General features: G+C 62.1%; 53 protein-coding genes (2 of these 53 only partly in view). 27 read left to right on the plus strand and 26 right to left on the minus strand.

Going from position 1 to position 56091, the window contains the following annotated elements:
- The 7 genes from OSC50_RS23465 to tauD form a co-directional block, all read left to right on the plus strand.
- Positions 1 to 2151, plus strand: partial view of a Tex family protein gene (locus OSC50_RS23465; RefSeq protein ID WP_266245419.1) — the 3' portion only. It extends 174 nt beyond the left edge of the window; the window shows 2151 of its 2325 coding nt (coding positions 175-2325); its start codon lies beyond the left edge, outside the window; it ends in the stop codon at positions 2149 to 2151.
- Positions 2151 to 2534 carry a PaaI family thioesterase gene (locus tag OSC50_RS23470; protein ID WP_253509958.1) on the plus strand — a complete coding sequence of 128 codons (384 nt, stop codon included), beginning with the start codon at positions 2151 to 2153 and terminating at the stop codon, positions 2532 to 2534. The genes OSC50_RS23465 and OSC50_RS23470 overlap by 1 nt, the downstream gene beginning before the upstream one ends.
- A 214-nt stretch (positions 2535 to 2748) precedes the next feature.
- Positions 2749 to 4332 carry a glutamate--cysteine ligase gene (gene gshA, locus OSC50_RS23475; RefSeq protein WP_181081034.1) on the plus strand — a complete coding sequence of 528 codons (1584 nt, stop codon included), beginning with the start codon at positions 2749 to 2751 and terminating at the stop codon, positions 4330 to 4332.
- A gap of 190 nt (positions 4333 to 4522) precedes the next feature.
- Complete coding sequence (gene tauA / locus OSC50_RS23480; RefSeq protein ID WP_253509957.1) at positions 4523 to 5500, plus strand: taurine ABC transporter substrate-binding protein; 978 nt, start codon at positions 4523 to 4525, stop codon at positions 5498 to 5500.
- A gap of 15 nt (positions 5501 to 5515) precedes the next feature.
- Entirely contained in the window at positions 5516 to 6295 is a 780-nt protein-coding gene (gene tauB, locus OSC50_RS23485; RefSeq protein ID WP_181081036.1) for a taurine ABC transporter ATP-binding subunit, read from the plus strand.
- Positions 6292 to 7128 (plus strand): taurine ABC transporter permease TauC, encoded by an 837-nt coding sequence (tauC, locus tag OSC50_RS23490; protein WP_181081037.1) that lies wholly within the window; start codon positions 6292 to 6294, stop codon positions 7126 to 7128. Before tauB ends, tauC begins: the two co-directional genes overlap by 4 nt.
- A gap of 12 nt (positions 7129 to 7140) precedes the next feature.
- On the plus strand, positions 7141 to 7977 hold the full coding sequence (gene tauD, locus OSC50_RS23495) for a taurine dioxygenase (RefSeq protein WP_181081038.1): 837 nt from the start codon (positions 7141 to 7143) through the stop codon (positions 7975 to 7977).
- A gap of 60 nt (positions 7978 to 8037) precedes the next feature.
- Here tauD and mgrA read toward each other — a convergent pair whose 3' ends face one another.
- The 3 genes from mgrA to epsC form a co-directional block, all read right to left on the minus strand.
- On the minus strand, positions 8038 to 9075 hold the full coding sequence (gene mgrA / locus OSC50_RS23500; protein WP_266245418.1) for an L-glyceraldehyde 3-phosphate reductase: 1038 nt from the start codon (positions 9073 to 9075) through the stop codon (positions 8038 to 8040).
- Between the two features lie 172 nt (positions 9076 to 9247).
- Positions 9248 to 11209 carry a choline transporter BetT gene (gene betT / locus OSC50_RS23505; RefSeq protein ID WP_266247446.1) on the minus strand — a complete coding sequence of 654 codons (1962 nt, stop codon included), beginning with the start codon at positions 11207 to 11209 and terminating at the stop codon, positions 9248 to 9250.
- Positions 11210 to 11555: 346 nt separating this feature from the next.
- A complete protein-coding gene (gene epsC / locus OSC50_RS23510; RefSeq protein ID WP_253509955.1) occupies positions 11556 to 12482 on the minus strand; it encodes a serine O-acetyltransferase EpsC in 927 nt (308 codons plus the stop codon).
- Positions 12483 to 12648: 166 nt separating this feature from the next.
- Here epsC and OSC50_RS23515 point away from each other — a divergent pair, with 166 nt between their 5' ends.
- From OSC50_RS23515 to OSC50_RS23570, 12 genes are all read left to right on the plus strand, one after another.
- A complete protein-coding gene (locus OSC50_RS23515; protein ID WP_181081043.1) occupies positions 12649 to 13644 on the plus strand; it encodes a D-cysteine desulfhydrase in 996 nt (331 codons plus the stop codon).
- A 201-nt stretch (positions 13645 to 13845) separates the two neighbouring features.
- Positions 13846 to 14640, plus strand: a complete 795-nt coding sequence (gene tcyJ, locus OSC50_RS23520) for a cystine ABC transporter substrate-binding protein (protein ID WP_181081044.1) — start codon at positions 13846 to 13848, stop codon at positions 14638 to 14640.
- Positions 14640 to 15305, plus strand: coding sequence for a cystine ABC transporter permease (gene tcyL, locus OSC50_RS23525; protein WP_266245417.1), 666 nt, complete (start codon positions 14640 to 14642; stop codon positions 15303 to 15305). Before tcyJ ends, tcyL begins: the two co-directional genes overlap by 1 nt.
- A 3-nt stretch (positions 15306 to 15308) precedes the next feature.
- Entirely contained in the window at positions 15309 to 16055 is a 747-nt protein-coding gene (tcyN, locus tag OSC50_RS23530; protein WP_266245416.1) for an L-cystine ABC transporter ATP-binding protein TcyN, read from the plus strand.
- 315 nt (positions 16056 to 16370) lie between these two features.
- Positions 16371 to 17132, plus strand: a complete 762-nt coding sequence (locus OSC50_RS23535) for a hypothetical protein (RefSeq protein ID WP_181081047.1) — start codon at positions 16371 to 16373, stop codon at positions 17130 to 17132.
- Between the two features lie 185 nt (positions 17133 to 17317).
- Complete coding sequence (locus OSC50_RS23540) at positions 17318 to 18559, plus strand: SfnB family sulfur acquisition oxidoreductase (RefSeq protein ID WP_181081048.1); 1242 nt, start codon at positions 17318 to 17320, stop codon at positions 18557 to 18559.
- Positions 18560 to 18583: 24 nt separating this feature from the next.
- Complete coding sequence (locus OSC50_RS23545) at positions 18584 to 19777, plus strand: SfnB family sulfur acquisition oxidoreductase (RefSeq protein ID WP_266245415.1); 1194 nt, start codon at positions 18584 to 18586, stop codon at positions 19775 to 19777.
- Entirely contained in the window at positions 19777 to 21129 is a 1353-nt protein-coding gene (locus OSC50_RS23550) for an LLM class flavin-dependent oxidoreductase (RefSeq protein ID WP_266245414.1), read from the plus strand. Before OSC50_RS23545 ends, OSC50_RS23550 begins: the two co-directional genes overlap by 1 nt.
- 56 nt (positions 21130 to 21185) lie before the next feature.
- Positions 21186 to 21995, plus strand: a complete 810-nt coding sequence (locus OSC50_RS23555; protein ID WP_181081051.1) for a MetQ/NlpA family ABC transporter substrate-binding protein — start codon at positions 21186 to 21188, stop codon at positions 21993 to 21995.
- A 2-nt stretch (positions 21996 to 21997) separates the two neighbouring features.
- The gene (locus OSC50_RS23560) at positions 21998 to 23113 is read left to right on the plus strand and encodes a methionine ABC transporter ATP-binding protein (protein ID WP_266245413.1); all 1116 of its coding nucleotides are present in this window, start codon (positions 21998 to 22000) and stop codon (positions 23111 to 23113) included.
- Positions 23103 to 23747 (plus strand): methionine ABC transporter permease, encoded by a 645-nt coding sequence (locus tag OSC50_RS23565; protein WP_181081053.1) that lies wholly within the window; start codon positions 23103 to 23105, stop codon positions 23745 to 23747. Before OSC50_RS23560 ends, OSC50_RS23565 begins: the two co-directional genes overlap by 11 nt.
- A 39-nt stretch (positions 23748 to 23786) precedes the next feature.
- Positions 23787 to 24416, plus strand: coding sequence for a class I SAM-dependent methyltransferase (locus OSC50_RS23570; protein ID WP_266245412.1), 630 nt, complete (start codon positions 23787 to 23789; stop codon positions 24414 to 24416).
- A 625-nt stretch (positions 24417 to 25041) separates the two neighbouring features.
- Here OSC50_RS23570 and OSC50_RS23575 read toward each other — a convergent pair.
- The 11 genes from OSC50_RS23575 to OSC50_RS23625 all read right to left on the minus strand — a co-directional run bounded on the left by OSC50_RS23575 (position 25042) and on the right by OSC50_RS23625 (position 37268).
- Entirely contained in the window at positions 25042 to 28107 is a 3066-nt protein-coding gene (locus OSC50_RS23575) for an efflux RND transporter permease subunit (RefSeq protein WP_266245411.1), read from the minus strand.
- Positions 28104 to 29174, minus strand: a complete 1071-nt coding sequence (locus OSC50_RS23580; protein ID WP_181081469.1) for an efflux RND transporter periplasmic adaptor subunit — start codon at positions 29172 to 29174, stop codon at positions 28104 to 28106. The genes OSC50_RS23575 and OSC50_RS23580 overlap by 4 nt, the downstream gene beginning before the upstream one ends.
- Complete coding sequence (locus OSC50_RS23585; protein WP_266245410.1) at positions 29171 to 30253, minus strand: efflux RND transporter periplasmic adaptor subunit; 1083 nt, start codon at positions 30251 to 30253, stop codon at positions 29171 to 29173. The genes OSC50_RS23580 and OSC50_RS23585 overlap by 4 nt, the downstream gene beginning before the upstream one ends.
- A 207-nt stretch (positions 30254 to 30460) precedes the next feature.
- Positions 30461 to 31312, minus strand: coding sequence for a transporter substrate-binding domain-containing protein (locus OSC50_RS23590; RefSeq protein WP_167418138.1), 852 nt, complete (start codon positions 31310 to 31312; stop codon positions 30461 to 30463).
- A complete protein-coding gene (locus OSC50_RS23595) occupies positions 31309 to 32085 on the minus strand; it encodes an amino acid ABC transporter ATP-binding protein (RefSeq protein WP_253509945.1) in 777 nt (258 codons plus the stop codon). The genes OSC50_RS23590 and OSC50_RS23595 overlap by 4 nt, the downstream gene beginning before the upstream one ends.
- Complete coding sequence (locus OSC50_RS23600) at positions 32082 to 32741, minus strand: amino acid ABC transporter permease (protein ID WP_266245409.1); 660 nt, start codon at positions 32739 to 32741, stop codon at positions 32082 to 32084. The genes OSC50_RS23595 and OSC50_RS23600 overlap by 4 nt, the downstream gene beginning before the upstream one ends.
- Positions 32722 to 33387, minus strand: coding sequence for an amino acid ABC transporter permease (locus OSC50_RS23605; protein ID WP_167418135.1), 666 nt, complete (start codon positions 33385 to 33387; stop codon positions 32722 to 32724). The genes OSC50_RS23600 and OSC50_RS23605 overlap by 20 nt, the downstream gene beginning before the upstream one ends.
- A 448-nt stretch (positions 33388 to 33835) precedes the next feature.
- Positions 33836 to 34618 carry a MetQ/NlpA family ABC transporter substrate-binding protein gene (locus OSC50_RS23610; protein ID WP_253509944.1) on the minus strand — a complete coding sequence of 261 codons (783 nt, stop codon included), beginning with the start codon at positions 34616 to 34618 and terminating at the stop codon, positions 33836 to 33838.
- Positions 34619 to 34745: 127 nt separating this feature from the next.
- Positions 34746 to 35672 carry a sigma 54-interacting transcriptional regulator gene (locus tag OSC50_RS23615; protein WP_266245408.1) on the minus strand — a complete coding sequence of 309 codons (927 nt, stop codon included), beginning with the start codon at positions 35670 to 35672 and terminating at the stop codon, positions 34746 to 34748.
- A 47-nt stretch (positions 35673 to 35719) separates the two neighbouring features.
- Positions 35720 to 36301: an alpha/beta hydrolase gene (locus tag OSC50_RS23620; protein WP_253509942.1), complete on the minus strand. Its 582-nt coding sequence runs from the start codon at positions 36299 to 36301 to the stop codon at positions 35720 to 35722.
- 124 nt (positions 36302 to 36425) lie between these two features.
- Entirely contained in the window at positions 36426 to 37268 is an 843-nt protein-coding gene (locus OSC50_RS23625; protein ID WP_181081462.1) for a LysR family transcriptional regulator, read from the minus strand.
- A gap of 106 nt (positions 37269 to 37374) precedes the next feature.
- Between OSC50_RS23625 and OSC50_RS23630 the strand changes: the two genes are divergently transcribed.
- Both OSC50_RS23630 and OSC50_RS23635 read left to right on the plus strand, forming a co-directional pair.
- The gene (locus OSC50_RS23630) at positions 37375 to 38571 is read left to right on the plus strand and encodes a CynX/NimT family MFS transporter (RefSeq protein WP_266245407.1); all 1197 of its coding nucleotides are present in this window, start codon (positions 37375 to 37377) and stop codon (positions 38569 to 38571) included.
- A gap of 85 nt (positions 38572 to 38656) precedes the next feature.
- Positions 38657 to 39118, plus strand: coding sequence for an HIT family protein (locus tag OSC50_RS23635; protein ID WP_253509939.1), 462 nt, complete (start codon positions 38657 to 38659; stop codon positions 39116 to 39118).
- A 42-nt stretch (positions 39119 to 39160) separates the two neighbouring features.
- Here the strand turns inward: OSC50_RS23635 and OSC50_RS23640 are convergent, their stop codons facing one another.
- Positions 39161 to 40240, minus strand: coding sequence for a fatty acid desaturase (locus tag OSC50_RS23640; protein WP_266245406.1), 1080 nt, complete (start codon positions 40238 to 40240; stop codon positions 39161 to 39163).
- Positions 40241 to 40341: 101 nt separating this feature from the next.
- On the opposite strand from OSC50_RS23640, the gene OSC50_RS23645 reads away from it, so the two are divergent.
- On the plus strand, positions 40342 to 41346 hold the full coding sequence (locus OSC50_RS23645) for an AraC family transcriptional regulator (protein WP_253509937.1): 1005 nt from the start codon (positions 40342 to 40344) through the stop codon (positions 41344 to 41346).
- Here the strand turns inward: OSC50_RS23645 and OSC50_RS23650 are convergent.
- Positions 41343 to 41708, minus strand: a complete 366-nt coding sequence (locus OSC50_RS23650; RefSeq protein WP_181081457.1) for a response regulator transcription factor — start codon at positions 41706 to 41708, stop codon at positions 41343 to 41345. The genes OSC50_RS23645 and OSC50_RS23650 overlap by 4 nt on opposite strands.
- Before the next feature lie 101 nt (positions 41709 to 41809).
- On the opposite strand from OSC50_RS23650, the gene OSC50_RS23655 reads away from it, so the two are divergent.
- Positions 41810 to 42283: a GlcG/HbpS family heme-binding protein gene (locus OSC50_RS23655; protein ID WP_181081456.1), complete on the plus strand. Its 474-nt coding sequence runs from the start codon at positions 41810 to 41812 to the stop codon at positions 42281 to 42283.
- 23 nt (positions 42284 to 42306) lie between these two features.
- Positions 42307 to 42717 (plus strand): hydroxyisourate hydrolase, encoded by a 411-nt coding sequence (uraH, locus tag OSC50_RS23660; protein WP_181081455.1) that lies wholly within the window; start codon positions 42307 to 42309, stop codon positions 42715 to 42717.
- On the opposite strand, the gene OSC50_RS23665 is transcribed toward uraH, so the two are convergent.
- Positions 42714 to 43406, minus strand: coding sequence for a Crp/Fnr family transcriptional regulator (locus OSC50_RS23665; protein WP_181081454.1), 693 nt, complete (start codon positions 43404 to 43406; stop codon positions 42714 to 42716). The two genes, uraH and OSC50_RS23665, sit on opposite strands and share 4 nt — an antisense overlap.
- A gap of 83 nt (positions 43407 to 43489) precedes the next feature.
- On the opposite strand from OSC50_RS23665, the gene OSC50_RS23670 reads away from it, so the two are divergent.
- Positions 43490 to 44056: an Mpo1 family 2-hydroxy fatty acid dioxygenase gene (locus OSC50_RS23670; RefSeq protein ID WP_266245405.1), complete on the plus strand. Its 567-nt coding sequence runs from the start codon at positions 43490 to 43492 to the stop codon at positions 44054 to 44056.
- A 53-nt stretch (positions 44057 to 44109) separates the two neighbouring features.
- Here OSC50_RS23670 and OSC50_RS23675 read toward each other — a convergent pair whose 3' ends face one another.
- The 6 genes from OSC50_RS23675 to dibA all read right to left on the minus strand — a co-directional run bounded on the left by OSC50_RS23675 (position 44110) and on the right by dibA (position 50265).
- Complete coding sequence (locus OSC50_RS23675; RefSeq protein WP_266245404.1) at positions 44110 to 45090, minus strand: sulfate/molybdate ABC transporter ATP-binding protein; 981 nt, start codon at positions 45088 to 45090, stop codon at positions 44110 to 44112.
- A 3-nt stretch (positions 45091 to 45093) separates the two neighbouring features.
- Entirely contained in the window at positions 45094 to 45966 is an 873-nt protein-coding gene (gene cysW, locus OSC50_RS23680; protein ID WP_266245403.1) for a sulfate ABC transporter permease subunit CysW, read from the minus strand.
- Positions 45967 to 45979: 13 nt separating this feature from the next.
- On the minus strand, positions 45980 to 46798 hold the full coding sequence (gene cysT, locus OSC50_RS23685) for a sulfate ABC transporter permease subunit CysT (RefSeq protein ID WP_181081450.1): 819 nt from the start codon (positions 46796 to 46798) through the stop codon (positions 45980 to 45982).
- Positions 46799 to 46875: 77 nt separating this feature from the next.
- Positions 46876 to 47886, minus strand: coding sequence for a sulfate ABC transporter substrate-binding protein (locus OSC50_RS23690; protein ID WP_181081449.1), 1011 nt, complete (start codon positions 47884 to 47886; stop codon positions 46876 to 46878).
- A gap of 65 nt (positions 47887 to 47951) precedes the next feature.
- Positions 47952 to 48134, minus strand: coding sequence for a sulfur starvation response protein OscA (oscA, locus tag OSC50_RS23695; protein ID WP_007941032.1), 183 nt, complete (start codon positions 48132 to 48134; stop codon positions 47952 to 47954).
- 217 nt (positions 48135 to 48351) lie between these two features.
- Complete coding sequence (dibA, locus tag OSC50_RS23700) at positions 48352 to 50265, minus strand: phosphodiesterase DibA (RefSeq protein ID WP_181081448.1); 1914 nt, start codon at positions 50263 to 50265, stop codon at positions 48352 to 48354.
- Positions 50266 to 50431: 166 nt separating this feature from the next.
- On the opposite strand from dibA, the gene desA reads away from it, so the two are divergent.
- The gene (gene desA / locus OSC50_RS23705) at positions 50432 to 51616 is read left to right on the plus strand and encodes a delta-9 fatty acid desaturase DesA (protein ID WP_181081447.1); all 1185 of its coding nucleotides are present in this window, start codon (positions 50432 to 50434) and stop codon (positions 51614 to 51616) included.
- A gap of 188 nt (positions 51617 to 51804) precedes the next feature.
- The gene (locus OSC50_RS23710; protein ID WP_181081446.1) at positions 51805 to 52818 is read left to right on the plus strand and encodes a GGDEF domain-containing protein; all 1014 of its coding nucleotides are present in this window, start codon (positions 51805 to 51807) and stop codon (positions 52816 to 52818) included.
- A gap of 70 nt (positions 52819 to 52888) precedes the next feature.
- Here OSC50_RS23710 and gabT read toward each other — a convergent pair whose 3' ends face one another.
- The 3 genes from gabT to OSC50_RS23725 form a co-directional block, all read right to left on the minus strand.
- Positions 52889 to 54166 carry a 4-aminobutyrate--2-oxoglutarate transaminase gene (gabT, locus tag OSC50_RS23715; protein ID WP_181081445.1) on the minus strand — a complete coding sequence of 426 codons (1278 nt, stop codon included), beginning with the start codon at positions 54164 to 54166 and terminating at the stop codon, positions 52889 to 52891.
- 182 nt (positions 54167 to 54348) lie between these two features.
- On the minus strand, positions 54349 to 55791 hold the full coding sequence (gene gabD, locus OSC50_RS23720) for an NADP-dependent succinate-semialdehyde dehydrogenase (protein WP_181081444.1): 1443 nt from the start codon (positions 55789 to 55791) through the stop codon (positions 54349 to 54351).
- Positions 55792 to 56013: 222 nt separating this feature from the next.
- A protein-coding gene (locus tag OSC50_RS23725; RefSeq protein WP_266245391.1) for an AraC family transcriptional regulator crosses the window boundary here: on the minus strand, positions 56014 to 56091 show its 3' end. 747 nt of this gene lie beyond the right edge of the window; 78 of the gene's 825 nt are visible here — the last part of the coding sequence; its start codon lies beyond the right edge, outside the window — the gene reads right to left on this strand; its stop codon occupies positions 56014 to 56016.

Consider the following 56091-nt stretch of genomic DNA (forward strand, 5'->3'; position numbering starts at 1 on the left):
CGCTACCTGCGAGAACTCGACGAACGGCGTATCAGCATCCTCGCCAGCATCGAGGAACAGGGCAAGCTGACCCCGCAACTGGAGCGCGACATCAAGCTTGCGGACACCAAGACCCGCCTCGAAGACCTTTACCTTCCATACAAACAGAAGCGCCGCACCAAAGGCCAGATCGCCCTGGAAGCCGGCCTCGGCGAGTTGGCCGACGACCTGTTCAACGACCCGTCGCTGACCCCGGAAACCGAAGCCGCGCGCTTTGTCGATGCCGAAAAAGGCGTCGCCGACACCAAGGCCGCGCTGGAGGGTGCCAAGTACATCCTCATGGAACGCTTCGCCGAAGACGCCAGCCTGCTGGAAAAGCTGCGTAACTATTTGAAGCAGGAAGCCATTCTCAGTGCCCGTGTGATCGCCGGCAAAGAGGAAGAAGGCGCCAAGTTCCGTGACTATTTCGAACACGACGAGCCGCTCAAGAGCATGCCGTCCCACCGTGCCCTCGCCATTTTCCGCGGCCGCAACGAAGGCATTCTCAGCTCCTCGCTCAAGGTCGGCGATGAACTGCCAGGCACCATGCACCCGTGCGAAGGCATGATCGGTCAACAATTCGGCATCCAGAATCAAAACCGCCCTGCGGACAAATGGCTCGGTGAAGTGGTGCGCTGGACCTGGAAGGTCAAGCTCTACACCCACCTGGAAACCGACCTGCTGGGTGAGCTGCGCGACGGTGCCGAGACCGAGGCGATCAACGTATTCGCCCACAACCTGCACGACCTGCTGCTGGCCGCCCCGGCCGGTCCGCGCGCCACGCTGGGTCTGGACCCTGGCCTGCGCACCGGTTGCAAGGTCGCCGTGGTCGACGCCACCGGCAAGCTGCTGGACCACGCCACCGTGTACCCGCACGTGCCGCACAACAAGTGGGACCAGACCCTCGCGATCCTCGCCGCCCTGTGTGCCAAGCATTCGGTCGACCTGATCGCCATCGGCAACGGCACCGCCAGCCGCGAAACCGACAAACTGGCCGCCGAACTGATCAAAAAATACCCAGCCATGAAGATGACCAAAGTCATGGTTTCCGAAGCGGGCGCGTCGGTATATTCGGCGTCGGAGCTGGCTTCCAAGGAATTCCCGGACCTCGACGTATCGATCCGTGGCGCGGTCTCCATTGCCCGTCGCCTGCAGGACCCCTTGGCCGAACTGGTGAAGATCGACCCTAAATCCATCGGCGTCGGCCAGTACCAGCACGACGTGTCGCAGTTAAAGCTGGCACGCGGCCTGGATGCGGTCGTCGAAGACTGTGTAAACGCCGTGGGTGTGGACGTGAACACCGCTTCGGTGGCGCTGCTGGCGCGAATTTCCGGCCTTAACGCCACCCTGGCGCAGAACATCGTCAACCACCGCGATGAAAACGGCGCATTCAAGACCCGCGCAGCGCTGAAAAAAGTCGCACGCCTGGGTGAAAAAACCTTCGAGCAGGCCGCCGGTTTCCTGCGCGTCATGAACGGTGACAACCCGCTGGACGCCTCGGCGGTCCACCCGGAAGCCTACCCGCTGGTGCAGCGAATTGCCGCCGAGACCGACCGCGACATCCGCTCGCTGATCGGCGACGCCGCGTTCCTCAAGCGCCTGGACCCGAAGAAGTACACCGACGAAACCTTCGGCGTGCCGACCATCACCGACATCCTGCAAGAGCTGGAAAAACCGGGCCGCGACCCGCGCCCCGAGTTCAAGACAGCAGAATTCCAGGACGGTGTCGAAGACCTCAAGGACCTGCAACCGGGCATGATCCTCGAAGGTGTGGTGACCAACGTCACCAACTTCGGCGCTTTTGTGGACATCGGTGTGCATCAGGACGGTTTGGTGCATATTTCCGCGCTTTCGGAGAAATTCATCAAGGATCCGCGCGAAGCGGTCAAGGCCGGTGACGTGGTCAAGGTCAAGGTCATGGAAGTCGACATCCCGCGCAAACGCGTCGGCCTGTCGATGCGCATGAGCGACACCCCCGGCGAGAAAATCGACGGTGCCCGTGGCGCACGCCCTGGCTCCGCTGCGCGTTCGTCGCAGAACAGCGCACCGCGCAAGGAAACCGCCACGGCAGCGCCGAGCAACAATGCCATGGCCTCGTTGTTCGCCAACGCCAAACAGTTGAAGAAACGTTGATGGACATCCCCGCAGGCCTGGCGCAGAGCGCCTTCAGCGAGCTGATCGGCTGCCGCCTGCAACGTCTGGAACCGGGCGTTGCCGAGGTGGCCCTGAGCCTGGCGCCGCAGCTGCGCAACCGCGCAGGCAAGCTGCATGGCGGGGCGATATTCAGCCTGGTGGACATCACCATGGGACTGGCCTGTTCCAGCGCCCATGGTTTCGACCAGCAGAGCGCGACCATCGAATGCAAGATCAATTACATTCGCGCCGTGGAGGAAGGTGAAGTGCTGTGCACCAGCCGCATCATTCACGCAGGTCGTCGCACATTGGTGGTCGAGGCGGATGTGTACCAGGGCGAAAAACTTGTCGCAAAAGCACAGGGCACGTTCGCTGTCCTATAGCTCCCCGCCCCTGATTTGAGTTAATTTCGGCGCTGCGCTAACAGCGTCGGAATTTTCTTGCTGCGCTATAGCCCAATTCATGGAATGAAGTAGGCTTTTCCAAAGCGGGTCAACTTGACTCAAAACCAGGCGATCACGCCAGTTTTAACTTCACCCTTGTAGACCGTCCTGCCCACCCCCATATTGGGGCGACTGACGCGTGAAGGAATCCAACTTGAGCGAACTTCTCAACCGCCGCCTGGCCCTGCTCGGCAAGCGCGAACACCTCTCCCTGCTAGAGCAGTGCCTGCACGGCATCGAGCGCGAATGCCTACGTGTCACAGGTGAAGGTCGCCTGGCGCAGACGCCGCACCCCGAAGCCCTGGGCGCTGCGTTGACCCACGAGCAGATCACCACCGATTATTCGGAGTCGCTGCTGGAGTTCATCACGCCAGCCTTGCCCAACCCGGCCGACACCCTGAGCAGCCTGGAAAAAATCCACCGCTTTGCCTACACCAAGCTGGGCAGCGAATACCTGTGGAGCCCCTCGATGCCGTGCCCGTTGCCGGCCGAGGAAGATATTCCGATTGCCTACTACGGCACCTCCAATATCGGACAGCTCAAGTATGTGTACCGCAAGGGCCTGGCGCTGCGTTACGGCAAGACCATGCAGTGCATCGCCGGAATCCATTACAACTTCTCGCTGCCGGAAAAATTATGGCCGCTGCTCAAGGAAGCCGAAGGCTTTGTCGGCACCGACCGCGAATTCCAGTCCGATGCGTATATCGCGCTGATCCGTAATTTCCGCCGCTACAGCTGGCTGTTGATGTACCTGTTCGGTGCCTCGCCGGCCCTGGATGCAGGGTTCCTTCGCGGTCGCTCGCACCAGTTGGAAGCGCTCGACGCCGACACCCTCTATCTGCCTTACGCCACCAGCCTGCGCATGAGTGACCTGGGTTACCAGAGTAACGCTCAGGCCGGCCTGACGCCGTGCTACAACGACCTGGCCAGTTACACCGACAGTCTGCGCAAAGCGGTGGCAACGCCTTACGCGCCGTACGTCGAAATCGGCACGCACAAGGACGGTGAGTGGGTACAACTCAACACCAACATCCTGCAGATCGAAAACGAGTACTACTCCAATATCCGCCCCAAGCGCGTGACCTACACCGGCGAACGGCCGATCCAGGCGCTGATGGCGCGGGGCATCCAGTACATCGAAGTGCGCTGCCTGGACATCAACCCCTTCCTGCCGATGGGCATCGACCTGCCGGAGTCGCGGTTCCTCGACGCGTTCCTGTTGTACTGCGCGCTCAATGACAGCCCGCTGTTCGCCAACAACGAATGTGGCAACGCTACTTCCAACTTCCTCAGCGTGGTCAAGGAAGGTCGCCGCCCAGGCCTGCAATTGCAGCGTCAGGGCCAGGCCGTGGACATGAAGGAATGGGCCGCGGAGTTGCTGGAACAGATCGCGCCGCTGGCCGCCCTGCTCGATGAAAGCCACGGCATCACCGAACACAGCCAGGCGCTGGACGCCCAGTTGGCCAAGGTCAAGGACCCGTCCCTGACGCCGTCAGCGCAGGTGCTGGCAGCGATGGCCGAGCGCAAAGAGAGTTTCGCGCAGTTTTCCCTGCACCAGAGCGAGCTGCATGCCGAGTATTTCCGCAAAGAGCCGCTGGCGGCCGAGGAACAGGCACGTTTTGAAGAACTGGCGCGCGCGTCGCTGGCACAGCAGGCGGAGCTGGAGCAGAACGAAGTGGGCGATTTTGATGTGTTTGTCGGGTCGTACCAGGCGAGCATTCTCGCCATCAGCAACTGACTGAAGCCGAACCCGGCGCAAAATGTGAGAGGGGGATTGCCCCCTCCCCACATTTGCCCTCATCCATCTCCAGATTCGCCTCAACCTTTCGCCCATAAGCTAATTCGAAAATGTTATTTATTTTCGAATTCTTAGATCATTTAGTCTCCTCACACGCCGACCCTCGGCCGCCTGATTGAGGAGCTTCCCCTTGAAACTGTTAACCCCTCTGCGCCTCCTGGCCGCGTTGTCCCTGGCCGGTGCCAGCCTGTTCGCCCAGGCGGCGGATGTGACCATCGCTTACCAGACCACCGTAGACCCGGCCAAAGTTGCCCAGGCCGACGGCGCGTATGAAAAAGCCACCAACGCCAAGATCGACTGGCGCAAATTCGACAACGGCGCCGACATCATCGCCGCCATCGCCTCCGGCGACGTGCAGATCGGTTACCTCGGCTCCAGCCCGCTGACCGCTGCGATCACACGCAAGGTGCCGGTGCAGACTTTTCTCGTTGCCACCCAGATCGGCGGCGCCGAAGCGCTGGTGGCGCGCAATGGTTCCGGGATCAACGGCCCCCAGGACCTGATCGGCAAGAAAGTCGCTGTGCCCTTCGTTTCCACCGGCCACTACAGCCTGTTGGCCGCGTTGAAGCACTGGAACATCGACCCGTCGAAAGTGACCATCCTGAACCTGGCCCCGCCGGCGATCATCGCGGCCTGGAAGCGCGGTGATATCGACGCCACTTACGTATGGGACCCAGCCTTGGGCGTGGCCAAGGAGAACGGCAAGGTGCTGATCACTTCCGGCGAACTGGCCAAGCTCGGTGCGCCGACTTTCGATGCGTGGATCGTGCGCAAGGATTTTGCCCAGAAGCACCCGGAAATCGTCACGGCCTTCGCCAAGGTCACGCTGGACGCCTACGCGGCGTACCGCAAAGACCCGCAGGCCTGGCTGGCCGACACAAGCAACATCGACAAACTGGTGAAGCTTTCCGGGGCCAAGGCCAGTGACATCCCGCTGCTGTTGCAAGGCAACGTCTACCCGCTGGCCGCTGACCAGGTGGGCCTGCTCGGCGCACCGACCACCCAGGCTGTGACCGATACGGCGGTGTTCCTCAAGGAACAAGGCAAAGTCGACGCCGTGCTGCCGGACTACGCCCCCTACATCAGCGCACAGTTCATCACTCACTGACCCGGGAGTTCATCGATGGCCTTGCTACAACTGGAGCGCATCAGCGCACAGTACCCAGGCGCCCCAACACCGGTGCTGGCGGATATTTCACTTGAGCTCGGCCCCCGGCAATTGCTGGTGGCTCTCGGCCCGTCCGGCAGCGGCAAGACTTCGCTGTTAAACCTGATTGCCGGTTTCGTCGAACCCAGCGCTGGCCGCATCACTCTGGACGGCGCAGTGGTCAAGGGCCCAAGCGCCGAACGCGGCGTGGTGTTCCAGGACGACGCCTTGTTGCCCTGGCAGGACGTGCTGGCCAACGTCGGTTTCGGCCTCGAGCTGGCCGGCGTGGCCAAGGCGCAACGCGAAGTGCGCGCACGGGAAATGCTGGCATTGGTGGACCTGGCCGGTTTCGATAATCGCCGCATCTGGCAGCTCTCCGGTGGGCAGAAGCAACGCGTCGGCCTCGCCCGCGCGTTGGCGGCCGACCCGCGCGTACTGCTGATGGACGAGCCGTTCGGCGCGCTGGATGCCTTCACGCGCGAACAAATGCAGGAATTGCTGCTGCAAGTCTGGCGGCGCACGGCCAAGCCGGTGTTCCTGATTACCCATGACATCGAAGAGGCGGTGTTCCTCGCCACTGACCTGATCCTGCTGGCGCCCAATCCCGGCCACATCGTCGAACGCCTGCACCTGGACTTCGGCCAACGCTACGCCGCCGGTGAATCGGCGCGGGCGATCAAGTCCGATCCACGCTTTATCGAAACCCGCGAACACGTACTGGGCAAGGTGTTCTCCCAACGGCAGGTATCCGTATGAGCAGCTATGAACTCCCTGTCACCACCAGCCAGCCGGCGCCACACAGGGTTATCCCGCTGCGTCGTAGCCTGAGTACGCGCTGGATCAGTGTATTGACCCTGTTCGTCTTGCTGGCCGCCTGGTGGGCCGTCACCGCCAGCGGCATGATTGAGCCGCTGTTTCTGCCGCCGCCATCCGCCGTGCTGCAAAAAGGGTGGTTGCTGGCAACCAGCGGCTACATGGACTCAACGTTGTGGCAGCATCTGGCCGCAAGCCTGGGGCGCATCGGGCTGGGGCTGGGTTTCGCGGTGCTGACCGCCGTGCCCGTAGGCATCGCCATCGGCGCCAACCGCATCGCCCGGGGCATCCTCGATCCGGTGATCGAATTCTATCGGCCGATCCCGCCCCTGGCTTATCTGCCGTTAATCGTAATCTGGTGCGGCATTGGCGAGCTTTCCAAGGTGCTGCTGATCTACCTGGCGATTTTTGCACCGATCGCCATCGCCACCGCGACCGGCGTGCGCACCGTCGACCCGGCCAAGCTGCGCGCCGCGCAATCGTTGGGCGCGAGCCGTGCCCAGCTGATTCGCCACGTGATCCTGCCCAGCGCCCTGCCCGACATCCTCACCGGAGTGCGCATCGGCCTGGGCGTGGGTTGGTCGACGCTGGTCGCCGCTGAACTGATCGCGGCCACCAGTGGCCTGGGGTTCATGGTGCAGTCGGCGGCGCAGTTCCTGGTCACCGATGTGGTGGTGCTGGGCATTCTGGTAATCGCCCTGATCGCCTTCGCCATGGAAATGGGCCTGCGTGCCCTGCAGCGTAAATGGGTGCCCTGGCATGGCCAGGCACATTGAGTGATGAGAACGATGAGCAACCTCACCGTAACCCCCTTGAGCACCGCCCTGGGCGCCCAGATCAGTGGTGTCGACATCACCCGGCCGTTGAGCCCTGAACAGCGCGACGCCATCGAGCAGGCATTGCTCACTCACTCGGTGCTGTTCTTTCGAGACCAGCCGATCACCCCTGCACAACAAGCGCGATTCGCGGCGAATTTCGGCGACCTGCACATTCACCCGATCTACCCCAACGTGCCGGAACAGCCCGAAGTGCTGGTGCTCGACACCGCCGTCACCGACGTACGCGACAACGCCGTGTGGCACACCGACGTGACCTTCCTGCCCACTCCGGCGCTCGGCGCCGTACTCAGTGCCAAGCTGCTGCCGGCATTTGGCGGCGACACATTATGGGCCAGCGGCATTGCAGCTTATGAAGCGTTGTCGGAACCGCTGAAAATGCTGCTGAATGGCCTCACCGCGACCCACGATTTCATCCAGTCCTTCCCGCTGGAACGCTTCGGCAACAGCGCCGAAGACCTGGCGCGCTGGGAAGCAGCCCGCAGGAAAAACCCGCCGCTGTCGCACCCGGTCGTGCGTACGCATCCGGTCAGCGGGCGTAAGTCGCTGTTTGTCAATGAAGGGTTCACCACCCGGATCAATGAACTTGAGCCGGCAGAGAGCGAAGCAATCCTCAAGCTGCTGTTTGCCCACGCCACACGGCCGGAGTTCACCCTCCGCTGGCGCTGGCAGGAGAACGACGTGGCGTTCTGGGACAATCGCGTCACCCAGCACTACGCAGTGGACGATTACCGGCCGCAGCGGCGCGTGATGCACCGGGCGACGATCCTCGGGGACGTGCCGTTCTGAACCACACCTATCAAAGTGGGAGGGGCTTGCCCCCTCTCACATTGATCAGGTTGAACCTGATTACTCAGCGGTAGATGGCTTTTCCCACAAGTTAATCCCGCCTTCCTGTGCAAACCGATCGATCTGCGCCAGTTCTTCCGCGCTGAAGCTCAGGTTCTTCAACGCACCGACGTTTTCGATGATCTGCTCCGGACGGCTCGCGCCGATCAGCGCACTGGTCACCCGTGGATCGCGCAGGGTCCAGGCCAACGCCATTTGTGCCAGGCTCTGGCCACGGCGCTGGGCAATTTCGTTCAGCGCACGCACGTGGGCAATGTTGCTTTCCGACAGGTGCCTGTCCTGCAACGAACCGCCACCTGGGCGGTTGACCCGTGCGTCGGCGGGTACGCCGTTGAGGTACTTGTCAGTGAGCAAACCCTGAGCCAGCGGCGTGAAGGCGATTACCCCGGCGCCGAGTTCTTCGGTCGTATCCAGCAGGTCTTTTTCCACCCAGCGGTTGAGCAGGTTGTAGGCCGGTTGGTGGATCAACAGCGGTACTTTCCACTCTTTGAGCAACGCGGCCATCTCGCGGGTTTTGACCCCGGAGTAGGACGAAATGCCGATATACAGCGCCTTGCCCTGTTGCACGGCGGTGGCCAGCGCGCTGGCGGTTTCTTCCAGCGGCGTGTCGGCGTCGAAGCGGTGGGAGTAGAAGATGTCCACGTAATCCACGCCCAGGCGTTGCAGGCTCTGGTCGAGGCTGGCCAGTACGTATTTGCGCGAACCGCCGCCCTGGCCATAGGGGCCGGGCCACATGTCCCAGCCGGCTTTGCTGGAGATGATCAGTTCGTCACGGTAATGCTTGAAGTCTTCGCGCAGCAGACGGCCGAAATTGATCTCGGCGCTGCCGTAGGGCGGGCCGTAGTTGTTGGCCAGGTCAAAGTGGTTGATGCCCAGGTCGAATGCGGTACGCAGCAAGGCGCGCTGGGTGTCGATCGGGGTGCTGTCGCCAAAGTTGTGCCACAGCCCCAGGGACAGTGCCGGGAGCACCAGGCCACTGCGGCCTACACGGCGATACGGAAGCGTTTCATAGCGGTTTTCGGCAGCAATATAAGTCATCGAATCCTCTCTTGGAGTAGGGCTAATAAGGTCTGGGAATAAGGCTATTCCCAGACCTTTGAGCAGCTGAATCGCTTAACTTCGCCTTTTCCGTTTTACAGCAAAGTCCTACCCGAGAGGAACAACCTGACGCGGCGTGATCGGCACGCGTCAGGCGACGCAAGCCTCTTCTCTAGCGCACCAAGTGCAGGAACTGCAGATGACGCTCGTACTGGTCGAGGATGTCGTTGATGATCTGCTCCTTGGTGTAGCCCACCAGGTCGTAGTCCTGGCTGCCTTCGCTCAAATGCACCTCGGCCCGGTAATAGCGACGGTTGTTGATCGCTTTCTTGCCCATGCCACCCAGGGCAAACGACGGCGTGAAGTACCCGCGCATCTGCACCTGATAGACAAACGGACGCTCCTCGCCGTGGCCGATTTCCAGGCTGACGCTGTCGTTGGCCGGGTCCGGTTGGGTCACGACGTTCAGGCCCTTCTCGACAAACACCGCGGTCACTTCTTCGATGGCCGGGCGCACGGTCGATTCGAGGAAACGGTACACCTCATCACGCGACGGAAAATGCACGGCCTGGCTCAAGCGTTGACGCCAACCGCCACGGCCCTTGCGTGACGCAGAGATCGGCGCCAGCGAATGCAACTGGGCGATCTGCTTTTGCGACTCCATGTAGAACGCCTTGTGCAGCCCCCACATCATCAGCAGCAGAATCAGCGAGAACGGCAAAGAGGTCAGTACCACCGCCGACTTGAGCGAATCGATACTGCCGGCGAACAGCAACGCACTGGTCACCAGTGCCGTCATCGCGCCCCAGAACACCCGCAGCCACTTCGGCCCATCTTCGTCGGCGTTGCCGCCCTTGGACGACAGCGTCGACAGCACCACGGTGCCGGAATCGGCCGAGGTGACGAAGAACACAAAGCTGATAAACACCGTGACGGCGATCACGGTCTTGCTCCACGGATAGGTTTCCAGCAGCAGGTAGAGACTCATCGATGGGTTGTCGATGGCCGACTGACCGAGCGCCGCCATGCCGTGGTTGAGCACTTGGTCGATGGCACTGTTACCGAAGATCGACATCCACGCCAGGGTGAAACCCAGCGGGATCAGCAGTACACCGAACACGAATTCACGAATGGTGCGGCCACGGGAAATCCGCGCGATAAACAGGCCCACGAACGGCGACCATGCGATCCACCAGGCCCAGTAGAACACGGTCCAACCGCCCAGCCAGTCGCTGGGTTTGTTGTAGGCGTAGACGTCGAAACTCTTGGTCGGCAGGGCGCCGAGGTAGTCGCCGATGTTCTGAATCAGGGTGTTGAGCAAGTGCTGGGTAGGGCCGGCAAACAACACGAACAGCAGCAACGCACAGGCCAGCAGCATGTTAATGTCGGACATCACCCGCACGCCCTTGTCCACGCCGGCGATAGCCACCAGGATCGCAGCGCCCATCATCAGGGTGATCAAACCAACCTGGATCCACTGTGTGTGGGCGATGCCGAACAGGTAGTCCAGGCCGGAGTTGAGATGCAACACGCCGAAACCCATGTCGGCGCCCAGGCCGAACACCGTGGCGATGATGCCGAAGCCATCCACCGCATAACCGATGGGGCCGTTGATGCGCTTGCCGATCAGCGGGTACAGCGCCGAACGCAACGCCAGCGGCAGGTTATGCCGGTAGGCGAAGTACGCCAGGGCCATGCCGACGAAGGCGAACACGCCCCAGCCATGCAGGCCCCAATGCAGGAACAGCACCTGCATGGCCTGGCGCGCGGCGTCGGCGTTCATCGGTGCGCCCTGGGGCGGTTGCACCAGGTGCGTCAGCGGCTCGGACACGCAGAAGAAAAACAGCGTGATGCTGATACCGGCGGCGAACAGCATGCCGGCCCAGGACAAGTAACTGAATTCGGGCTCGTCGTGGTCGGCACCGAGTTTTATCTTGCCGTAGCCCGATAACGCGGTGACCACCACGAAGACCAGATACAGGGTCATCGCCAGCATGTAGTACCAGCCGACCGTGTTGGCCGCCCAGTTTTGCGCCGCCAGCAGCCAGGCACCGGCCTGTTGCGGAATAGCGATGACGGTGATGCCGAACAGCAGAATGAAGGTCGCGGCAAAGTAGAAAACGGGCGCATTCATGCGCACCAGGCCGCTGGAAGGGGTAGACGATGCACTCATGAGCGATGCACCCCTGGGATGTGAAATGTGGCTGGGAAAAACAGACTCAGCAAAGGTAAGCCTCCTGTTGTGAGCGGGCAGCGAACCACCGGTTTAACTTGAACGAACGTTCAAGTTAAACATGAATAGGTGGTTTGGGACTAATCGCAGGGCTGAGCGGTATGACGGGTGAGCACGGGAGATCGTTCAGCGACGGCTGACCGAAATAGGGCCCCGGTGTGGAATACAGTCAGGGCTAACCCCCCCGATGGCGGTGGACAGGCGGCTTGTAGTGAGCCTCCTCCCACAGATGACCGGTGCAGGCGCTCTACTTCTGTGCCCCATCATCATGCTGCAGATTCGCCTGGGTAATGTTCGCCCCAGCCGGCACATTGCGGGTCAGCCACACATTGCCGCCGATAGTCGAGCCCTTGCCGATGGTGATGCGCCCCAGGATCGTCGCCCCGGCGTAGATCACGACGTCATCCTCGACGATCGGGTGGCGCGGGTGGCCTTTTTGCAGCTGCCCATCTTCATCCGCCGGGAAACGCTTGGCCCCCAGCGTCACCGCCTGGTAGATACGCACGCGTTCGCCGATGATCGCGGTCTCGCCGATCACCACGCCCGTACCGTGGTCGATAAAGAAACTCGGGCCGATCTGCGCGCCGGGGTGGATATCGATACCGGTGGCCGAATGGGCGATTTCCGCGCTGATGCGTGCCAGCAACGGCAAACCGGCGCGGTACAAATGGTGCGCGAGGCGATGGTGAATCACCGCCAGGATCCCCGGGTAGCACAGCAGCACTTCATCCACACTGCGCGCAGCCGGGTCGCCGTGGTAGGCAGCCAGTACGTCGGTGTCCAGCAGGCTGCGCAGGGCCGGCAAGGCCAGGGCGAACCCCTGGATCAGGCGGATGGCATGGGCATCGATTTGACTGTCATCCTGGCCGCCCTGGCGCGCGGCGTAGCGCAGTTCCAGGCGCGCCTGGGCAAGCAGGGCATTGAGGGCCACATCGAGGGTATGGCCGACGTAGAAGTCTTCACTTTCTTCACGCAGGTCCGCCGGCCCGAGGCGCATCGGAAACAGCGCGCCGCACAACGATTCAAGAATCTGCGCTACCGCTTCACGCGACGGCAACTCACGCCCACCATGCTCGCCGCTCAGGCGGCCATTGCGGGTACGCCACTGGTCGCGGGCACCGCGCAGTTGACTGACGATGGTCTGCAATTGCCAATGGCTGGAACGCTCACTCACGGTTGTCACTCCTGACGAAATGGCCATCACTTTACGACATGGGCACCGGCCTCCATTAAGAACCAATGGTGTGATGCTCATAACCATCAGACATAAGCGATTGACGGTTGCCCGTTCAAAAGTGCCTGCCTATAGTCGACCCATTACTTCGCCATCGTGTTTAACCATGATCAAACAACAGCTCGACCGTTTTAACCGCCTGGAGCTGCTGGGCGGCGCCACCGCCCTGGAAAAACTCGAACGGCTGTCGGCGTGGCTGGGCCGGGACATCTACGTCAAGCGCGACGACACCACGCCGCTGGCCATGGGCGGCAACAAGCTGCGCAAACTCGAATACCTGGCCGCCGATGCCCTCGCCCAGGGCGCTGACACTCTGGTAACGGCCGGCGCGATCCAGTCCAACCATGTGCGCCAGACCGCCGCCCTCGCCGCCAGGCTCGGCCTCGGTTGCGTCGCCCTGTTGGAAAACCCCACCGGCACCGACGATCCGAACTACCTGGGCAACGGCAATCGCCTGCTGCTGGAGTTGTTCGACGCCAAGGTGGAATTAGTGGAAAACCTCGATCATGTCGACGAGCAGCTCAACGCCCTCGCCGACCGCCTGCGCAGCAACGGCAGGAAGCCATACCTGGTGCCCATCGGTGGCTCCAACGCGTTGGGCGCGCTGGGCTACGTGCGCGCGGGGCTGGAGCTGGCCGCGCAGATTGAAGACAGCGGCATCGACTTCGCCGCCGTAGTGCTCGCCTCGGGCAGCGCCGGTACGCACAGCGGTCTGGCGCTGGCCTTGGGCGAAGTATTGCCTCAGCTGCCGGTAATCGGCGTGACCGTCTCCCGCACCGACGAAGCCCAGCGTCCCAAAGTGCAAGGCCTGGCCGAACGCACCGCCGAGCTGCTGGGCGTGGGCCTGCCCGAGGCGTTCAAGGTGATCCTGTGGGATGAATACTTCGCCCCGCGCTACGGCGAGCCGAATGCAGGCACATTGGCCGCGATCAAACTATTGGCCAGTCAGGAAGGTCTGTTGCTCGACCCGGTCTACACCGGCAAGGCCATGGCGGGTTTGCTCGACGGTATCGGGCGCCAGCGCTTTGAAGACGGGCCGATTATCTTCCTGCACACCGGCGGCGCGCCGGCGCTGTTTGCCTATGACTCGGTGTTCAACTGAGTGGGAGGGGGCTTGCCCCCTCCCACATTAGAAGCAGTTGATATTCCACAAAAGAATATGAATTTTCATTTATATTATTTTCAAGTCTTAAAAACCGGCTTTATAGTCGCGCCGCAGGCGAAGACGCGCTTCGCGCTTTAAGGCAGGATACGCCTACTGCGTCACCTGCTTCGCTCACCATAAAAAACACAGGGGCTCTTCATGACTATTTCCGCATTCCGTCGCACGTTACTGGTTGGCACGCTGGGTCTGGCACTCGGTGCCGGTTGGCTGGGCCAGGCCGTGGCCGGCGAACAATTGGCCAATATCAAGAAGGCTGGCGAGATCAAGATCGGCCTGGAAGGTACTTACCCACCCTTCAGTTTCCAGGATGAAAGCGGCAAGCTCAGCGGTTTCGAGGTGGAACTGTCCGAAGCCCTGGCCAAGCAGTTGGGCGTGAAGGTCAAGCTGCAGGCCACGCCGTGGGATGGCATCCTCGCTGCCCTGGAATCCAAGCGCCTGGATGCGGTGGTCAACCAGGTCACCATCTCTGAAGAGCGCAAGAAAAAGTACGATTTCTCCAAGCCCTACACCGTTTCCGGGATCCAGGCGCTGGTTCTGACAAAGAATGTGGACAGCATCAAGACCGCCGACGACCTGGCCGGCAAGAAAGTCGGCGTAGGCTTGGGCACCAACTACGAACAATGGCTCAAGGACAACCAACCCAAAGCCATCATCAAGACCTATAACGACGACCCGACCAAGTTCCAGGACCTGCGTATCGGCCGCATTGACGCGATCCTGATCGACCGCCTCGCCGCGCTGGAATATGCCAAAAAAGCCCCGGACACCGCCGCTGCTGGCGACGCATTCTCGCGCCAGGAGTCCGGCATTGCCCTGCGCAAGGGCGAGCCTGAACTGCTGGAGGCAGTGAACAAGGCCCTCGACCAGCTGCGCGCCGACGGCACCTTGAAGAAGCTGTCCGAGAAGTACTTCAACGCTGACGTCACTCAATAATGGAAGCAGGCTTCCAACTCGCGCTCGACTCCGCGCCCTTTCTGCTCAAGGGCGCGTATTACACGGTAATCCTGAGCCTGGGCGGCATGTTCTTCGGCCTGCTGCTGGGCTTTGGCCTGGCCTTGATGCGCCTGTCGCGCTTCTTTGCGGTACGAGGGATTGCCCGGGTCTACGTGTCGTTTTTTCGCGGTACGCCGTTGCTGGTGCAGCTGTTCCTGATCTACTACGGCTTGCCGCAAGTGGGCATCGAGCTGGATCCGATCCCGGCGGCCATGATCGGCTTCTCGCTGAACATAGCTGCCTACGCCTGTGAAATCCTGCGTGCCGCCATCGGCTCCATCGAGCGCGGCCAGTGGGAAGCCGCGGCCAGTATCGGCATGACCCGCGCGCAGACCCTGCGTCGGGCCATCCTGCCGCAGGCCATGCGCACGGCACTGCCACCGTTGGGCAACAGCTTTATTTCGCTGGTCAAGGACACGGCGCTGGCCGCTACCATTCAGGTGCCCGAGCTGTTTCGCCAGGCGCAACTGGTATCGGCGCGCACCTTCGAAATCTTCACCATGTATCTTTCCGCTGCGCTGATCTACTGGATCCTGGCCAGCATCCTGGCGCATTTTCAAAACCGCCTGGAAGCCCGGGTCAACCGGCATGACCTGGAGTCCTGAAGCATGATCGTGGTTGAAAAACTGACCAAACAATTCAACGGTCAGGTGGTGCTCGCCGGCATCGACCTGGAGGTCAAGGAAGGCGAAGTCATCGCTATCATCGGCCCCAGCGGTTCCGGCAAGACCACCTTCCTGCGTTGCCTCAACTTTCTGGAAACTCCCACCAGCGGGCGCATCAAGGTGGGCGATATCGAGATCGACGGCAGCCGGCCGATCAACCAGCAACAAAGTCTGGTACGTCGTCTGCGCCAGCATGTGGGCTTTGTGTTCCAGAGCTTCAACCTGTTCCCGCACCGCACCGCGCTGGAAAACGTGATCGAAGGCCCTACCGTGGTCAAGAAAATGCCCCACGATGCCGCGGTGGCGCTGGGCCGCAGGTTGCTGGCCCGGGTCGGGTTGGCGGGCAAGGAAGACGCCTACCCACGGCGCCTGTCCGGCGGCCAGCAACAGCGCGTGGCAATTGCCCGTGCGCTGGCCATGGAGCCGGAGGTAATCCTGTTCGACGAACCCACCTCAGCGCTGGACCCGGAGCTGGTCGGCGAAGTGCTGGCGACCATCCGCAGCCTGGCCGAAGAAAAGCGCACCATGGTCATCGTCACCCACGAAATGAGCTTTGCCCGGGATGTGGCCAACCGCGTGATCTTTTTCGATAAGGGCGTGATCGTGGAGCAAGGCGAAGCCAAGGCGCTGTTCGCCAACCCCAAGGAAGAACGCACGCGGCAGTTCCTGAGCAAGTTTCTCGCTCACTGACCCTGCCTCTTGTGGCGAGGGCCCAGCGCCCTCGCCACAGCCCGCTGTTCCTACAGGAACGCCTCGTCAAGCCGTGTAAAACGCTGCGGTTGATGCCACCGAAAACACCCTCCGCAGTCAGACCCTTCTGAATATTCTAAAACCCGCGGTTTAGCCTTTTGCCGCCATTGACGCTCCTTGGCCAACCCTCTTATCTAGGCCCCAGAGGATTGGATCCTATCCCGGCTATTTATTGAATCGTGCCTTTCAGCCCTGCCGCGCACCCGCGCCAAGGGGCCGGAACGATTGCTGCTGGCTGCATCAAGGAGATGACTTATGACTTCCACGCTCACCGCCCCAACGCTGCCCCAGGCCAACCGATATGGCATCAATGCACGGGCGGCCACTCAGTTGCAGGTTGCCATCGCGCCGTACCTCGGCATGGACGAAGGTGACCTGATCGAATTGTTCTGGAACAGCTGCTTTGCCGCCTCAAGGCGAATCACCGCCTGCAAGGTCGGCGCGCCCACACACCTGCGGGTGCCGGAAAGTTTCGTGCAGGACGGCCTGGCGCAGGTGTATTACCAGGTTATGCAGATCGGCCACGGCCCGGCGCGCTCGGCCGTGACGCAGGTGCGCGTCAAAACCAACGCCCCAGGCGGCCAGCCCGCCGCGTTATACAGCGACGAGAACCAGAACCTGGCCCCGGTCGGCCTGCCCGAGACCATCCGCCGCTACGGCGTCAACAGCCGTCAGGTGCACCGTGGCGTGCCCCTGACCATCGAGCCGTACCTGAACATGACCGCAGGCGACGCCATCACCCTGCGCTGGGGCGACGTGCGCATGGACTTGCCCAAAATACCGGCACGCGACATCGGCCGGGCCGTGCACGTGTGGGTGCCGGCCACGGTGATCGCCGAGGCCGGCGACGACTGTCGGCTCGAGGTGACGTATTGCGTGCTGGACCGCGTCGGCAACAATTCGCGCTGGGCGCCCGCGCGCACGCTGCGCATCGCCGCGTCGGCGCCGTCACGCCCGACCCGGGCCGCCACACCCTATCGCCCAAGGCCGCTAGGCTCCCCCTGCGAACCGGGGTGAATGCCTTCTATGTATATTCCTAAAAGTTAGTTTATTTAAATATTTAACAAGCTTAGGGTATATACACCGGACCACCGGACATCTCTGAATTTCTGTTTTTATTTCATTGAATGCGAGGTCGGTATGGTCAGAATTACCCCGGTGCGCAACGCCAGGGCATTGCGTGCAGCCAAGGAGCGGCGCTGATGTCTAACTTGGCTCTTACACCCCCTGTCACTCATCCGGATGTCGCGCCTCTGTTGTTGCCGGCCGTGGTGCTGCGCAACGACGCAGAAGCGCTCGACGCCGCCCGCGAGTTGGCCCAGGCCGCGCGCCTGCAGGCCGCCACGCGCGACCAGCAACGCAAACTGCCCTGGGCGCAGATCGAGCAGTTCACCCGCAGCGGGCTGGGCAGCATTTCCATTCCCCGCGAGTACGGCGGCCCGCAGGTGTCCTTTGTGACCCTGGCCGAGGTGTTCGCGATCATCAGCGCGGCCGACCCGGCGCTCGGCCAGATCCCGCAGAACCATTTCGGCATCCTGCACCTGCTGCAGAACACGGCCACCGAGCGTCAGAAAAAGCAATTGTTCCAGAGCGTGCTCGACGGCTGGCGCATCGGCAACGGCGGCCCGGAACGCGGCACCAGAAATACCCTGGAGCTCAAGGCACGCCTCACCGCCCAAGGCGACGGCTATGTCGTCAGCGGCCAGAAGTTCTACTCCACCGGCGCGCTGTTTGCCCATTGGGTCGCGATCAAGGCGCTCAACGACGACGGCAAGCAAGTCATGGCGTTTGTGCGCCGTGGCAGCGAAGGGCTGCGCATTGTGGATGACTGGTCCGGCTTCGGCCAACGCACTACCGCCAGCGGCACGGTGTTGCTCGATCAAGTCCCTGTGGACGCCGACCTGGTGGTGGACAACTGGCGCCTCGGCCAGAGCCCGAACGTCCAGGGGGCAGTCTCGCAATTGATCCAGGCCGCCATCGACGCCGGTATTGCACGCGGCGCGTTGGAAGACACCATCGCTTTCGTGCGTGAGCGCTCGCGCCCGTGGATCGACGCCAAGGTCGAACGCGCCAGCGATGACCCCTACGTGATTGCCGATATCGGCAAACTGAAAATCGAGCTGCACGCCGCCGAAGCCTTGCTGCGCAAGGCCGGCCAGGTGCTCGACCAGGTCAGCGCCGCGCCGATCACCGCGCAGTCGGCGGCACGTGCGTCGATTGCCGTGGCCGAGGCCAAGGTGCTGACCACCGAAGTGTCGCTGCTGGTCAGCGAAAAGCTCTTCGAACTGGCCGGCAGCCGCGCCACCCTCGCCGAATTCAACCTCGACCGCCACTGGCGTAACGCCCGCGTGCACACCCTGCATGACCCGGTGCGCTGGAAGTATCACGCGGTCGGCGCTTATCGCCTCAACGGCACCCTGCCCGCTCGGCACTCCTGGATTTAACCGACCAGACGTCTGGAGACCTCTATGCCTTTCTCTACCAACGTCGCGGTGATCACCAGCGACGAACAGGCCCTTGTTGTAGCCAGTGACCTGGCCGAGGACCTTCGCCGCGACAGCGCCCAGCGCGACCGCGAACGCCGTCTGCCGTGGCCCGAGCTGGACGCGTTTTCGCGCTCCGGGCTGTGGGGCATCAGTGTGCCCAAAGCCTACGGCGGTGCCGGCGTGTCCAACGTGACCCTGGCCAAGGTCATCGCGCTGATCGCCCAGGCCGATGCGTCCCTGGGACAGATTCCGCAGAACCATTTCTATGCCCTGCAAGTGCTGCGCGTAAATGGCAGCGCCGCCCAGCAACAACGTCTCTACGCCGAGGTACTCGCCGGCCAGCGTTTCGGCAATGCGCTGGCCGAACTGGGGACTAAAACAGCCCACGACCGCGTGACCTCCCTGACCCGCGACGGCGACGGTTTTCGCATCAATGGGCGCAAGTTCTACGCCACCGGCGCGCTCTACGCCCAACGCATTCCCACCTCGGTGGTGGACGAGCACGGCGTGCAGCAACTGGCCTTTGTGCCCCGCGACAGCCAGGGCCTGAATGTGATCGACGACTGGAGCGGTTTCGGCCAGCGCACCACCGGCAGTGGCTCGGTGGTGTTCGATAACGTGTGGGTCGCGGCGCAGGACGTGGTGCCGTTCCAGAGCGCCTTCGAGCGCCCGACCACCGTGGGCCCGCTGGCGCAGATCCTGCACGCCGCCATCGACACCGGCATCGCCCGCGCCGCTTTTGAAGATGCGCTGCACTTTGTGCGCACCAAGACCCGCCCGTGGATCGACGCCACCAGCGACAAGGCCAGCGAAGACCCGCTGACCCTGAAAAGCTTCGGCCACTTGAGCGTGCGTCTGCATGCCACCGAAGCTCTGTTGGAGCGCGCCGGCGAATACCTCGACCGCGCCCAGGCCGACAGCAACGCCGAACACGTCGCGGCCGCCTCGATTGCGGTGGCCGAAGTGCGCGCCTTGAGCACCGAGATTTCCCTCGCCGCCGGCAGCACCTTGTTCGAGCTGGCGGGCAGCCAGGCGACCCTGGCCGAACACGGCCTGGACCGCCACTGGCGCAACGCCAGGGTGCACACCCTGCACGACCCGGTGCGCTGGAAGTATCACGCGGTCGGCAATTACTACCTCAACGACGCCAACCCGCCACTGCGGGGGACGATCTGATGAGCAAAAAGAAAATCCTGCTCAATGCCTTCAACATGAACTGCATCGGGCACATCAACCACGGCCTGTGGAGCCATCCTCGGGACACCTCGACCCAGTACAAAACCCTCTCCTACTGGACCGATCTCGCGCAGACCCTGGAACGCGGGTTGTTCGATGGGTTGTTCATCGCCGATATCGTCGGCGTGTACGACGTCTACCAGCAATCGGTCGATGTGCCGCTCAAGGAGTCGATTCAACTGCCGGTCAACGACCCGCTGCTGCTGGTCTCGGCGATGGCGGCGGTCACCCGCCACCTGGGTTTCGGCCTGACCGCCAACCTCACTTACGAGCCGCCGTATCTGTTCGCCCGGCGCATGTCCACCCTCGATCACCTGAGCAATGGCCGGGTGGGCTGGAACATCGTCACCGGCTACCTGGACAGTGCCGCCAAGGCCATGGGCCTCACTGAACAAGTTGAGCATGACCGTCGCTACGACCAGGCCGATGAGTACCTGCAGGTGCTCTACAAGCTGTGGGAAGGCAGCTGGGAGGACGACGCGGTGCTCAACGACCCGCAGCAACGCGTCTACGCGCAGCCGGGCAAGGTGCACAAGGTCGAGCACCACGGCGAGTTCTACCAGGTGGAGGGTTACCACCTGTGCGAACCGTCGCCGCAGCGCACGCCGGTGCTGTTCCAGGCCGGCAGTTCCGAGCGCGGCCTGGCGTTCGCGGGGCAACATGCCGAATGCGTGTTCATCAGCGGGCAGAACAAAGCCGCGACCAAGGTGCAGGTCGACAAAGTGCGCGCCAGCGCGCTCAAGGCCGGACGCACCCCCGAGGACATCAAGGTGTTCATGGGTATCAATGTGATCGTCGGCGCCACCGAGGCCCTGGCCTGGGAGAAACACGCCGAGTACCTGAGCTACGCCAGCGCGGAAGCGGGCGTGGCGCACTTTTCGGCCTCCACCGGCATCGACTTTTCCCGCTACGAACTGGACGAACCGATCCAGTACGTGAAGAGCAACGCCATTCAATCGGCCACCAAAACCCTGCAAAACAACGACTGGACCCGGCGCAAGTTACTGGACCAGCACGCGCTCGGCGGGCGTTACATCACCCTGGTCGGTTCGCCCCAACAGGTGGCTGACGAGCTGGAATCGTGGATCAGCGAAACCGGCCTGGATGGCTTCAACCTCACACGCATCGTGACCCCGGAAAGCTACGTCGATTTCATCGATCTGGTGGTGCCGGAACTGCAGCGGCGCGGGTCGTACAAGACTGAATATGAGCAAGGAACGTTAAGAGAAAAAGTCTTCCAAGGCAGCGCCCGTCTACCCGAACACCACACCGGTTCCACCTACCGCCACTGAACAAAAAAATGTGGATCTGTACGTTTGTACAAATACCTTATGACTGGAAATCGACCATGAAAAAAATACTGCTCTCCCACCCAGTCAAAGCACTGGCCCTGGCCTTCGGGCTGTTCAGTTCGACGCTGTTCGCCGCCGAGGCGCCGCTGAAAGTCGGCACCACCGCAGCCTTCGCGATTCCGCTGGAAGCCGCCGTGGCCGAAGCCGGCAAGCAAGGCTTGAAGGTTGAGCTGGTGGAGTTCACCGACTGGATCGCGCCCAATGTGAGCCTGGCGGCCGGCGATATCGACGTAAATTACTTCCAGCACATCCCGTTCCTGGAAAACGCCAAGGCCGCCGCCGGGTTTGACCTGGTGCCGTACGCACCGGGGATCATCAACAACGTCGGGCTGTATTCGAAAAAGTACAAAAGCTTCAACGACCTGCCACAAGGCGCCAGCGTGGCGATCGCCAATGACCCGATCAACAGTGGCCGCGGTTTGCAATTGCTGGCCAAAGCCGGGCTGATCACCCTCAAGCCGGGCGTGGGCTACAAGGCCACTGAAGAAGACATCGTCGCCAACCCGAAAAACATCAAGATCCTGCAAGTGGAAGCCGTGCAGTTGGTGCGCGCCTATGACGATGCGGACCTGGTGCAGGGCTACCCGGCCTATATTCGCTTGTCGAAAACCTTCGATGCCGAGTCGGCCCTGCTGTTCGACGGCCTTGACCACCCCGAATACGTGATTCAGTTCGTGGTCCAGCCCAAGAGCAAAACCGACCCACGGGTGATCAAGTTCGTCGATATCTACCAGCATTCGCCGGTGGTGCGCGCCGCGCTGGATAAATCCCTCGGCAAGCTCTACCAAGTCGGTTGGGAGGGCTGAGTATGACCGCCGCCCACGCTCAACGGCGCGACCTCGCGGTGCCGCCCAGGGACGCCGAGCACACCGAATTGCATCCGGACCTGAACCGCGCCCATGTGCGCTTCATCAACCTGGGCAAGACCTACGACGGTACGGTGCATGCGCTGCAAGGCATCGACCTGGCGATCCAGCGCGGCGAAGTGTTCGGCATCATCGGCCGCAGCGGCGCCGGTAAGTCGTCGCTGATCCGCACCATCAATCGCCTGGAACAGCCCAGCAGCGGGCGCGTGCTGATTGATCAGGTGGACATCGGCGACTTCGACGAAGACCACCTAGTGGCGCTGCGGCGGCGCATCGGCATGATCTTTCAGCATTTCAACCTGATGTCGGCCAAGACCGTGTGGCAGAACGTCGAGCTGCCGCTCAAGGTGGCCGGTGTACCGAAGCTGCAGCGCGAGCAGAAGGTGCGCGAATTGCTCGAACTGGTGGGGCTGAACGACAAACACCAGGCCTACCCCGCGCAGCTCTCCGGCGGGCAGAAACAACGGGTGGGCATCGCCCGCGCGCTGGTGCATGACCCGCAGATCCTGCTGTGCGACGAGGCCACCTCGGCCCTCGACCCGGAAACCACCCAGTCGATCCTTGGCCTGCTGCGCGAGATCAACCGACGCCTGGGCCTGACCATCGTGCTGATCACCCACGAGATGGCGGTTATTCGCGAGATCTGTGACCGCGTGGTGGTGCTGGAACACGGACGCATCGTCGAGCAAGGCCCGGTGTGGCAGGTGTTCGGCGATCCGCAGCACGAGGTCAGCAAAACCCTGTTGGCGCCCCTGCAGCAAGGCTTGCCGCCGGAGCTGCAAGCGCGTCTGCAGGACCTGCCGACCTTAGCCGAGGCGGCCGTGGTGCTGCGCGTGCAATTTACCGGCAGTGCCACCGACGAACCGGACCTGGCCGCGCTGTTCAGCGCACTGGGCGGCCGTGTGCGCTTGCTGCATGGCGGCGTGGAACGCATTCAGGGCCACGCCCTGGGGCAACTGCTGCTGGCGGTGAGTGGCTCGGACCACGGCGCCGATGCCTTGCGCCAGCGCGCCGGGCGCTTTGCACAACAGGTGGAGGTATTGGGTTATGTGGCTTGATCGTTTAGTGCAGGGCGCCCTCGACACGCTGTTGATGGTCGGCGTGTCCTCGCTGATCGCCTTGCTGGTGGGGATTCCGCTGGCGGTGTTCCTGGTGACCAGCGACAAGGGCGGCATCTACCAGGCACCCGCGTTGAACCGGGCGCTCGGGGCGTTCGTCAATCTGTTCCGCTCGATTCCGTTCCTGATCCTGATGGTGGCGCTGATCCCGTTTACCCGGCTGATCGTCGGCACCACCTACGGTGTATGGGCGGCGGTGGTGCCGCTGACCATCGCCGCCACGCCGTTTTTTGCACGGATCGCCGAGGTGAGCCTGCGCGAAGTCGACCACGGCCTGATCGAAGCCGCCCAGGCCATGGGCTGCCGGCGCCGGCACATCATCTGGCATGTGCTGTTGCCTGAAGCATTGCCGGGGATCGTCGGCGGTTTCACCATCACTCTGGTAACCATGATCAATTCCTCGGCGATGGCCGGCGCAATCGGTGCCGGCGGGCTGGGCGACATCGCGTACCGCTACGGCTACCAGCGTTTCGACACGCAGATCATGCTCACGGTGATCGTGCTGCTGGTGGTGCTGGTGGCGGTGATTCAGGTGGGCGGCGATCGCCTGGCGCGGGTGTTGAACAAGCGGTGAGGTATAGTCGGGACCTTTCAGTGCCCGGTATCGCTCGCCATGACGCTCAAACCCGACGACCTCGACCAGATCACTTCCACCACCCTGGGCCACTACAACACAGTGGCCGAGGACTTTCGCGAAGGCACCCGCGACCACGATGTGAGCCAGAACATCGACGCCTTGCTGCGGCATATCCAGGGCACGCCGCCGTTTACCGTGTTGGATTTCGGCTGCGGGCCGGGTCGTGATCTACAAACGTTTAGGCGCCTGGGCCACATCGCCGTAGGGCTCGACGGCTCCGAACGTTTCGCGCAGATGGCACGCGAGGACAGCGGCTGCGAAGTGCTGCAACAAGACTTCCTCAAGCTGCAACTGCCCGCCGCGCGCTTCGACGGCATCTTCGCCAATGCGGTGCTGTTTCATATCCCCAAACAGGAATTGCCCCGGGTACTCAAGCAGCTGCATGCCGCGCTGAAACCGGGTGGCGTGCTGTTCAGCTCCAACCCGCGCGGTGACAACCAGGAAGGCTGGAACGGACCGCGCTACGGGTCGTATCACGACCTGGAGGCGTGGCAGACGTTGCTGACCAGTGCAGGGTTTGTGGAGCTGGAACATTACTACCGCCCGGCGGGGCTGCCCCGTGAGCAACAGCCTTGGTTGGCCAGCGTATGGCGCAGGCCTGAATAGCAGCCTGGCAATAAGGGGGCATGCTCCGATAGCGGTGGATCAGATGGAGCCTCCGGGAATGCAGCCCGTGACGCTCCGCGTCACCTGTGCACAGTGGCCAAAACCTGCGGCGCCTGGCGGGACGCGGAGCGTCCCAAGAGGCATTACCACGCAGAGCGTGGGAACGATCAGCGCGCGCTATTCAATCAGGCATCAGGATCGTTCCCACGCTCCCGCGTGGGAATGCAGCCGTGACGCTCCGCGTCACCTGTGCGCAATAGCTAAAACCTGCAGCGCCTGGCGGGACGCGGAGCGTCCCAAGAGGCATTCCCACGCAGAGCGTGGGAACGATCAGCGCGCGCTATTCAACCCGGCATCAAGATCGTTCCCACGCTCCCGCGTGGGAATGCAGCCCGTGACGCTCCGCGTCGCCCGTGCACGGTGGCCGAAACCTGCGGCGCCTGGCGGGACGCGGAGCGTCCCAAGAGGCATTCCCACGCAGAGCGTGGGAACGATCAGCGCGCGCCATTCAACCCGGCATCAGGATCGTTCCCACGCTCCCGCGTGGGAATGCAGCCCGTGACGCTCCGCGTCACCTGTGCGCAGTAGCCAAAACCTGCGGCGCTTGGCGGGGACTCTCACATGTTTAACGGCGTTCGTCCTGTTGCTCCTGCTTTGGCTCGCGAATCTTGTACCACGCCACATACAACGCCGGCAGGAACAGCAGCGTGAGCAAGGTGGCGATGATGATGCCGCCGATCATCGCGTACGCCATCGGCCCCCAGAACACTTCGCGGGCAATCGGGATCATGCCCAGGCTCGCCGCAGCGGCCGTGAGCAGGATCGGCCGTCGACGGTGCTCGGTGGCTTCCACCACGGCATCCCACGGCGTGTAGCCGTCGCGTTCGTAGGCATCGATCTGCGTCACCAGGATCACCGAGTTACGGATGATGATGCCGATCAACGCCAGGATGCCGAGGATCGCCACAAAGCCCATGGGCGTACCGGTGGGGATCAGCGCCAGCACCACGCCGATCAGCCCCAGCGGCGCGACACTGGCGACCAGGAACATCTTCTGCACGCTGTGCAACTGGATCATCAGGAACGTCGCCATCAAAAACAGCATCAGCGGCACCACGCTGGCGATCGGGCCCTGGGCCTTGCCGCTCTCTTCCACAGTGCCGCCGGTGGCGACCTTGTAGCCTACCGGCAGGCCGGCGCTGAACTTGTCGATCTCGGGCTTGAGCTGCTTGACCAGGTCGGTCGGCTGCATTTCGTCGCGCACCGAGGCCTTGATGGTGATGGTCGGCAAACGGTCGCGACGCCACACCAAAGGCTGCTCCAGTTCATAGCGCACGGTGGCGAAGGCCAGCAGTGGGATCGACGTGCCGTTGGGCGTGACAATCTGCAGGTTCTGCAGGGTTTCCGGCGTGCCGCGCTCGGCGTCTTCGGCGCGGCCGACCACGTTGATCAGGTAGATATCGTCATGCACCTGGGTCACCGAAGCACCGCTGACCACGCTGTTCATCAGCTGCGCGACGTCTTCGGAGGACAGGCCCAACTGCCGTGCCTTGTCCTGGGCGATGTCCACGCGCAGGACTTTGCCCGGCTCGTTCCAGTCGTAAATGATCTCGCCCAGGTGGGTGTTTTGATCCAGCAGGGTCGCCAGTTCGATGGCGTGCTTGCGAACCTGGTCGGTGTCTTTGCCGGATACGCGATACTGGATAGGCCGTCCTACGGGCGGGCCCATTTCCAGCGGCTGTACATAACTGCCGATACCGACAAAGTCGTCGCGCAGACGCTTTTGCAGGCGCGCGATCAATGCGCCACGTTCCTCCAGGCCTTTGCTGACGATCACCAACTGCGCGTAGTAGGGGTTTTCCAGTTGCTGGTCGAGGGGCAGGTAGAAACGAATCGCACCCTGGCCGATGTAAGTGCTCCAACGGGCGATGTCGGGGTCGTCCTTGATAATGGCTTCCAGACGGTCGACGGTTTTGCGTGTTTCGTTGATCGAGGCGTTCTGCGGCAGGTTGAGGTCGACCAGGATTTCCGGGCGATCCGACGAGGGGAAGAACTGGTTCTGCACGAACTGCATGGAGAACACCGACGCCACGAACAACCCCACGGTGATGCCAATGGCCCACCAGCGGTTGCGCATGGCCCACAGCATGCCGCGATTGAACCCCCGGCCGATGCGCCCAGGCTCGGCGTTATGAGGCTTAACGTTGGCGCTGAGGATATGCACGCCGATCACCGGCGCAAACAATACCGCCACCACCCACGACACCAGCATCGCCACGGCGATCACCGCGAACAGCGTGAAGGTGTACTCACCGGCCGAACTGGCGTTGAGGCCGATCGGCACAAAGCCTGCCACTGTGACCAGCGTACCGGTCAGCATCGGGAACGCAGTCGACGTGTAGGCGTAAGTGGCCGCCTGCTCCTTGGTTTCACCTTTTTCCAGGCGCGTGATCATCATCTCCACGGTGATCATCGCGTCATCTACCAACAGGCCGAGGGCAATAATCAACGCGCCCAGCGAGACGCGCTGCATGGTGATGCCGCTGTATTCCATGAACACGAACACCAGCGCCAGCACCAGCGGAATCGAACACGCCACCACCAGCCCGGCACGCAGACCGAGGCTGATAAAGCTCACCACCAGCACGATGATCACCGCCTCGAACAACGCACTAGTAAAGCCGCCCACGGCTTCTTCCACCACTTCGGCCTGGTCCGACACCTTGTGCACGCCGACACCCACCGGCAGGTCGGCGGTCAGTTCGTCCATGCGCGTGTGCAGGGCCTTGCCGAACGACTGGATATTGCCGCCCTTCTGCATGGCGATGGCCAAACCGATGGCCGGCTTGCCGTTGAAGCGAAACATCGGCCGCGCCGGGTCGACGTAGCCTCGGCTGATCTCGGCAATGTCCGCGAGGCGATAGAAACGGTCATTGAGGCGCAGATTGACGTTGGCCAGGTCTTTTTCCGAGGCGAACTGCCCCGAAGTTCGCACCGAAATCCGCTCTGGCCCGGCTTCGATCACGCCGGCCGGCGTCACGGCGTTCTGCGATTGCAGGCTTTGCACGACCTGGCGCTGGTCGACGCCCAGCGCCGCCAGTTTGCGCGTGGAGAAGTTCAGGTAAATCACTTCATCCTGTTGGCCGATCATCTCCACCTTGCCCAGCCCCGGCACCGAACGGATCTCGGCGCGTACCTGCTCGACGTAGTCACGCAACTGGCGCATCGACAGGCCGTCGCCGGTAAAGGCGTACACCGAGCCGAACACGTCACCGAACTCATCGTTGAACGACGGCCCTTGCAGGCCTTGGGGGAAGGTGCCGCGAATATCGTCGATCTTCTTGCGCACCTGGTACCAGATCTCCGGGATGGCCTTGGCGCTGGTGGTGTCCTTGAGGAATACGAACACGGTGGACTCGCCCGGTCGGGTATAGCTCTTCACGTAGTCGAGGGAGTCGAGTTCTTCGAGTTTTTTCTCAATGCGGTCGGTGACCTGCTTGAGGGTTTCTTCCTGGGTCGCGCCCGGCCAGCGGGTCTGGATTACCATAGTCTTGATGGTGAACGACGGGTCTTCTTCGCGGCCCAGGTTCATGTAGGAGAACACGCCCATCAGCAGCGCGACGAACATCAGGTACCAGACGAAGGACTGATGCTTGAGGGCCCAGTCGGATAAGTTGAAGCTGCCTTTCATCGCGGGCTGTCCTCGTCGATTTTGACTTTCTGCCCGGGCTTCAGGCTGTTCACGCCGGCGGTGACGATGCGCTCGCCGGCTTTGACGCCGCCGTTGACCAGGGCGCTGCCGCCCTCCCGGCTGATCACCGTGACATCTCGCGGTTGTACGGTCTGGGTCTGGGTGTCGAGCAGCCAGATGCGGGTCTTGCCGTCAACGTCCTGCAAGGCGCTCACCGGCAGCTCGATGCGCGGGGTGATGGCGGTGCTCAGGGTGACGCTGATGGCCGTGCCGAGGCGGAACGCGGGCGGCGTCTCGGCCAGAGTCAGACGTGCGCGACGGGTGCGCGTGGCGCTCTGGGCCTGGGGCTCGATTTCGCGCACGGTGGCGGTGGTGTGAACGCTGGGGTCCAGTTGCCCGGCGACCAGGAACACCCCATCCGGGGGCAGGCGCTCGGCCAGGCTGGCGGGAAGATCGATCACCGCTTCCTTGATGTCCGGGCGTGCCAGGGTCACCACTTGCTGGCCGGCACTGACCACCTGGCCGGCCTCGGCGTTCCAGGCGGTGACGATGCCGGCATGGTCGGTGCGCAGTTCGGCGTAGTTGAGCTGGTCCTTGGCCTGGTTGACCGAGGCCTTGGCCTGATCGAGGCTGGCCTGGGTGGTTTTCAGGTCGGTCAGCGCCACGTCCAGCTGGGCCTGGGCGCCGACGCCACGGTTGAACAGCTCCTGCTGGCGGCGGGCATTGGCCTGGGCATTGATGAACTGCGCCTGCACCCGCGCCAGGTCGCCCTGGGCTGCGCGCAACTGGTTCTGCTGGTCGGTGGGATCGAGCACGGCCAACAAGGCGCCCTTCTCCACTTCGGCGCCGACGTCCACGAGGCGACGGGCGATACGGCCGGGCACGCGAAAGCCCAGGTTACTTTCGTAACGGGCCTGGATGGTGCCGGCGAAGCGGCCGAGGTTTTCCTGGTCTTCAGCCTTCACTTGCATCGACAGCACCGGGCGCACCGGGTCGGGCGCGGGTTCTTCCTTGGAGCACGCCGCCAGTGCCAGGCCGGCGGCGAGCATGACGATCAGGCGCTTCATGGCTGGGCTCCTGGCTGGGCAATCTCGACCTGCATACCGGGGTGCAGCAACTGGCCGCCGGCCACCACGACTTTTTCGCCGCCCTTGAGGCCATCGCCGATGATGACTTTGCCAGTGAGGTAGCGGGCCACGGAGACTTTATGCAACTGCGCCTTGCCCTCGCCGTCCACCAGCCACACGGCGGGTTCGCTGAGATCTTTGGTGAGAGCCGACCACGGCAGTTCGACGCTGGCCCTGGCCGGGCCATTGGCGGTGGCGCTGACCACCGAGCCCAGCTCCATGCCTTTGGGCAGTGACTGCAGGGCAATCTTTACTTGCACGGTGCCGGTGTTGGCGGCCACCGCCGGGGTAATTTCGCGCACATTGCCTTGCACCTGAATGCTCGGGTTGTCCAGCAGGCTGACGGTGATCGGCGCGTCGGACGGTGGCTCTACCAGCAGCGATTCATACACGTTGAACACCGCATCGCGCTCGCCGTCGCGGGCCAGGCTGAAAATCGGCACAGTGGCCTGCACCACTTGGCCCACCTCGGCCTGGCGCGCCGTGATCACGCCCGGCGCATCGGCGACCAGTGCGGTGTAGCCCAGTTGCTCACGGGCATTGGCCAGTTGTGCCTGGGCCGCGGCCAGGGCGCTTTGGCTGCTGCGCAAGGCGGCCTGGGCCGAGTCGTATTCGCTGCGGCTGGTGTAGCCTTTGGGCAGGAGCTTTTCCTGGCGCACAAACGCCGCCGCTGTCTGCTTGACCCGCGCCTGTTCGGCCACGACCTGGGCCTGGGCCGAATCGACGTTGGTCTGCAGGTCTCTGGGATCGAGCCTGGCCAGCACTTGCCTGGCGCTTACGCGATCGCCCACATCCACCAGGCGCTGGATGATCTTGCCGCCCACGCGAAAGGACAGATCGGTTTGCACCCGCGCCTGGATATCCCCGGTCAGGGTGACTGCCGCGGCGAAATCCGCCGACTGCACGGTCTGCACAAACACCCGGGAATGAGCCTTGGGCTCGGTGTTTTCCTGACCGCAACCGCTCAAGAGCGCCAGCAGGCCAAGTCCGAATATGAAAGTGGAAATACGACCGCCCATGCAGTCTCCTTTTGCGTGATGCCGACGTGCCAGTGTGTATGCGACTGTCAGCTTAGATCAGGGTTCCTTATCTGCATGGGGAAGAGAGTATTGAGGTGATTTCACCGGCCTCATCGGGGCAAGCCCCCTCTCACACATTTGATGTGTGAATACATTCAAATGCGGGAGGGGGCTTGCCCCGATAGCGATACAACAGTCAGCGCAGAACTAGCCCTGCCATTTGCCGCCTTCGACAATCACGCTCTCAGGCTGGGTGTCATCACTGAGTTCTTTACGCACGTATTGGTCGTACAGTTTGAGCAGAAATTTCTCCTCGCCCAACTTCGCCAGTTCGGTATTTACCCAATCGCGCAGTTCGGTGTTGCCCTTCTTGACCGCCGGGGCGATGGGGGCTTCGTCGCCGAGTTTCTGTTCCAGCACGCGGTAGCCGGGGTTTTGCTTGGCCCAGCTGAACAGCACCAGGTTGTCCTGGGCATAGGCATCGCCGCGACCGGCTGACAGCGCCTGCAGGGATTCGGAGTTTTTCTCGAACTTGAGCAGTTTCCAGTCCGGATGGTTTTTGGTCAGCCAGATATCGGCGGTGGTGCCGGTGGTGACGATGATGGTGCGGGTCGCCAGGTCATCCAGGCGCTTGACCGGGCTGTCGTTGGGCACCAGGGCCTGCACCGCGACTTTCAGGTTGGGATGGGTGAAGTCCACCGCTTCCTTGCGCTCCGGGGTCACGGTCATGTTGGCCAGGATCAGGTCGACCTTGTCGCTTTGCAGGAATGGAATGCGGCTGGCCGGCTCCACGGCGACGAATTCGACTTTGTTCTCGTCGCCCAGCAGATCCTTGGCGAATCGGCGGCCGATATCGGTATCGAAGCCGACATAGCGCCCGGCCTCGTCCACAAAGCCGAACGGTGGTTTGTCGGTGAAGACGCCGACAATCAACTTGTCGCGCGCTTTGATCTTGTCGATGTAACTCACGGCAGCCGTGGGTTTGGCAGGCTCTTCGGCCTTTTTATCGCAACCGGCCAGCAGCGCGACGGCTAACAGGGGCAGTAGTAGTTTTTTCATAGCGGTTCCAGTTCCTTGATTTTCTTGGGCAGTGTTGAAACAAAGGAGAACTTCTCCAGGAACTGCTGCGCGCGTGCGGTTTGCGGGTTCGTAAAGAATGCCTCGGGGGTGTTGTGTTCGAGAATGCGGCCGGCCTCCATGAACACCACGCGGTCGGCGACGGCGCGAGCGAAGGCCATTTCATGGGTCACGATCAGTAATGTCATGCCATCGCGGGCCAGGCCCTGGATCACCTCCAGCACTTCCTTGACCATCTCCGGATCGAGGGCTGCAGTGACTTCGTCGAACAGCATGACTTGTGGGTTCATGCACAGCGAACGGACGATGGCGATGCGTTGCTGCTGGCCGCCGGAGAGCTGGCGCGGGAACGCGTCGCGCTTGTCCGCCAGGCCGACCCGCGCCAACAGCTGTTCAGCCTGCTCGCGGGCTTGGCGCGGCTCGCGCTTTTGCACTTTCAGCGGCCCGAGCAGGATGTTGTCGAGTACGCTCATATGTGGAAACAGATGGTAGCTCTGGAACACCATGCCTATGTCCTGGCGCACCTGGCGCCAGTCGGTGTGTTTATCCAGCAGCTCCTTGCCGGCAAATCGCAGGCTGCCACCATGGGCCACTTCCAGGCCGTTGAGGCAACGCAGCAAGGTGCTTTTGCCGCAGCCGCTGGGGCCGAGGATCACCACCACTTCGCCGCTGTGCACGCTCAGGTCGATGCCCTTGAGCACCTGCTGCTCGCCGAAGAATTTGTTGAAACCCTGGAACTCGATCAATGCGCTCATGCTTGGGCCCAGCGCCGTTCCAGCACCTTGGAGGCGGCCGACAACGGATAGCAGATAAAGAAAAAGAACAGGAACAGCGCGCCGTAGATCAACACCGACTCATAAGTGCGCTCGATGATTTGCTGACCGACCTTGATCACGTCCACCACGCCGATCAGCACCGCCAGGGAACTGGTCTTGATGATGCGCGTGTAGACGTTGATCGTGGGTGGCGTCATGCGCTTGAGGGCCTGGGGCAGCAACACGTAGCCGTACAACTGCGGGTCGGACAAGCCAATCGACAGGCCGGCCTCGCGCTGGCCACGGGGCAGCGAATGCAACGCGCCACGTACCACTTCGCCGACCTCGCTGGCGCCCCAGAACGACAACACCAGCACCGCGCACCAGAAGCTGGGGAGGCTCAGGCCAAAAAAAATCGGTAGGCCAAAGAACAGCAGGTACAACCACACCAGCACCGGGATCGCCCGGAACAACTCCAGGTAAACCCGCAGCACGGCGTTGATCAGCCGGTTGTTCAAGGTGCGCAGCACGCCATACAGCACGCCGCCTACCGTACTTAAGGCGATGCTCATAAACGAAATCGACAAGGTCTGCGCGGCGCCCTTGCCCAGTTGCGGCAGCGACACCCACAACAACTCAAGACCCGAACTGGCCATGCTGGAGCCTCCTTTCCAAGCGGCTGAGCAGCAGCGACAGCGGCAAGAACAACAGCACGCAAATCAGCGTCAGCACGGCGAGCATTTCGTAGGTCTTGTAGTAGAGGGCGATGTAGCTCTTGGTGGTGTAGAGAATCTCCGGCACGGCCACGGCGGAGACCACGGTGGTCTCTTTGAGCAGGAAAATGAAATTGGCGAACAAGGCCGGCAGGCTGAGGATGCCGGCCTGGGGCAGGATCACGTGGCGCAGCAGTTGCCAGTCCGACAGGCCAATGGACTTGCCCGATTCGACCTGCGCCTGCGGCACCGCCTCCACACCGGCGCGCAGCACTTCGGTGAGGTAAGCACCGCCCAGAAAGGTCATGGTGATGATCGCCGCCCAGAACCCGGAGACATTCAAGCCCAGGGCGGGCAAGGCGAAGTACACGAAAAACAGCTGGATCAGCAGCGGTGTATTGCGCGCCAGCTCCACATACAACGCCACCAGGCGCGACAGGTACGGCGTGCGAAACACCAGCAGCGCCGCGTTGATCAGCGCTACAAGCAAGGAGGTGGCGATGGCGATCAGGCCGACTTGCAGCGTGACACCCACGGCCTTCAAAAACGCCGGCAGGGTGCTGAGGATAAAAGCGAAATCGAGGGTCATTTGCAGTCCATGACGCCGCAGGGTAGAGCGGCGCGTGCTATCCAAGCCGACGTGGGTAACGTCGGGTAGCGCGAACTTTAAAGGTATAAAAAGTAAATTTTAAATACCAAAATAGCATATTGATATCACCCAAAAAGATAACCTCCGGATTCGCGGGCTTAGCGGGTGGCAGCTATGGTTGAGGGGTCTGTGTTTCGAGGGAATGAACAATGAACAAAGCGAAACCGATTGATCCGCAGGAGTTGGTGAAATGGTTGGTGGCGTTGCGCAGGGCGATCAATAGCCGCGCGCTCTGACACGCTGAAGGTCCACTGTGAGATGAAGATCAAATGTGTGAGGGAGCAAGCTCCCTCACACATTTTGATTGCATTGCGAATTCCACACATAAAAAAACGCCGACGCTATGTAAGCCGCCGGCGTTGAAACCTTGAAGGGGTGTTGGCTTACATCAGAACGCCGGCACAACCGCGCCGTTGTACTTCTTCTCGATGAAGGCTTTGACTTCCGGGCTGGTCAGGGCCTTGGACAGTTTCTGGATAGCGTCGCTGTCCTTGTTGTCCGGGCGAGCCACCAGGAAGTTTACGTAAGGCGACTTGGCGTCTTCGATGATCAGCGCATCCTTGGCCGGGTTCAGGCCGGCTTCCAGCGCGTAGTTGGTGTTGATCAGGTCCAGGTCGACCTGGTCCAGCACGCGGGGCAGCAGTGCCGACTCCAGCTCTTTGAATTTGAGGTGTTTCGGGTTGCTGGCGATGTCTTTGGGCGTGGCCAGGGCGTTGGTCGGGTCTTTGAGGGTGATCACACCGGCTTTCTGCAGCAGCAACAGGGCGCGGCCGCTGTTGGAGCCTTCGTTCGGGATGGCCACGGTGGCGCCGTCTTTCAGGTCTTCAATTTTCTTGATTTTTTTCGAATAACCGCCGAACGGTTCAACGTGCACGCCCACCACGGTCACCAGGTTGGTGCCCTTGCCCTTGTTGAAGTTTTCCAGGTACGGCAGGGTCTGGAAGTAGTTGGCGTCCAGGCGCTTTTCAGCGACTTGCACGTTGGGCTGTACATAGTCGGTGAATACTTTGATTTCCAGGTCCACGCCTTCTTTGGCCAGGGTTGGCTTGACCAGCTCGAGGATCTCGGCATGCGGGATCGGGGTGGCGGCCACCACCAGTTTCTCGTTGGCCTGGGCGAAGCTGGCAGTCAGGGCAGCGGCCAATGCGGTAAACAACAGAACCTTTTTCATGCAGTGTCCTTATCGACAGTCCGGGGCGTCTCTGACGACCGTGTGTAGGGTGGTGTGCCAGCGAAGTGCTATCGCGGCATGCAGGGGACAATACCTAGATTTTTTATTCCCGAACAATATCTTTTATTCACGTTGATATTCCATTTTGTTCATGTAGGAATCGGCGCAACGTTTCCTGCTCGGCCGGGCTGGCCTGGGCGTAAATCCTCCGCACCTGTTCCAGCGGCGAACCCGCCGCCGGCAGGTTCAGGTGCTCTGGCAGAATTTCGTCGCCGCTGCTCACCAGGAGCGCAAAGTGAATAACGTTTTCCAGCTCACGGGTATTTCCCGGCCAGCTGTGGCGTTCCAGCACGCGCTGGGCGGCCTCGCTGATCAGCGGCACCGGCAGGTCAAGACGCTGACTGTAGATGCCCAGGAAGTACTCGGCCAACGACAGAATATCGCCCACCCGCTCGCGCAATGCGGGTAGGTCCAACCGGCCTTCGCTCAGGTAGTGAAACAGTCGCTCATGAAATTTGCCGGCGGCCACGGCCTGCGCCAGGTCGATGCTGGTGGCGGCCACCAGACGCACGTCCACCGGGCTCGGCTGCTGGGCGCCGACGCGGGTGACTTCATGGTTTTCCAGGGCGGCGAGTAATTTGACCTGGATCGGCAGCGGCAGGTCGCCGATCTCATCCAGGTACAAGGTGCCGCCATTGGCCGAACCAAACCAGCCGGCGCGGCTGCTGGCGGTGCCGCTGTGGCTGCCGGCGGCGTAGCCGAACAATTCGGCGTCGGCGTAGGTGGGGCTGATGGCGCCGCAATTGACCGAGACGAACAAGCCCGTACGGTCACTGCCACGGTGGATATGCCGCGCCAACAGCTCTTTACCGCTGCCGGTCTCACCGCGAATCAGCACGGGCAAAGCGCGCGGCGCGAGGGTTTCCAGCTCTTCGCGCAGCTTGCGCGAGCGCGGGTCGACAAACACCAGCGCCTTGGCGCGGATGCTCAGCGGGCTTTTTTCCGCGTCGGGGAAGGTCAGCAGTGGCTGACCGAAGGTTTCATGCAGACTCATGGCAAGCTCCCGCCCCACGTCCGCCAGGGACGGGGCGTTGAAAAAAATCAGGCGGTGCGCCGGGCGTGCTGCTCGAGGCGGCTTTGCAGGCGATAGAGGTAGGCGAAGCCTTGCTCCCAGCGCTGATGACCGGACTTCACGTTGATATGCCCTGCCCCCGAAAGAATGCCGGCTTCGGCCCCCCAGTTGCGCGCCAACTCCAGGGCCCGAGGGGCGCTGACGGCGCTGTCGTTGTCGGAACTGACCACCTGGCTCGGGAACGGCAACAGGTCGGTGGGGATCGGCGCGAAATTGCGCAAGGCCGGCGAGCAGGCCGGACGCTCCACATCCGCCGGCGCCACCAGCAAGGCGCCGCGCACCTGCCGCAGGAACTGCACGGGTGCGGTGGCCGCCCAATGGGCCACGGTGATGCAGCCCAGGCTATGGGCGATGAGAATCACCGGCGTGCTGTCGGCGGCGATCGCCTCGGCCAGCGCGGCAACCCAGTCTTCACGTCGCGGCGTCAGCCAATCGGCCTGCTCCACACGCGCGCTGTTGGGCAGGCTGTGTTGCCAATGACTTTGCCAATGATTGTCCGGCGATCCTTGCCAGCCCGGCACGATCAGATAACGAATCGACTCGCTGTGCATGGGTGTGCCCTCCTGCAGCGTTTAACGTGCTGAGCAGTATAGGGACGCGGTTTATATTCGTTAAGGAATAAGAAGCTATTTATTAATAACCAAAAATACAATCCGTGGTCCGGCCGTTTCCACCTCACTTCGCGCACAAATCGAACAACTGAGCCTGTAAGCACTGCCCCGCCGCACTCAGGCCATGGCGGGCATACAACGCCAGGCGCACGCCTTGCACTTCGGGCAGACCGCTGTCAGGCCCCAATTCCACATGCCCTGGCTGCACCACCCGGCGCGGCAACAGGCTCACCCCCAGCCCAGCCGCCACCGCCGAACACACGCTGGCCAAACTCGCGCTTGAGTAACCGATACGCCAGCGCCAGCCGCCCACTTCCAGGTGCTGCAGCATTTCATTGCGGTACAGGCCGCCCACCGGGAAGGCCACCAACGGCAACGGGTCGCGCCCCACGGATGGTGTGGTGCGGCTGTCCACCCAGCACAGCGGCTCGGGCCACGAGGCCAGGCAGTCGGCGCTGTCGCCCATTTGCTTGACCAGCAGCACATCGAATTCGCCGGCCCGGTATTGACGTTGCAACTCGGGGCCCAAACCACTGGTGACCTCCAGACGCACCCGTGGATAAGCCTGCACGAATGACGACAACAGCGGCATCAGGCGCTCGGCGGCAAAATCTTCCGGCACCCCCAGGCGCAGCACGCCGTCGCTCTGTTGGCTGATCAGCACTTCAGCGGCCTCTTCATGCAGCGCCAGGATGCGCCTGGCGTATGCCAGCAAGCGCTCGCCTTCGGTGGTGGCGACCACGCGGCGCTGGTCGCGGTCGAGCAACTGACACGTCACCGCGTCCTCCAGACGGCGGATCTGCTGGCTCACAGTGGACTGGGTCAGGTGCAGGCGCTCGGCGGCGCGAGTGAAATTGCCGCAGTCCACCACGGCGACAAAGCTGCGCAATAACACGGGGTCGAACATCTACGTCACCATTGTGTTTGCCACTGATTGGCATGGTTATATTTAATTTCAGAATACTCCCAGGGCTGCCCATACTTCACCTCCCATCGTGCCCGGAGCGGCCTGCATGACATTGAATAAATCCCTCGCCGGCTGGGGACTATTGCTGGTGCTGGGCCTGAACCTGCGGCCGATCCTCAGCTCCATCAGCCCGCTACTGGGCGAAATCCGCCACGCCACCGGTTTGAGTTTCCAGAGCAGCGCCCTGCTGACCAGCCTGCCGGTAGTGTGCATGGGCCTGGTGGCGCTGATCGGCGTGCGGGTGGAAGCACGCCTGGGCGAGCGGCGTGGCATCGCCCTGGGGCTGATGATGATCCTGCTGGCCTGCCTGGCGCGTTGGTTGATGGGGCAGGCGTCGGCGCTGCTGGTCACGGCATTGCTCGGCGGGGCTGGCGTGGCGCTGATCCAGGCGCTGGTACCAGCGATGATCAAGCGCGAGTTTCGTCATCGCGTGCCGGTGGCGATGGGGGTGTATTCGGCTTCATTGATGGCCGGTGGCGGGCTGGCGGCATTGCTCAGCCCGGTAGTGGCTACGCACTTTGCTCAGTGGCAGGCGGGGCTCGGGATCTGGCTGTTGCCGGCACTCGGCGCGTTGCTGCTGTGGGCCTGGCTGCCGTTGGGCGCGGCGCGCAACCCGCAGGTGGCGCCCGCATTGAAGGGCCTGCGCAATCGGCGTGCGTGGTTATTGGCGTTGTATTTCGGCCTGGTGAACTGCGGCTACATGAGCCTGGTGGCCTGGCTGCCGGCTTATTACCAGCAACTGGGCTGGGGCGTGCTGCCCAGCGGCTCGCTGCTGGCGTACATGACCATTTTCCAAGTGATCGCCGCGCTGCTGATGCCGGTGCTGGCACAACGCGGTGTCGACCGTCGTCCGTTGCTGGTCATCAGCCTGTTGGCACAAACCGTGGGTTACCTCGGACTGATCTTCGCGCCGTTGGACTACCCCCACCTGTGGGTGGCCTTGTGCGGCTTCGGCCTGGGCGCCTGCTTTGCCCTGAGCCTGCTGCTGACCCTCGACCACCACCGCGACCCTCGCCATGCCGGGCAACTGGCGGCCTTTGTGCAAGGCGTGGGCTTTTTGATCAACGCCATTTCACCGTGGATGACCGGTTGGCTGCGCCAGCTCACCGGCGACTTCGTCAGCGCCTGGTGGGTGCTGACCGCCACGGTGCTGGCGATGCTGGTGGTGACGCGGGTGTTCAGCCCGGCGAGCTATCGCGTCGAACCGGACGTCGTGGCGCCGGGTCAGCGCTTTACACACTAGCGACACAAAACAATGCCAGGTTTGAACCATCGAAGTTCACCGGGCACGCTGCCCGCCCCTTTGACGAAAACGAGGACGTCGTCTGATGGACTGTATCTTCTGCAACATCGCTCGCGGCACCGCCCCTGCCCACTTGTTATGGGAAGACCAGAGCCACATGGCTTTCCTCTCCATCTTCCCCAACACCCCAGGGTTCAGTGTGGTGATTCCCAAGGCTCATTACGGCAGCTATGGGTTTGCCCAGTCGGACGAGGTGCTGTGCGAATTGGTGGTTGCGGCCAAGAAGACCGCACGGCTGATTGACCAGGCGCTTGCGGGTGTGGCGAGGACCGGCATGATTCTGGAGGGTTACGGCGTCGATCATTTGCACGCCAAGCTGTTCCCGATGCACGGAACGGGCGAAGACAGCGCATTCAAAAAAATCAGCTCTCGCATGGATAAGTTTTTTGATCGCTATGAGGGCTATCTCTCGTCCCATGACTGCGCCAGGGCCGACGATTCGGCGTTGGCCGAGTTGGCCGCGCATATCCGTGCCGTCAACGACTGAGCACGGGCGGCCAGACTCGCCACCTCAACCGGCCACCGCACCTCAGCGCAGCGCCGTTTCCGCCGGCTTGAGGCCAGCATTGGCTGCCGCCATGGGCTCCAGCCGATTGGCCCGCGCAAACGTGCCCAAATCATTAAAGCGCACCCCCATTTCAGCCATCACTTTATGCGCCACCTTGGCCGTCATCTGGCGGATATAGAACGGTTCCTTTACCACAAAATGATGAATCCCGTGGGTGCTGCCGAAGTTGAAGCAGAACGCCTGCAACGGCCACATCCACCACGGGTTCAGCACCTGGGTCTGCTGGATCACATTGCCCGGTTCCACATCGCCGTAGTAGTGCATGTTGGAGCTGACAAAGTGCAGGCAGAACGTGCGCAGTACATTGGGCCCAATGATCACCACGGCGGCGATATCGATCACGTGCATCATCTGCAAAGTGCCTTCCGACCAGGCGATGGGCACGCCGAGCAGGCTGGCGATGCCGTTGGCGGCGTGGAACCCTAGAAACACGTACCACGCGCCCCAATGCAGCAGCGCCAGCGGCGCATAAACCAGCAGCGCGCGCTTGAGAATCTTGAATTTATGGCTCCAGGTCTTGGCCCGCAGCATGCGGATAAAGGCCGACATCACGTTATCGCCCACCATCAACAAGCGCGCCAGGCCCCACGGCTCGCCGTTGGTGATTGCGCGCTCCTCCATGTCGGCCTCGGTGCCGGAGACCTTGTGATGGTTCAGGTGCAGGTGGCGACGGATCCACGGGTTGATGGTGCTCGGCCGCGCCAGCCATACCAGGCCCATCATCAGGTTGTGCGGCACACGCTGCTTGCGAAAGTACATGCTGTGGATCAGGTCGTGTTCCAGCTCGTGGGTCAGTGAAGCGAAAAATGCGTTGAGCAGCAGGCACACCCACCAGGCCATATGCCCGCTGATGTACAGCGCCGCCGAGCCAAGCATGCCCAACAGCGCAAAGGCCAGGATGCCGGCACCCAGAGCGTCCTGATGCTGCAGCCACGGGTGTTGCTGGCGCAGGCGCACGCCTTCGGCGAGTACGACTTCGCGAATGTGCGCCGAACGTTGTTGTGCATTCAGCGATTGGGGACTTGCAGAAGTACCGTCCATGCTCCCATCCTCTTGTTTATCGAGGTTTACATCCTGCACCAGGCGCTCGCGCAGGACGCTAGCCCCACACGCCAACCTGTTGACCGCACACGCCAATCATCATGACCGAACCCACCTCCCTCGCCAGCTGGACCCGCGCCCTGCGCAAACAGCTCGATGCCCTGGGCCTGGACAGCGCCGCGCTGTGCCGCGAGGCCGGGCTCGATCCGCAGTTGATGGACGACCCCAACGCGCGCTACCCGCTGTCGGCCACCACGCGCCTGTGGGAACTGGCGGTGCACGTCAGCGGCGATCCGGCGATCGGTTTGCGGGTGTCGCGGTTTGTCAGCCCCACCACGTTTCACGCGCTGGGCTATGCGCTGGTCGCCAGCGGCAGTTTGCGCGAGGTATTCGAACGCATCGTGCGTTACCACCAGGTGGTCAGCGATGCATTGACCCTGGAGTTGAGCCGCGACGGCGAGCGCTACCGGTTTCGCCTGCTGCAACCGCCAGGCAACCCGGCGCCGGCGTTCGAGGCGATCGATGCGTTCGCGGCGATTTACGTGCGCACCTGCCGCAATCGCCTGGGGCGCGATTACGCGCCGTTGGCTGTGTATCTGCGTCGCCCGCCACCGGCCGACCCGACGCCATGGCACACCGTGTTCCGTGCGCCGGTATTGTTCGCCGCCGACGAAGACCGCCTGGAGTTCGCCGCGCGCGACTTCGACAGTCACTTGGACGACGCCAACCCGGAGCTGGCCGAACACAACGAAGCCGTGCTCAAACGCACCCTCGCGCAGCTGCAACCGCTGACTTGGGAGCGCAAGGTGCGTGCGGCCATCGAAGCGCAATTACCCGACGGCGAGCCCAGCGCCGAACGCGTTGCCCAGGCCCTGCACCTGAGCCTGCGCAGCCTGCAACGGCATCTGGCGGACGAAGGCTGTCGGTTCGACGCGTTGCTCAATCAATGCCGGCAGAACCTGGCGTTACTGCACCTGCGTGATCCGCACTGTTCGTTGGCCGAGATCAGCCACCTGTTGGGGTTTGCCGATACCAGCAGCTTCAACCGTGCGTTCAAGCGCTGGACGGGGATGACGCCGGGGCAGTTCAGAGAAGGCTTGGGTTAGCGCCCACGTTCGCGCCGCAGCAGTTTCTTGACTCGCGCGACCAGTGCCTTGTCATCAAACGGTTTGAGCAGGTAGTCATCCTCATGCAGCTCCAAACCGCGCAGACGGTCTTCGATCCCGCCCGGCGTGGTCAGGAACAACAACGGCGTGTCGCCTCGCTGACGGATCGCCTGCTGCAGCTTCCACGCATTCAGGCCCGGCAACATCACGTCCAGGATCACCAGGTCGTACACGCAGCTTTCCACAAAGCGCTGCGCGGCCATGCCATTGGCCGCGACTTCCACGGCGAAACCCGCCTCGCTCAAGCCCTGGGCCATGCGTTGCGCCAGCTGCGGCTGGTCTTCCACTAACAACACCTGCATGCCTCACCTCTGGTGATTAATGACAAACCTGTCATCCAATTGTGCGGTTTCTGACCCCGTTCACTGGCTACCGTGGGTGCCTGTTCAACGGAGCCTTCACCATGTATCGCACTGCTTTGTTTTTGAGCCTGGCGCTGACCAGCGCCGCCCAGGCCGCGCCGCAATTGCCGCGCCATGCCGATCTGGACCTGCGTACCGCGCGCCAATTGGCCGACGCCAGCCTGGCCCACTGCAACGCCGCGCTGACCGTGCTCGATCGCGGCGGCAACCCGTTGCTGGCCCTGCGCGCCGATGGGGTCGGGCCGCACAACAGCCTCGCCAGCCAGCGCAAGGCCTACACCGCGCTGTCGAGCAAGACCGCCACCCGGCTGTTTGCCGAGCGCGCCCGCAACAACCCGGAAGCGGCCAACCTTAACACCTTGCCTGAATTGCTGTTGCTCGGTGGCGGCGTGCCGTTGTTTGCCGACGCCGAACTGGTCGGCGCCCTGGGCATTGCCGGTGCCGGTGGCGCGGCGCAGGACGAAGCCTGTGCCGTCCAGGCCGCCGAGCAGCTGGGCCTGAAAACTTCCTTGTAACTGACCCTCGAAAGGACCTCTCGATGAAAACCCTGAGCATTACCCTCGCCGCCCTCAGCCTGAGCGGCCTGTGCAACCTGGCCCTGGCCGACGGCAACCCGCTGAGCGTCCACGTCCTTAACCTGGAAAACGGCCTGCCGTCGGCGGGTGTGAGTGTGACCCTGGAGCAGCAGGTGGGCGATCACTGGCAAGCGCTGTCCGAGGGCGTGACCAACCAGCAGGGGCGCATTGCCGAACTGTTCCCCGCCGATCGCAGCATGAAACCCGGCGAGTACCGGGTGGTATTCAAGACCGGCGACTACTACAAGAAGGCCAACCGCGAGACCTTTTTCCCGGAAGTACCGGTGATTTTCCAGGTCAAGCAGGCCGACCAGCACTACCACATCCCGCTGCTGCTCAGCCCGTACGGGTTCTCCACGTACCGCGGCTCCTAGTTTGAGGCGCCTGCGGCGTGCCGCAGGCCTGGCAGGTCGAGCACTTTGATCGCGCCATAACTCAAGCCGATAATGCCCTGCTGCTCCAGGCTCTTGAGCAGGCTGTTGATGGTCTGGCGCGACAGGCCCAACATCGCCGCCAAGTCTTCCTGGGGCAGTTGCAGCTCGCGGCGCGCCTGCTCGATTTCACCGTAGCCTTCGGCAATCATCAGCAACCGATGGGCCAGGCGCGCCGACGCGGGCATCAGGCTCATCTGTTCGATATTGATCAATGACAGCCGCAGTTTATGGCTCATCAGCAGGGCTATTTCCCGCCAATACACCGGCTGGTGCTCAAGCAGCGCGAGCATCGCCGCCTGCGGCACGTGCAGCAACGTACACGGCCCCATCGCCAGCGCATCGTGGGTGCGCGGCAGGCCGTCGAACAGGCAAATCTCGCCGAACCAGTAGGGCGTTTCCACCAGGCTCAACACCGCTTCCTTGCCTTGGGCATTGACCGCGCTGATGCGCACCGCACCGTCGAGCACCGCATACAGGCCACAGGGCGGATCGCCGCGTTTGAACAGCCACTGCCCCGCCGCCAGCGTACGCAAGCGAGCGGCCGTCAGCAGGCTGCGCTGCAGGTCGCCCGGCAAGTGCCTGAACCAATGGCCGGTGACCAATTGGCGGTGCCAGTTCTCTGGGTTCATGAGCGCTCCGAAGATTGTCGTCCAGCCGACAGTCAGGCGTGGTCCGACAGGGCATCATCAAACATCCTACAGGAGGAACAACAATGAAAAGCCTCGTCGACCACCTCAGTCAATACGCCGCCTACCACCGCGACCCGCGCAATATCGCCAGCCATTTTGTCGGCATCCCAATGATTGTGGTTGCCGTGGCCGTTCTGCTGTCGCGCCCGGAATGGACGGTGGGTGGGTTGTGGCTTTCACCGGCGGTGATCGTGGGGTTGTTTTCGGCGTGGTTTTACCTGCGCCTCGAGCTGGCCCTGGGCGTCTTGATGACGGTATTGATGGGCTTGTCGGTGTGGGCCGGGCATGCGTTGGCGGCGCAGAGCACGATGGTGTGGCTCAGCAGTGGGGTGGGGATGTTTGTGGTGGGTTGGGTGATTCAGTTTGTCGGGCATTACTACGAAGGCAAGAAACCGGCGTTTGTGGATGACGTGTCGGGGTTGATTGTGGGGCCGTTGTTTGTGGTGGCGGAGGTGGCGTTTTTGCTGGGGTTGCGGCATGGCTTGAAGCAACAGATCGAAGAGCGCTCGGGGCCAATGGCTCGCCGCGATGATCGTTCCCATGCTCCGCGTGGGAATGCAGCCCAGGACGCTCCGCGTCCCAAAGCGTGACGCAGAGCGTCACAAAAGGCGCTCCCACGCGGAGCGTGGGAACGATCAGGGGCTCAGGTTTTTTGCCAGACCTTGGGCTTGAAGAACAGGGTTTCGCCACGGGCCAAACCGGTCAGGCTGTCGTGGTCTTTCACCACTTCGGCTTCGATCAGTTCGGGCTGGCCCTCCACCTTGAGCGTCACTCGCGTGGTCGCGCCCAGCGGGCGGATATCGCGCACTTCGGCGGCGTGGTGGTCTTCCAGTGCATGGCGCGACAGCGACACTTCATGAGGGCGGAACAGCACGTGCCGGTCTTCGCCCAGGTGCAGGCGATTGGAGTCGCCGAGGAAGTGGTACACAAAATCGCTGGCCGGGTTCTCGGAGACGTCACCCGGTGAGCCGATCTGTTCGATCACGCCCTTGTTCATCACCACGATGCGGTCGGCGACTTCCATGGCCTCTTCCTGATCGTGGGTCACGAAAACCGACGTGAGGTTGATGTCTTCATGCAGGCGCGCCAGCCAGCGGCGCAGTTCTTTACGCACCTTGGCGTCGAGGGCGCCGAAAGGTTCGTCCAGCAGCAGCACCTTGGGTTCCACCGCCAGGGCGCGGGCCAGGGCGATGCGCTGGCGTTGGCCGCCGGAGAGTTGTTCCGGGTAGCGGTCGGACAGCCAGTCCAGTTGCACCATGTTCAGCAGCTCATGGACCTTCGCCGCGATCTGACTTTCGCTGGGCCGCTGGTTTTTCGGCTTCATGCGCAGGCCGAAGGCGACGTTATCGAACACGGTCATGTGGCGAAACAACGCATAGTGCTGAAACACAAACCCGACGTTGCGATCACGCACGTCGTGGCCCGACACGTCCTCGCCGTGGAACACAATGCTGCCGTCATCGGGCGTTTCCAGGCCGGCGATGATGCGCAGCAACGTGGTCTTGCCGCAGCCGGAAGGGCCGAGCAACGCCACCAGCTCGCCACTCTGGATATCCAGATTGATGCTGTTCAGGGCCTTGAAGGCGTTGAAGTTCTTGCTGACATTACGGACTTCGATCGACATGACTTATTCCTCTGCCGCACTGGCGCGCAGGCGATTGATACGGTTCTCGCTCCACTGCTTGAGCAGCAGGATGAAGAGCGCCAGGATCAGCAACAGACTCGCCACCGCGAACGCGGCAACGTGGTTGTATTCGTTGTAGAGAATCTCGACGTGCAGCGGCAAGGTGTTGGTCACGCCGCGAATGTGGCCGGACACCACCGACACCGCGCCGAACTCCCCCATGGCCCGCGCGGTACACAGCACCACGCCGTAGATCAGGCCCCATTTGATGTTCGGCACGGTCACATGCCAGAACATCTGCCAGCCATTGGCGCCGAGCAGGCGCGCCGCCTCTTCTTCCTGGGTGCCCTGCTCCTGCATCAGCGGGATCAGCTCACGGGCCACGAAGGGCACGGTGACGAAAATCGTCGCCAGCACGATACCCGGCAGGGCGAACACGATCTGGATGTCGTGCGCTTGCAACCACGGCCCGAAAAAGCCCTGGGCGCCGAACATCAGCACATACACCAGGCCGGCGATCACCGGCGACACCGAGAACGGCAGGTCGATCAGCGTCACCAGAATGCTTTTGCCACGGAACGAGTACTTGCTCACGCACCACGCCGCGCTGACGCCGAACACCAGGTTCAGCGGTACCGAAATCAACACGGCGATCACCGTGAGCTTCAGTGCGGACAACGCGTCCGGTTCAAGGATCGCGGTGAAAAACGCGCCGAGGCCGTTCTTCAAGCCCTGGGACACCACGATAAACAGCGGCAACAGCAGAAACAGCGCGAACACCAGCCAGCCGAAGCCGATCAGGATGCGTCGCGACGTGGCACTGCCACGCCGGGCTGCGTTGGCCGAGGATGCAGCGGAAATAGACGATTGGGACATGTTCCGCGCCTCCTTATGGACGTTCGATGCGCCGCTGCAACAAGTTGATCAGCAGCAGCAAAACAAAGGAAACCACCAGCATCAACACGCCAATGGAGGTGGCGCCGCGGTAGTCGTACTGGTCGAGCTTGACCATGATCAGCAGCGGCAGGATCTCGGTTTTCATCGGCATGTTACCGGCGATGAAAATCACCGAACCGTACTCACCCACGCCTCGGGCGAACGCCAGGGCGAAACCGGTCAGCCAGGCCGGCAGCAGCGCCGGCACGAGGATGTAGCGGAACACCTGCAACGGCTTGGCACCCAGGCAGGCGGCGGCTTCTTCGACTTCGCGCGGGATATCGGCCAATACCGGCTGCACCGTGCGTACCACGAACGGCAGGGTCACGAAGGTCAACGCCAGGGTGATGCCCAGCGGCGTGTAGGCGATCTTGAAACCCAGGTCGGCGGCGAACTGGCCGACCAGGCCGGTCGGTGTGTACAGCGCGGTCAGCGCAATACCGGCCACGGCGGTGGGCAGGGCGAACGGCAGGTCGATCATCGCGTCGATGATCTTGCGTCCGGGGAAGGTGTAACGCACCAGCACCCAGGCCAGCAGCGTGCCGATCACACCGTTGATCAGCGCGGCGTACAGCGCGGTGCTGAAGCTCAGCTTCAAGGCCGCCAGCACGCGCGGTGCGGAAATGATGTTCCAGAACTGATCCCAGGTGAGTTGAGCGGCGTGAACGAACATCGCCGCGAGGGGGATGAGCACGATCAGGCTGAGGTACACCACGGTGTAGCCCAGCGTCAGCCCGAAGCCGGGTATGACGGGGGAGATACGACGCGACATAAGAGTCCTTGGTTAGCGTAACTGACACACAAAACCCGCAGCTGAATGCGGGCTCTGTGGGCGGGTTGTTGCTTGGCTTACTGCGCCGTGTAGATCTGGTCGAACACGCCACCGTCGTTAAAGAATTTCGGTTGGGCAGTTTTCCAGCCGCCGAAGTCTTTGTCGATAGTCACCAGGTCCAGTTTCGGGAACTGCCGGGCGTATTTGGCGGCAACCTTTTCATCGCGTGGGCGGTAGAAGTTTTTCGCCGCAATCTCCTGGCCGGCCGGGCTGTACAGGTGCTTGAGGTATTCGGTGGCGATTTCGGTGTTGCCCTTTTTCTCGGCGTTCTTGTCGACCACCGCCACCGGTGGCTCGGCAAGGATCGACAGCGACGGTACGACGATATCGAACTTGTCTTTGCCGCCGTCTTCCTTGAGCGCCAGGAACGCCTCGTTTTCCCAGGCGAGCAATACGTCACCCTGACCGTTATTGACGAAGGTGATGGTCGAACCGCGCGCACCGGTGTCCAGCACCGGTACGTGCTTGAACAGTTCCTTCACGTATTCCTGGGCCTTGGCTTCGCTGCCCCCAGCCTTGAGGCCATAAGCCCAGGCGGCGAGGAAGTTCCAGCGCGCACCGCCTGAGGTTTTCGGATTCGGCGTGATCACCGACACGTCTTGCTTGATCAGGTCGCCCCAGTCCTTGATGCCTTTGGGGTTGCCCTTGCGCACCAGGAACACGATGGTCGAGGTGTACGGAGTGCTGGCGTCCGGCAGCCGGGTCTGCCAGTTTTCCGGGAGGGTTTTGCCCAGCTTGGCGATTTCGTCGATGTCGCCGGCCAGGGCCAGGGTCACCACGTCGGCGCGCAGGCCGTCGATCACCGCACGGCCTTGCTTGCCCGAGCCACCGTGGGATTGCTGGATCTTGACGGTGTCGCCGGGGTGGGCCTGTTTCCAGAAGCTGGTGAATTCCGCGTTGTAGTCCTGGTACAGCTCACGGGTCGGATCGTACGAGACGTTGAGCAACTCGTAGTCCTTGGCAACCGCGGAACCGGCAAACACGGCGCTGGCCAGGGCGGCCAGGGCATAACGGCGAATCGACGACATAGAAGCTCCTGAAATTCTGGGGTGTTGGCTTTTTCTTATAATTGCGGGTCTATCGCCGTCAGCGCTTAGCTCGGTTTATTACCGGGGTTTTGCAGACGGAATTTTTCCTTGCGCTCGATCTGCACCACCTGGGCGTTATGCACGGTGATTTCCACCGCGCCAAAACGCAGATCGCGCAGGGCGCTCTGGATCTCACGCAAGATGGTTGCTTCGTCCTGGCCGTCGACGCTACGTAGAGATGCGCTCATGGTCTCGCTCCTGAAATGAATAGTGCCTGGCAGTGGCGGCACTGCTTGCGGCGTGAGAGCGATAGTAGATAAGCGCGGATATTCTTAAAAATACTATTTAAGAATGTTTATATAACCAGAAAGAATTTTCTGACAGGACGTGGGGTTAGTCATGGAATCAGCCCGGCGAAGACCTGAATGGGGGAGCAGACAAGCCCCGCCCCCATCTGGAATGCATTCAAGTGTGGAGGTTGGGCGCGCGGTCCCAATCGATCTCATGGGCTGGCATCGGCCTGCCGAACCAATACCCCTGGCCCAGATCGCAACCCTGCTCCAACAGAAACCGCGCCTGCTCCACCTGTTCGATGCCCTCTGCGTGCACCTGCATGCCCATGCTTTTAGCCAGGGCGATGACCACACGCACAATTGCTACGTCATCTTCGTCATAGGGCAGGCCGGCGACGAAGCCTTGATCGATCTTGAGCTTCTGCACCGGCAGCCGCTTGAGACGCAGCAACGACGAATAACCGGTGCCAAAATCGTCGATGGCCAGGCGCAGGCCGAGTTCGCGCAGGCGGTGCAGTTGCTCAAGGGCCACTTCGGGATCGTCCATCACCGCGCTTTCGGTGACTTCCAATTCCAGATAGGCCGGCTCCAGGCCCGTGTCATGCAGCACCTGAGCGACCTGCTCGTAGAGTTCGCGCCGTGCAAACAGGCGGCTGGAGACGTTGACCGCGATAAAACTCAGCGCGGCGCCCTCGGCCAGCCACTGGCACATTTGGCGACAGGCCTGGTGCATGACCCAGGCGTCGATCTCGGCAATCAGGCCGGTGCGCTCGGCGACCGGGATAAATTCGACGGGAGGCACCAGGCCACGCTCCGGGTGCTGCCAGCGCACCAACGCTTCGACGCCGATGAGGCGGCTGTCGGTGAGGTCGTGCACCGGTTGGTAATACACGCGCAATTCCTGCCGTTCGAGGGCACGGCGCAGTTCGCTGGCGATTTCCACCCGATTCTGCGCATGGGCGGTGAGTTCTTCGGTGTACAGCGCGTAGCTTTCACGGCCGACGCTCTTGGCCTTGAACAAGGCTGAATCGGCATTACGCAGCAGTTGTTCGGCGCTCAGGGCGTCGTTGGGGAACAGGCTGATGCCAATGCTGGCGCTGATAAACAGCTGATGGCCATCGAAGATGAACGGTTGTTTCATCGCATCGAGCATGCGTTGGGCCAGTGCCGCGGCCTGCACCACCTGTGGACAACTTTCGGCCAGCACCGCGAACTCGTCACCCCCCAGGCGCGCCAGGGTCATGCCTGGGCCGAACAGGCTCTGCAGCCGTTCCCCCACCAGCTTGAGCAACTGATCGCCGACATTGTGCCCGAGGCTGTCGTTGATGATTTTGAAATGGTCCAGGTCCAGCAACAGCAAGGCGCAGCCACGCTTGTGCAGCTGCGCCGAGGTCAGCGCCTGCTCGGTACGGTCGGTGAACAGCAGCCGGTTAGGCAGGTCGGTCAGCGGGTCGTGATGGGCGAGCCGGGCCAGCTCATGCTCGGAATGCTTGATGGCGGTGATATCGGAAAACACCGCCACGTAGTGACTGACGCGGCCATCGTCATCGTGAATCACCCGAATGGTTTGCCACTGTGGATAAATTTCCCCGCTTCTGCGCCGATTCCAGATTTCACCGCTCCATTCGCCGGTACGCGCCAGGGTCTGGAACATCTGTTGGTAAAAAAGCGACGAATGGCGCCCGGATTTGAACAGGCTGGGCGCCTGACCCATGACCTCGTCGCGCCCGTAGCCTGTGATCTCCATGAAAGCCCGGTTCACATGCACGATCAGACCTTGAGCGTCCGTGACCAGTACGCCTTCGCGAGTGCAATCGAACACCGCCGCTGCCTGGCGCAGGCGCTCGCGGTTCTCTTTGACGGGTTGTTGCTGCAGGTTGGCGCGCATGAAACGCACGCACAACAGGCCAATCACCAAGGCGGTCAGCGCCACCCACACATAGCCGCGCGCCTGCATCCAACGGCTGATATCGCTCGGATCATCGAGAAACTCGATAAATGCCCGTTGTGTCAGCCCGATCCAGGCGATCGAAACCAGCAGGTATACCAGCCCAACACGTAGGGCACTTCGGTATGAAAGCAGCATAGGTTTAGTAATCCTTACCAAAAAAACAGAATCGCCCTACAAAGGCTGCGGATTATAGAATAAGAAACATCCAGTCACTTCTATCTGAAAGGCCGGCTGGTTTTCTCTGTAGGCTTAGTGATAATGCGTGAGCTGTTCTTTTCTTTATCTGAGGGCCATACAGCCTATGTGGTACAACGGTTTTCTTGACTTGTCAGCCTGGCAACTGGTGGCAGTCACTCTGTTGATGACCCACGTGACCATTATTGCGGTCACCGTCTATCTGCACCGCTATTCCGCCCATCGCTCCCTGGAGCTCAATGCCGGTCTCAAACACTTCTTCCGTCTCTGGCTGTGGCTGACCACGGCGCAGAACACCCGCGAGTGGACTGCCATCCACCGTAAGCACCATGCCAAATGCGAAACCGTCGACGACCCGCACAGCCCGGTCATCAAGGGGCTTTCCACAGTGATGCGCAAAGGCGCCGAACTGTACCGCGCCGAGGCGGAAAACCCCGAGACTCTGCGCATCTACGGCAAGAACTGCCCCGACGACTGGCTCGAGCGCAAAATCTATACGCCTTACCCGCTGCTGGGCGTGGCGATCATGGGCGTGATCGACCTGCTGCTGTTCGGCACCATCGGCATCACCATCTGGGCAATCCAGATGATGTGGATTCCGTTCTGGGCCGCCGGCGTGATCAACGGCCTGGGCCATGCCGTGGGCTACCGCAACTTCGAATGCCGTGACGCGGCCACCAACCTGGTGCCGTGGGGCATCATCGTCGGCGGCGAAGAACTGCACAACAATCACCACACCTACCCCAACTCCGCCAAGCTGTCGGTGAAGAAATGGGAGTTCGACCTGGGCTGGGCGTGGATCAAGGTGTTCAGCTTCCTGCGCCTGGCCAAGGTGCAGCGCGTGGCGCCGATTGCCCATCGCGTCGAGGGCAAGGGCCACCTGGACATGGACACCGCCATGGCGATCCTCAATAACCGTTTCCAGATCATGGCCCAGTACCGCAAGTTGGTGATCGGCCCGCTGGTCAAGCAGGAGCTGGAAAAAGTCGATCACTCGGTGCGCCACCAGTTCCATCGCGCCAAGCGCCTGCTGTCGCGGGAAACCAGCCTGCTGGATGACCGTCATCACCTGCGTATCCAGAGCATGCTGGAGCATAGCCAGGCGCTCAAGGTGATCTACGAGAAGCGCCTGGCGCTGCAGCAGATCTGGGTCAAGACCAGCGCTAACGGTCATGACATGCTGGCGGCAATCAAGGAATGGGTACACGAAGCCGAGGCCAGCGGTATCCAATCCCTGCGTGATTTTGCACACCAATTGAAGACCTATTCGTTGCGCCCTACAGCCGCGTAACCTCGCTGCGGGAGGGCCTTCCCTCCCGCGCGACCTGTTTTTGGCGTCATTTACCGGGCGCCGCCATTCGACACCGTTGACGGAACTTCACCGCAATTAGCCTCTCTCAAAGAACACTTCGCCATCATGGTGGCCCCTTGTTGTGACCGCTGCTCCACCTTGCGGCGCGCCCAGAGAGAGATGTGCCGATGGTTCAAGAAAAGCCCCACTTACCCGACCCGCCCGCAGTTGAACAACCGCGTCCGGCCGCGGCTTCGACCCTGCTGGCGCTGGTGCATGCCCAGGGTGAGGTCGAGCGGCTGAGTGAGCGCGAGCAACTTCTAAGCTCGCTGCTGGTGAGTGTGAATGCCGTGCTGTGGGCCGTGGAGTGGGAGACTCGCCGCGTGCTGTACGTCAGCCCGGCCTACGAACGAGTATTCGGCCGCCCCGCCAGCCTGCTGCTCGCCGATCACCGCGAATGGCGCAACAGCATTCACCCCGAAGACCTCGATTACGCCGAACACAGCATGGCCCGCGTGCTGGACCAGGGCGCTGTGGAAGACCGCGAGTACCGCATCATCACTGCCGAGGGCAAGATTCGCTGGCTGAGCGACAAGTGCTACATCAACCAGCAGGTCGAGCCCGGCGAGCCGGTGATCGTGGTAGGCATGGCCGAGGACATCACTGAAAAAAAGCAGATGGAGCTGGAGCTGCACCGTCTGGCTACCACCGACGTGCTGACCCAGAGCAGCAACCGCCGGCACTTCTTCGAGTGCGCCAACCAAGCCTTCGACACCGCCAGCGTGCAAGGCGCGCCGCTGGCCTTTCTGTTGCTGGACATTGATGATTTCAAGGACATCAACGACACCTACGGCCACCTTGAAGGCGACCAGGTGTTGCGGCGTATCGCTGAAAGCGGCCGAGGAGTACTGCGCCGTGGCGATCTGTTCGGGCGCATCGGCGGTGAAGAATTTGCCGCCGTACTGCCCGGTTGCGCGCCGGAGATGGCACTGCAGGTGGCAGAGCGCCTGGGCAAGGAGATCCAGGCGCTGAATTTCAGCTACGAAGGCCAGGCGTTTGGCGTGACGGTCAGCCAAGGCCTGGCCAATCTCAGTGAGGAAGATTCAACCCTGGACAACCTGTTCGCCCGCGCCGACGCGGCCATGTACGAAGCCAAGCGCCAAGGCAAGAACCGTATTATCGTCGCCACCGCCGACTGCTAGCGCGCCCGAAGCAGCCCCACGGCGCGCACAAAAAAACCGCCGAGGCGGTTTTTTTTGTGCGCGGTGGTTATCAGAGTTCGGAGAAGCACTCTTCGATAATCGCCAAGCCTTTGTCCAACTGCTCGTCCGGCGAGGTCAGCGGTACCAGCACGCGCAGTACGTTGCCGTAAGTGCCGCAGGACAGCAGGATCAGGCCCTTGTCGCGCGCTTTGGCCACCACGGCGGCTACGGCGGCGGCGTTCGGCTTGTGGCTGTCGCCGTCTTCGAACAGCTCGACTGCGATCATCGCGCCCAGTGCCCGCACTTCGCCGATAACCGGGTACTTGGCCTGGATGGCTTTCAGACCAGACACCAGGCGCTCGCCGACGGCTTTGCAGCGGTCCAGCAGGTGCTCTTCTTCAAATACTTCCATTACGGCCAGTGCCGCGGCGCAGGCGATCGGGCTACCGGCGTAGGTGCCGCCCAGGCCACCTGGGGCGATGGCGTCCATGTACTCGGCCTTGCCACACACACCGGCCAACGGGAAGCCGCCGGCAATGGATTTGGCGAAGGTGGTCAGGTCGGCGGCCACACCCATCTGTTCCATGGCGAAGAACGTACCGGTACGGCCGGCGCCGGTTTGCACTTCGTCGGCGATCAACAGGATGCCGTGCTTGTCGCACAATTCGCGCAGGCGCTGCATGAAGGCTTTCGGCGCAACGTAGAAACCGCCTTCACCCTGCACCGGCTCGATGATGATCGCGGCGATATCGCGCGGTTCGGCATCGTTCTTGAAGATGCGTTCGATGCTGGCGATCGAATCGTCGATGCTCACACCATGCAGTTCGTTCGGGTACAGCGCGCGGAAGATGCCGCCGGGCATCAGGCCCATGCCGGCCGAGTAAGGCACGACCTTACCGGTCAGGCCCAGGGTCATCATGGTACGGCCGTGGTAGGCACCGGTGAACGCGATCACGCCGGCACGGCCCGTGGCGGCGCGGGCGATTTTCACGGCGTTTTCGACGGCTTCGGAACCGGTGGTGACCAACAGGGTTTTCTTGGCGAAATCACCTGGAACCTTGGCGTTGATTTTTTCGCACAGCTCCACGTAAGGCTCGTAGGCCAGGACCTGGAAGCAGGTGTGGGTCAGCTTGTTCAGCTGTTCGGTCACGGCGGCGATGATTTTGGGATGCACGTGGCCGGTGTTCAGCACGGCGATGCCGCCGGCGAAGTCGATGAACTCGCGACCTTCAACGTCGGTCACGGTGGCGTTTTTCGCCGATTCGGCGAAGATCGGGTGAATCTGGCCAACCCCGCGCGGTACAGCGGCTTCGCGGCGTTTCATCAGGGATGCGTTGGTCTTGCTCATAAAGTCCTCATTCGCCACTCATCGGGTGGCGTGGTCCAAGGAATACGTGGCGGGGAGGCAACTACGGCAGCATGCGATGATCGACTGCCACAGCTTTCCCGGCCACTACGAATAACGATGTGAAACACGCAAAGGGTCAGCGCTCTCGTGCCCTCTGCGTTTACTGCAATCTCTTGCAGGGCTTAGATGCCCAGGCAGAGGTATTTGATTTCCAGGTAATCCTCGATCCCGTACTTGGACCCTTCACGGCCCAGGCCCGAGGCCTTGATGCCGCCGAACGGCGCCACTTCATTGGAGATCAACCCGGTGTTGACGCCGACCATGCCGTATTCCAGGGCTTCGGCCACGCGGAACACACGGCCCAGGTCGCGGGCGTAGAAGTAGGAAGCCAGGCCGAACTCGGTGTCGTTGGACATGGCGATCACTTCGGCTTCGTCTTTGAAGCGGAACAGCGGCGCCAGCGGGCCGAAGGTTTCTTCCTTGGCCACGGCAGCGTCTTTGGGCACGTCGACCAGGATCGTCGGTTCAAAGAAGTTACCTTCCATGACCTTGCCACCGGCCAGCAGCCTGGCGCCTTTGCTCAGGGCATCGGCGATGTGTTCCTGCACCTTGGCCACGGCTTTTTCGTCGATCAGCGGGCCGGTGGTGGTGCCTTCCTCCAGACCGTTGCCGATCTTGAGCTTGGCCACCGCCACCTTGAGTTTTTCGGCGAACGCGTCGTACACCGAATCCTGGATGTACAGGCGGTTAGCGCAGACGCAGGTCTGGCCGTTGTTGCGGTACTTGGAGATGATCGCGCCTTCGACGGCCTTATCCAGGTCAGCGTCGTCGAACACGATGAACGGCGCGTTGCCGCCCAGTTCCAGGGAGACTTTCTTGATGTCCTTGGCGCATTCGGCCATCAATTGGCGACCGATTTCGGTCGAACCGGTGAAGGACAACTTGCGCACGATCGGGTTGCTGGTCAGCTCGCCACCGATGTCGCCGGCGCTGCCGGTGACCACGCTCAGCACGCCTTTGGGGATACCGGCACGGTGCGCCAGCTCAACCAGGGCCAGGGCCGAGAATGGGGTTTGCGACGCTGGCTTGATGACCATGGTGCAGCCGGCGGCCAGGGCCGGGCCGGCTTTACGGGTGATCATCGCGGCCGGGAAGTTCCACGGGGTAATGGCGGCGGTTACGCCGATCGGCTGCTTGATTACGATCAGGCGCTTGTCGGGCTGGTGGCCGGGGATCACGTCACCGTAGATGCGCTTGGCTTCTTCGGCGAACCACTCGATAAAGGACGCGGCGTAGACGATTTCGCCCTTGGCTTCGGCCAGCGGCTTGCCTTGTTCGAGGGTCATCAGGCGACCGAGGTCTTCCTGGTTTTCGATCAGCAGTTCGAACCAACGGCGCAGCTTGTTGGCGCGCTCCTTGGCGGTCAGTGCACGCCAGGCCGGCAGCGCCTTGTCGGCGGCTTCGATGGCGCGGCGGGTTTCCGCGGCGCCCATTTTTGGCACGGTGCCGAGAATCTCACCGGTGGCCGGGTTGTTGACCTTGATGGTCTGGCCGTTGTCCGCATCGACCCAAGCGCCATCGATAAAGGCTTGCTGGCGGAACAACTGGGCATCTTTAAGCTGCATGTCGGGTTTCCTTAACAGCACCGCGCGCACGCGGAGCGAATTAGAGTTGTTGAAAGGCGCCTTGTGGGCTGCCGTCAGGGAAATCAGCCCCTGCGCGCGATTGAAGCGAAAAAGCGCACGGGAGACAGAGCGTTTGAAATCTCAAACGAATCCTAGGATCAATGGGGGTACAGGGCAATAGGATGTTCGAAAAAAAGAACGAAAACGGCGAATTCGCCGACGTTATCTGACCAGCGTAGGCACTGCCGCAGGCTTGGCCATGCCCGTACTGCGCACGTAACGTGCCGGCGATGCCCCCAG

This window comes from Pseudomonas quebecensis (assembly GCF_026410085.1).
In the GTDB taxonomy this organism is placed as follows: Bacteria; Pseudomonadota; Gammaproteobacteria; order Pseudomonadales; family Pseudomonadaceae; genus Aquipseudomonas; species Aquipseudomonas quebecensis.

What these genes read in the sequence shown, in the direction of transcription:
- OSC50_RS23470 (WP_253509958.1), top strand. Translation starts at nt 2,151, where the DNA reads ATGGACATCCCCGCAGGCCTGGCGCAGAGCGCCTTCAGCGAGCTGATC.
- tauB (WP_181081036.1), top strand. Translation starts at nt 5,516, where the DNA reads ATGGCCTTGCTACAACTGGAGCGCATCAGCGCACAGTACCCAGGCGCC.
- tauC (WP_181081037.1), top strand. Translation starts at nt 6,292, where the DNA reads ATGAGCAGCTATGAACTCCCTGTCACCACCAGCCAGCCGGCGCCACAC.
- tauD (WP_181081038.1), top strand. Translation starts at nt 7,141, where the DNA reads ATGAGCAACCTCACCGTAACCCCCTTGAGCACCGCCCTGGGCGCCCAG.
- mgrA (WP_266245418.1), bottom strand. Translation starts at nt 9,075, where the DNA reads ATGACTTATATTGCTGCCGAAAACCGCTATGAAACGCTTCCGTATCGC.
- betT (WP_266247446.1), bottom strand. Translation starts at nt 11,209, where the DNA reads ATGAATGCGCCCGTTTTCTACTTTGCCGCGACCTTCATTCTGCTGTTC.
- OSC50_RS23515 (WP_181081043.1), top strand. Translation starts at nt 12,649, where the DNA reads ATGATCAAACAACAGCTCGACCGTTTTAACCGCCTGGAGCTGCTGGGC.
- tcyJ (WP_181081044.1), top strand. Translation starts at nt 13,846, where the DNA reads ATGACTATTTCCGCATTCCGTCGCACGTTACTGGTTGGCACGCTGGGT.
- tcyL (WP_266245417.1), top strand. Translation starts at nt 14,640, where the DNA reads ATGGAAGCAGGCTTCCAACTCGCGCTCGACTCCGCGCCCTTTCTGCTC.
- tcyN (WP_266245416.1), top strand. Translation starts at nt 15,309, where the DNA reads ATGATCGTGGTTGAAAAACTGACCAAACAATTCAACGGTCAGGTGGTG.
- OSC50_RS23535 (WP_181081047.1), top strand. Translation starts at nt 16,371, where the DNA reads ATGACTTCCACGCTCACCGCCCCAACGCTGCCCCAGGCCAACCGATAT.
- OSC50_RS23540 (WP_181081048.1), top strand. Translation starts at nt 17,318, where the DNA reads ATGTCTAACTTGGCTCTTACACCCCCTGTCACTCATCCGGATGTCGCG.
- OSC50_RS23545 (WP_266245415.1), top strand. Translation starts at nt 18,584, where the DNA reads ATGCCTTTCTCTACCAACGTCGCGGTGATCACCAGCGACGAACAGGCC.
- OSC50_RS23550 (WP_266245414.1), top strand. Translation starts at nt 19,777, where the DNA reads ATGAGCAAAAAGAAAATCCTGCTCAATGCCTTCAACATGAACTGCATC.
- OSC50_RS23555 (WP_181081051.1), top strand. Translation starts at nt 21,186, where the DNA reads ATGAAAAAAATACTGCTCTCCCACCCAGTCAAAGCACTGGCCCTGGCC.
- OSC50_RS23560 (WP_266245413.1), top strand. Translation starts at nt 21,998, where the DNA reads ATGACCGCCGCCCACGCTCAACGGCGCGACCTCGCGGTGCCGCCCAGG.
- OSC50_RS23565 (WP_181081053.1), top strand. Translation starts at nt 23,103, where the DNA reads ATGTGGCTTGATCGTTTAGTGCAGGGCGCCCTCGACACGCTGTTGATG.
- OSC50_RS23570 (WP_266245412.1), top strand. Translation starts at nt 23,787, where the DNA reads ATGACGCTCAAACCCGACGACCTCGACCAGATCACTTCCACCACCCTG.
- OSC50_RS23575 (WP_266245411.1), bottom strand. Translation starts at nt 28,107, where the DNA reads ATGAAAGGCAGCTTCAACTTATCCGACTGGGCCCTCAAGCATCAGTCC.
- OSC50_RS23580 (WP_181081469.1), bottom strand. Translation starts at nt 29,174, where the DNA reads ATGAAGCGCCTGATCGTCATGCTCGCCGCCGGCCTGGCACTGGCGGCG.
- OSC50_RS23585 (WP_266245410.1), bottom strand. Translation starts at nt 30,253, where the DNA reads ATGGGCGGTCGTATTTCCACTTTCATATTCGGACTTGGCCTGCTGGCG.
- OSC50_RS23590 (WP_167418138.1), bottom strand. Translation starts at nt 31,312, where the DNA reads ATGAAAAAACTACTACTGCCCCTGTTAGCCGTCGCGCTGCTGGCCGGT.
- OSC50_RS23595 (WP_253509945.1), bottom strand. Translation starts at nt 32,085, where the DNA reads ATGAGCGCATTGATCGAGTTCCAGGGTTTCAACAAATTCTTCGGCGAG.
- OSC50_RS23600 (WP_266245409.1), bottom strand. Translation starts at nt 32,741, where the DNA reads ATGGCCAGTTCGGGTCTTGAGTTGTTGTGGGTGTCGCTGCCGCAACTG.
- OSC50_RS23605 (WP_167418135.1), bottom strand. Translation starts at nt 33,387, where the DNA reads ATGACCCTCGATTTCGCTTTTATCCTCAGCACCCTGCCGGCGTTTTTG.
- OSC50_RS23610 (WP_253509944.1), bottom strand. Translation starts at nt 34,618, where the DNA reads ATGAAAAAGGTTCTGTTGTTTACCGCATTGGCCGCTGCCCTGACTGCC.
- OSC50_RS23615 (WP_266245408.1), bottom strand. Translation starts at nt 35,672, where the DNA reads ATGAGTCTGCATGAAACCTTCGGTCAGCCACTGCTGACCTTCCCCGAC.
- OSC50_RS23620 (WP_253509942.1), bottom strand. Translation starts at nt 36,301, where the DNA reads ATGCACAGCGAGTCGATTCGTTATCTGATCGTGCCGGGCTGGCAAGGA.
- OSC50_RS23625 (WP_181081462.1), bottom strand. Translation starts at nt 37,268, where the DNA reads ATGTTCGACCCCGTGTTATTGCGCAGCTTTGTCGCCGTGGTGGACTGC.
- OSC50_RS23630 (WP_266245407.1), top strand. Translation starts at nt 37,375, where the DNA reads ATGACATTGAATAAATCCCTCGCCGGCTGGGGACTATTGCTGGTGCTG.
- OSC50_RS23635 (WP_253509939.1), top strand. Translation starts at nt 38,657, where the DNA reads ATGGACTGTATCTTCTGCAACATCGCTCGCGGCACCGCCCCTGCCCAC.
- OSC50_RS23640 (WP_266245406.1), bottom strand. Translation starts at nt 40,240, where the DNA reads ATGGACGGTACTTCTGCAAGTCCCCAATCGCTGAATGCACAACAACGT.
- OSC50_RS23645 (WP_253509937.1), top strand. Translation starts at nt 40,342, where the DNA reads ATGACCGAACCCACCTCCCTCGCCAGCTGGACCCGCGCCCTGCGCAAA.
- OSC50_RS23650 (WP_181081457.1), bottom strand. Translation starts at nt 41,708, where the DNA reads ATGCAGGTGTTGTTAGTGGAAGACCAGCCGCAGCTGGCGCAACGCATG.
- OSC50_RS23655 (WP_181081456.1), top strand. Translation starts at nt 41,810, where the DNA reads ATGTATCGCACTGCTTTGTTTTTGAGCCTGGCGCTGACCAGCGCCGCC.
- uraH (WP_181081455.1), top strand. Translation starts at nt 42,307, where the DNA reads ATGAAAACCCTGAGCATTACCCTCGCCGCCCTCAGCCTGAGCGGCCTG.
- OSC50_RS23665 (WP_181081454.1), bottom strand. Translation starts at nt 43,406, where the DNA reads ATGAACCCAGAGAACTGGCACCGCCAATTGGTCACCGGCCATTGGTTC.
- OSC50_RS23670 (WP_266245405.1), top strand. Translation starts at nt 43,490, where the DNA reads ATGAAAAGCCTCGTCGACCACCTCAGTCAATACGCCGCCTACCACCGC.
- OSC50_RS23675 (WP_266245404.1), bottom strand. Translation starts at nt 45,090, where the DNA reads ATGTCGATCGAAGTCCGTAATGTCAGCAAGAACTTCAACGCCTTCAAG.
- cysW (WP_266245403.1), bottom strand. Translation starts at nt 45,966, where the DNA reads ATGTCCCAATCGTCTATTTCCGCTGCATCCTCGGCCAACGCAGCCCGG.
- cysT (WP_181081450.1), bottom strand. Translation starts at nt 46,798, where the DNA reads ATGTCGCGTCGTATCTCCCCCGTCATACCCGGCTTCGGGCTGACGCTG.
- OSC50_RS23690 (WP_181081449.1), bottom strand. Translation starts at nt 47,886, where the DNA reads ATGTCGTCGATTCGCCGTTATGCCCTGGCCGCCCTGGCCAGCGCCGTG.
- oscA (WP_007941032.1), bottom strand. Translation starts at nt 48,134, where the DNA reads ATGAGCGCATCTCTACGTAGCGTCGACGGCCAGGACGAAGCAACCATC.
- dibA (WP_181081448.1), bottom strand. Translation starts at nt 50,265, where the DNA reads ATGCTGCTTTCATACCGAAGTGCCCTACGTGTTGGGCTGGTATACCTG.
- desA (WP_181081447.1), top strand. Translation starts at nt 50,432, where the DNA reads ATGTGGTACAACGGTTTTCTTGACTTGTCAGCCTGGCAACTGGTGGCA.
- OSC50_RS23710 (WP_181081446.1), top strand. Translation starts at nt 51,805, where the DNA reads ATGGTTCAAGAAAAGCCCCACTTACCCGACCCGCCCGCAGTTGAACAA.
- gabT (WP_181081445.1), bottom strand. Translation starts at nt 54,166, where the DNA reads ATGAGCAAGACCAACGCATCCCTGATGAAACGCCGCGAAGCCGCTGTA.
- gabD (WP_181081444.1), bottom strand. Translation starts at nt 55,791, where the DNA reads ATGCAGCTTAAAGATGCCCAGTTGTTCCGCCAGCAAGCCTTTATCGAT.